The organism is Geotalea daltonii FRC-32 (assembly GCF_000022265.1).
GTDB classification, from domain to species: domain Bacteria; phylum Desulfobacterota; class Desulfuromonadia; order Geobacterales; family Geobacteraceae; genus Geotalea; species Geotalea daltonii.
The window spans coordinates 3,497,288-3,554,461 of record NC_011979.1; the positions used below are offsets into that span (position 1 = coordinate 3,497,288).

57 protein-coding genes and 1 riboswitch (2 of these 58 only partly in view) are annotated in these 57,174 nt (G+C 51.9%); of the genes, 13 read left to right on the forward strand and 44 right to left on the reverse strand.

Going from position 1 to position 57,174, the window contains the following annotated elements:
- A protein-coding gene (locus GEOB_RS15780) for a c-type cytochrome (RefSeq protein ID WP_012648247.1) crosses the window boundary here: on the reverse strand, positions 1-67 show its start. 1,856 nt of this gene lie to the left of the window's left edge; the window shows 67 of its 1,923 coding nt (coding positions 1-67); it begins with the start codon at positions 65-67; its stop codon lies beyond the left edge, outside the window.
- Positions 68-309: 242 nt separating this feature from the next.
- Between GEOB_RS15780 and GEOB_RS15785 the strand changes: the two genes are divergently transcribed.
- Positions 310-1,284: a hypothetical protein gene (locus GEOB_RS15785; RefSeq protein ID WP_012648248.1), complete on the forward strand. Its 975-nt coding sequence runs from the start codon at positions 310-312 to the stop codon at positions 1,282-1,284.
- Between the two features lie 14 nt (positions 1,285-1,298).
- Here GEOB_RS15785 and GEOB_RS15790 read toward each other — a convergent pair whose 3' ends face one another.
- The 29 genes from GEOB_RS15790 to GEOB_RS15930 all read right to left on the reverse strand — a co-directional run bounded on the left by GEOB_RS15790 (position 1,299) and on the right by GEOB_RS15930 (position 29,561).
- Positions 1,299-1,976 carry a CDP-diacylglycerol diphosphatase gene (locus tag GEOB_RS15790; RefSeq protein WP_012648249.1) on the reverse strand — a complete coding sequence of 226 codons (678 nt, stop codon included), beginning with the start codon at positions 1,974-1,976 and terminating at the stop codon, positions 1,299-1,301.
- 40 nt (positions 1,977-2,016) lie between these two features.
- The gene (locus GEOB_RS15795; protein WP_012648250.1) at positions 2,017-2,679 is read right to left on the reverse strand and encodes a zinc ribbon domain-containing protein; all 663 of its coding nucleotides are present in this window, start codon (positions 2,677-2,679) and stop codon (positions 2,017-2,019) included.
- Between the two features lie 63 nt (positions 2,680-2,742).
- Positions 2,743-3,234, reverse strand: a complete 492-nt coding sequence (locus tag GEOB_RS19460) for a glutaredoxin family protein (protein ID WP_049764389.1) — start codon at positions 3,232-3,234, stop codon at positions 2,743-2,745.
- Between the two features lie 12 nt (positions 3,235-3,246).
- Entirely contained in the window at positions 3,247-6,225 is a 2,979-nt protein-coding gene (locus tag GEOB_RS15805; protein WP_012648252.1) for an AAA family ATPase, read from the reverse strand.
- A gap of 177 nt (positions 6,226-6,402) precedes the next feature.
- Complete coding sequence (locus GEOB_RS15810) at positions 6,403-6,774, reverse strand: GxxExxY protein (RefSeq protein WP_012648253.1); 372 nt, start codon at positions 6,772-6,774, stop codon at positions 6,403-6,405.
- 71 nt (positions 6,775-6,845) lie between these two features.
- Positions 6,846-8,150, reverse strand: coding sequence for a metallophosphoesterase family protein (locus GEOB_RS15815; protein WP_012648254.1), 1,305 nt, complete (start codon positions 8,148-8,150; stop codon positions 6,846-6,848).
- 111 nt (positions 8,151-8,261) lie between these two features.
- Positions 8,262-10,421 (reverse strand): ATP-binding protein, encoded by a 2,160-nt coding sequence (locus GEOB_RS15820; RefSeq protein WP_012648255.1) that lies wholly within the window; start codon positions 10,419-10,421, stop codon positions 8,262-8,264.
- A 45-nt stretch (positions 10,422-10,466) separates the two neighbouring features.
- Positions 10,467-11,108: a hypothetical protein gene (locus GEOB_RS15825; protein WP_012648256.1), complete on the reverse strand. Its 642-nt coding sequence runs from the start codon at positions 11,106-11,108 to the stop codon at positions 10,467-10,469.
- 39 nt (positions 11,109-11,147) lie between these two features.
- On the reverse strand, positions 11,148-12,335 hold the full coding sequence (locus GEOB_RS15830; protein WP_012648257.1) for a type I restriction endonuclease: 1,188 nt from the start codon (positions 12,333-12,335) through the stop codon (positions 11,148-11,150).
- A 296-nt stretch (positions 12,336-12,631) separates the two neighbouring features.
- On the reverse strand, positions 12,632-13,000 hold the full coding sequence (locus GEOB_RS15835; RefSeq protein ID WP_154650509.1) for a hypothetical protein: 369 nt from the start codon (positions 12,998-13,000) through the stop codon (positions 12,632-12,634).
- 26 nt (positions 13,001-13,026) lie between these two features.
- Positions 13,027-13,599 (reverse strand): hypothetical protein, encoded by a 573-nt coding sequence (locus GEOB_RS15840; protein WP_012648259.1) that lies wholly within the window; start codon positions 13,597-13,599, stop codon positions 13,027-13,029.
- An 8-nt stretch (positions 13,600-13,607) separates the two neighbouring features.
- The gene (locus GEOB_RS15845) at positions 13,608-15,137 is read right to left on the reverse strand and encodes a DUF2235 domain-containing protein (protein WP_012648260.1); all 1,530 of its coding nucleotides are present in this window, start codon (positions 15,135-15,137) and stop codon (positions 13,608-13,610) included.
- A gap of 172 nt (positions 15,138-15,309) precedes the next feature.
- Complete coding sequence (locus GEOB_RS15850; RefSeq protein ID WP_012648261.1) at positions 15,310-16,557, reverse strand: hypothetical protein; 1,248 nt, start codon at positions 16,555-16,557, stop codon at positions 15,310-15,312.
- 107 nt (positions 16,558-16,664) lie between these two features.
- On the reverse strand, positions 16,665-17,915 hold the full coding sequence (locus tag GEOB_RS15855) for an amidohydrolase family protein (RefSeq protein ID WP_012648262.1): 1,251 nt from the start codon (positions 17,913-17,915) through the stop codon (positions 16,665-16,667).
- Between the two features lie 27 nt (positions 17,916-17,942).
- Positions 17,943-18,257 (reverse strand): hypothetical protein, encoded by a 315-nt coding sequence (locus GEOB_RS15860; protein ID WP_012648263.1) that lies wholly within the window; start codon positions 18,255-18,257, stop codon positions 17,943-17,945.
- 14 nt (positions 18,258-18,271) lie between these two features.
- Complete coding sequence (locus GEOB_RS15865; RefSeq protein WP_012648264.1) at positions 18,272-18,751, reverse strand: hypothetical protein; 480 nt, start codon at positions 18,749-18,751, stop codon at positions 18,272-18,274.
- A complete protein-coding gene (locus tag GEOB_RS19465) occupies positions 18,748-19,542 on the reverse strand; it encodes a peptidoglycan-binding domain-containing protein (protein WP_012648265.1) in 795 nt (264 codons plus the stop codon). The genes GEOB_RS15865 and GEOB_RS19465 overlap by 4 nt, the downstream gene beginning before the upstream one ends.
- Before the next feature lie 413 nt (positions 19,543-19,955).
- Positions 19,956-20,378 (reverse strand): GH-E family nuclease, encoded by a 423-nt coding sequence (locus GEOB_RS15875; RefSeq protein WP_012648266.1) that lies wholly within the window; start codon positions 20,376-20,378, stop codon positions 19,956-19,958.
- A 58-nt stretch (positions 20,379-20,436) separates the two neighbouring features.
- A complete protein-coding gene (locus GEOB_RS20615) occupies positions 20,437-21,399 on the reverse strand; it encodes a peptidoglycan-binding domain-containing protein (protein ID WP_012648267.1) in 963 nt (320 codons plus the stop codon).
- Positions 21,400-21,437: 38 nt separating this feature from the next.
- Positions 21,438-21,953 (reverse strand): DUF2589 domain-containing protein, encoded by a 516-nt coding sequence (locus tag GEOB_RS15885; RefSeq protein ID WP_012648268.1) that lies wholly within the window; start codon positions 21,951-21,953, stop codon positions 21,438-21,440.
- A gap of 54 nt (positions 21,954-22,007) precedes the next feature.
- Complete coding sequence (locus tag GEOB_RS15890) at positions 22,008-22,472, reverse strand: hypothetical protein (protein ID WP_012648269.1); 465 nt, start codon at positions 22,470-22,472, stop codon at positions 22,008-22,010.
- Positions 22,444-23,121 carry a hypothetical protein gene (locus tag GEOB_RS15895; protein WP_012648270.1) on the reverse strand — a complete coding sequence of 226 codons (678 nt, stop codon included), beginning with the start codon at positions 23,119-23,121 and terminating at the stop codon, positions 22,444-22,446. The genes GEOB_RS15890 and GEOB_RS15895 overlap by 29 nt, the downstream gene beginning before the upstream one ends.
- 17 nt (positions 23,122-23,138) lie before the next feature.
- Complete coding sequence (locus tag GEOB_RS15900) at positions 23,139-23,396, reverse strand: hypothetical protein (RefSeq protein WP_012648271.1); 258 nt, start codon at positions 23,394-23,396, stop codon at positions 23,139-23,141.
- Between the two features lie 88 nt (positions 23,397-23,484).
- Complete coding sequence (locus tag GEOB_RS15905; protein ID WP_012648272.1) at positions 23,485-24,138, reverse strand: DUF2589 domain-containing protein; 654 nt, start codon at positions 24,136-24,138, stop codon at positions 23,485-23,487.
- Positions 24,139-24,855: 717 nt separating this feature from the next.
- Positions 24,856-25,236 (reverse strand): helix-turn-helix domain-containing protein, encoded by a 381-nt coding sequence (locus GEOB_RS19470; RefSeq protein ID WP_012648274.1) that lies wholly within the window; start codon positions 25,234-25,236, stop codon positions 24,856-24,858.
- 41 nt (positions 25,237-25,277) lie between these two features.
- Positions 25,278-26,105, reverse strand: a complete 828-nt coding sequence (locus tag GEOB_RS15915; RefSeq protein WP_230198969.1) for a patatin-like phospholipase family protein — start codon at positions 26,103-26,105, stop codon at positions 25,278-25,280.
- Positions 26,106-26,247: 142 nt separating this feature from the next.
- A complete protein-coding gene (locus GEOB_RS15920) occupies positions 26,248-26,580 on the reverse strand; it encodes a hypothetical protein (RefSeq protein WP_012648276.1) in 333 nt (110 codons plus the stop codon).
- A gap of 357 nt (positions 26,581-26,937) precedes the next feature.
- Positions 26,938-27,792 (reverse strand): ABC transporter substrate-binding protein, encoded by an 855-nt coding sequence (locus GEOB_RS15925; protein ID WP_012648277.1) that lies wholly within the window; start codon positions 27,790-27,792, stop codon positions 26,938-26,940.
- Positions 27,789-29,561 (reverse strand): TonB-dependent receptor plug domain-containing protein, encoded by a 1,773-nt coding sequence (locus GEOB_RS15930; protein ID WP_195892554.1) that lies wholly within the window; start codon positions 29,559-29,561, stop codon positions 27,789-27,791. Before GEOB_RS15930 ends, GEOB_RS15925 begins: the two co-directional genes overlap by 4 nt.
- A 216-nt stretch (positions 29,562-29,777) precedes the next feature.
- On the opposite strand from GEOB_RS15930, the gene gptA reads away from it, so the two are divergent.
- The 3 genes from gptA to GEOB_RS15940 are packed head-to-tail and all read left to right on the forward strand — an operon-like array spanning position 29,778 to position 32,831.
- The gene (gene gptA, locus GEOB_RS19845) at positions 29,778-29,879 is read left to right on the forward strand and encodes a geopeptide (protein ID WP_012648279.1); all 102 of its coding nucleotides are present in this window, start codon (positions 29,778-29,780) and stop codon (positions 29,877-29,879) included.
- A 58-nt stretch (positions 29,880-29,937) separates the two neighbouring features.
- A complete protein-coding gene (gene gptM / locus GEOB_RS15935) occupies positions 29,938-31,266 on the forward strand; it encodes a geopeptide radical SAM maturase (protein ID WP_012648280.1) in 1,329 nt (442 codons plus the stop codon).
- Entirely contained in the window at positions 31,263-32,831 is a 1,569-nt protein-coding gene (locus GEOB_RS15940) for a sensor histidine kinase (protein WP_012648281.1), read from the forward strand. Before gptM ends, GEOB_RS15940 begins: the two co-directional genes overlap by 4 nt.
- 7 nt (positions 32,832-32,838) lie before the next feature.
- On the opposite strand, the gene GEOB_RS15945 is transcribed toward GEOB_RS15940, so the two are convergent.
- Complete coding sequence (locus GEOB_RS15945) at positions 32,839-34,254, reverse strand: sigma-54-dependent transcriptional regulator (protein ID WP_012648282.1); 1,416 nt, start codon at positions 34,252-34,254, stop codon at positions 32,839-32,841.
- Positions 34,255-34,569: 315 nt separating this feature from the next.
- Between GEOB_RS15945 and GEOB_RS15950 the strand changes: the two genes are divergently transcribed.
- Complete coding sequence (locus tag GEOB_RS15950; protein ID WP_012648283.1) at positions 34,570-34,968, forward strand: pyridoxamine 5'-phosphate oxidase family protein; 399 nt, start codon at positions 34,570-34,572, stop codon at positions 34,966-34,968.
- A gap of 102 nt (positions 34,969-35,070) precedes the next feature.
- Positions 35,071-35,337: a PilZ domain-containing protein gene (locus GEOB_RS15955; protein WP_012648284.1), complete on the forward strand. Its 267-nt coding sequence runs from the start codon at positions 35,071-35,073 to the stop codon at positions 35,335-35,337.
- A gap of 3 nt (positions 35,338-35,340) precedes the next feature.
- On the opposite strand, the gene hypE is transcribed toward GEOB_RS15955, so the two are convergent.
- The 5 genes from hypE to hypB all read right to left on the reverse strand — a co-directional run bounded on the left by hypE (position 35,341) and on the right by hypB (position 40,773).
- Positions 35,341-36,351, reverse strand: coding sequence for a hydrogenase expression/formation protein HypE (gene hypE, locus GEOB_RS15960; protein ID WP_012648285.1), 1,011 nt, complete (start codon positions 36,349-36,351; stop codon positions 35,341-35,343).
- 80 nt (positions 36,352-36,431) lie between these two features.
- Positions 36,432-37,517, reverse strand: a complete 1,086-nt coding sequence (hypD, locus tag GEOB_RS15965) for a hydrogenase formation protein HypD (protein ID WP_012648286.1) — start codon at positions 37,515-37,517, stop codon at positions 36,432-36,434.
- 38 nt (positions 37,518-37,555) lie between these two features.
- Positions 37,556-37,786: a HypC/HybG/HupF family hydrogenase formation chaperone gene (locus GEOB_RS15970; RefSeq protein ID WP_012648287.1), complete on the reverse strand. Its 231-nt coding sequence runs from the start codon at positions 37,784-37,786 to the stop codon at positions 37,556-37,558.
- Positions 37,777-40,047: a carbamoyltransferase HypF gene (hypF, locus tag GEOB_RS15975; protein WP_012648288.1), complete on the reverse strand. Its 2,271-nt coding sequence runs from the start codon at positions 40,045-40,047 to the stop codon at positions 37,777-37,779. Before hypF ends, GEOB_RS15970 begins: the two co-directional genes overlap by 10 nt.
- Positions 40,048-40,056: 9 nt before the next feature.
- Positions 40,057-40,773: a hydrogenase nickel incorporation protein HypB gene (hypB, locus tag GEOB_RS15980; protein WP_012648289.1), complete on the reverse strand. Its 717-nt coding sequence runs from the start codon at positions 40,771-40,773 to the stop codon at positions 40,057-40,059.
- Positions 40,774-41,000: 227 nt separating this feature from the next.
- Positions 41,001-41,077: riboswitch (cyclic di-GMP riboswitch) on the forward strand.
- A 76-nt stretch (positions 41,078-41,153) separates the two neighbouring features.
- On the opposite strand from hypB, the gene GEOB_RS19475 reads away from it, so the two are divergent.
- Positions 41,154-41,984: a CAP domain-containing protein gene (locus tag GEOB_RS19475; protein WP_012648290.1), complete on the forward strand. Its 831-nt coding sequence runs from the start codon at positions 41,154-41,156 to the stop codon at positions 41,982-41,984.
- Between the two features lie 16 nt (positions 41,985-42,000).
- Here GEOB_RS19475 and GEOB_RS15990 read toward each other — a convergent pair whose 3' ends face one another.
- The 6 genes from GEOB_RS15990 to GEOB_RS16015 form a co-directional block, all read right to left on the reverse strand.
- Positions 42,001-42,333 carry a hydrogenase maturation nickel metallochaperone HypA/HybF gene (locus GEOB_RS15990; RefSeq protein ID WP_012648291.1) on the reverse strand — a complete coding sequence of 111 codons (333 nt, stop codon included), beginning with the start codon at positions 42,331-42,333 and terminating at the stop codon, positions 42,001-42,003.
- 126 nt (positions 42,334-42,459) lie between these two features.
- A complete protein-coding gene (locus tag GEOB_RS15995; RefSeq protein ID WP_012648292.1) occupies positions 42,460-43,395 on the reverse strand; it encodes a hypothetical protein in 936 nt (311 codons plus the stop codon).
- 13 nt (positions 43,396-43,408) lie between these two features.
- The gene (locus GEOB_RS16000) at positions 43,409-44,620 is read right to left on the reverse strand and encodes an S-layer homology domain-containing protein (protein WP_012648293.1); all 1,212 of its coding nucleotides are present in this window, start codon (positions 44,618-44,620) and stop codon (positions 43,409-43,411) included.
- Between the two features lie 93 nt (positions 44,621-44,713).
- The gene (gene lpoB, locus GEOB_RS16005) at positions 44,714-45,322 is read right to left on the reverse strand and encodes a penicillin-binding protein activator LpoB (protein ID WP_012648294.1); all 609 of its coding nucleotides are present in this window, start codon (positions 45,320-45,322) and stop codon (positions 44,714-44,716) included.
- A 31-nt stretch (positions 45,323-45,353) separates the two neighbouring features.
- On the reverse strand, positions 45,354-46,793 hold the full coding sequence (locus tag GEOB_RS16010; protein WP_230198970.1) for a COG3014 family protein: 1,440 nt from the start codon (positions 46,791-46,793) through the stop codon (positions 45,354-45,356).
- 31 nt (positions 46,794-46,824) lie between these two features.
- Positions 46,825-47,952 carry a hypothetical protein gene (locus GEOB_RS16015; protein WP_012648296.1) on the reverse strand — a complete coding sequence of 376 codons (1,128 nt, stop codon included), beginning with the start codon at positions 47,950-47,952 and terminating at the stop codon, positions 46,825-46,827.
- A 319-nt stretch (positions 47,953-48,271) separates the two neighbouring features.
- Here GEOB_RS16015 and GEOB_RS19480 point away from each other — a divergent pair, with 319 nt between their 5' ends.
- Positions 48,272-50,737, forward strand: coding sequence for a transporter substrate-binding domain-containing protein (locus tag GEOB_RS19480; RefSeq protein ID WP_012648297.1), 2,466 nt, complete (start codon positions 48,272-48,274; stop codon positions 50,735-50,737).
- A 19-nt stretch (positions 50,738-50,756) separates the two neighbouring features.
- On the opposite strand, the gene wecC is transcribed toward GEOB_RS19480, so the two are convergent.
- Positions 50,757-52,007, reverse strand: a complete 1,251-nt coding sequence (gene wecC / locus GEOB_RS16025) for a UDP-N-acetyl-D-mannosamine dehydrogenase (protein WP_012648298.1) — start codon at positions 52,005-52,007, stop codon at positions 50,757-50,759.
- 326 nt (positions 52,008-52,333) lie between these two features.
- Between wecC and GEOB_RS16030 the strand changes: the two genes are divergently transcribed.
- The 5 genes from GEOB_RS16030 to GEOB_RS16055 all read left to right on the forward strand — a co-directional run bounded on the left by GEOB_RS16030 (position 52,334) and on the right by GEOB_RS16055 (position 56,263).
- Positions 52,334-52,858: a hypothetical protein gene (locus GEOB_RS16030; RefSeq protein ID WP_012648299.1), complete on the forward strand. Its 525-nt coding sequence runs from the start codon at positions 52,334-52,336 to the stop codon at positions 52,856-52,858.
- Positions 52,859-53,388: 530 nt separating this feature from the next.
- A complete protein-coding gene (locus GEOB_RS16040) occupies positions 53,389-54,390 on the forward strand; it encodes a DUF4365 domain-containing protein (protein ID WP_012648301.1) in 1,002 nt (333 codons plus the stop codon).
- A 70-nt stretch (positions 54,391-54,460) separates the two neighbouring features.
- Positions 54,461-55,225 carry a hypothetical protein gene (locus GEOB_RS16045; RefSeq protein ID WP_012648302.1) on the forward strand — a complete coding sequence of 255 codons (765 nt, stop codon included), beginning with the start codon at positions 54,461-54,463 and terminating at the stop codon, positions 55,223-55,225.
- Between the two features lie 108 nt (positions 55,226-55,333).
- The gene (locus GEOB_RS16050) at positions 55,334-55,771 is read left to right on the forward strand and encodes a putative signal transducing protein (RefSeq protein WP_012648303.1); all 438 of its coding nucleotides are present in this window, start codon (positions 55,334-55,336) and stop codon (positions 55,769-55,771) included.
- Between the two features lie 99 nt (positions 55,772-55,870).
- The gene (locus GEOB_RS16055) at positions 55,871-56,263 is read left to right on the forward strand and encodes an Imm50 family immunity protein (RefSeq protein ID WP_041267173.1); all 393 of its coding nucleotides are present in this window, start codon (positions 55,871-55,873) and stop codon (positions 56,261-56,263) included.
- A gap of 307 nt (positions 56,264-56,570) precedes the next feature.
- Here the strand turns inward: GEOB_RS16055 and shc are convergent, their stop codons facing one another.
- Positions 56,571-57,174 carry the end of a squalene--hopene cyclase gene (gene shc, locus GEOB_RS16060; RefSeq protein WP_012648305.1) on the reverse strand. Its footprint extends 1,541 nt past the window's final position, so 604 of the gene's 2,145 nt are visible here — the last part of the coding sequence; its start codon lies beyond the right edge, outside the window; it ends in the stop codon at positions 56,571-56,573.

Here is a 57,174-nt window from a genome sequence, read left to right on the forward strand (position 1 = left end):
AGCCTGACAACATCATCGTTGCGGCTGCGGTGCCGATCAGAATCAATCGCATTAATAAATGGTGCATTCACTTCTCCTTTGCTGTTGTTGCTTCCTTGAAGCCGCCCTTTGGTAGTGCTTTTCCATTGCCCATTAAAGCGGCTGATATTTCTTTCTACCAGGGGATATATGTAGTCCTCCATGCCTGGTTGAATGGCCATCATTCTAATGGGGTCAAAAACCCAATGGCCCCTCGTGTCATTGGCTAATCGAATATATCGCGGTACACTTTTATCGTATGTGACGTCTATCACCGGATAAGGAGCCAGTATGAAACAGTCATTAGGCAGAATCCTTTTGATTGTCGCCTTTTCATTATGGCTGTCCCCAGGGATCATCCATGCGCAAACAGCAACGGAACAGTCAGCCACCCCACCGGTAGGGCAGCAGCTGGTGCGGGAAGGTGACTTTGCCCTCAGGCTTGCCGCGAGTCTGGACATAGTCGAGACCGACGATGAGGTGGAAGCGGAGACCAGCCTGGGAGATATGGGCATCACCCCCCGAAACGGCTGGATAGCGGACTATCCGGTGACCCCGGACATACTTGGTGAACTGCAGCAATCGGTAAAAAAGGCGGCAGAGGCGGGAAATCTGGAGATGGAAACGGAAGAAGCGCTGAATATTTTCGAAGAGACGAAAAAAGAGGTGGGGCTGAACGTAAAACCCCAGACGGCGAAGAAAAAAGGAGAGAAAATACCGGAAAAGGCACCGGAATATCCGGATGCAGCGGAGATCGACAACTACTATGAAAGCGAGGGGCCGCCCATCGTCACCTACTACGCGCCTCCCCCCGATTATTATTATCTCTACAGCTGGGTCCCCTACCCCTTCTTTACCTTCGGCTTCGGTTTTCCGGGGTTCTTCGTCCTCCACGACTTCCACCGGCCGTTCAGGGTGCACAACCGGGTCCGCTTCATCTCCAATCACTTCAACGACCCAAGGCGCCATCGGGTCTACCGGGTCGATCCGGGAGCCCGGTTCAACGGGCGAACCTACGCCGGCATCGGCGTGCGGAGCAGGACGCGAAGCTTCATTCCCACCGGTGTTCCCAGTGGGGAGCGGAGGATCTTCAATCGTCCCGGTTCAGTGCCCATTCCGGGCAGGTCCTACACGCCGGCAGTTCCTCGCGGTGGGGGCATGAGAGCTCCAGCGGGCATCGGGGGCACCCCGAGGATGCCGTCAGGGGGAGGCATGGCGCCGGCACCATCCGGAGGGAGCAGAGTGCCGGGCGGCCGGACAAGATAGAAGGGGACGAACCTTTACCTGCATCGCGCCTGGGTATACAGGTCTTCGGGGCTCGCCTTGTCAATGACCACCTGATACCCGTTTGCAGCTTTGGTTACCAGCACCCCGTAATCCTTCCATTCCAGTGCCGCGGCTTTCCGCGCCGCTTCATACCAGACCCGGTCCAGGGACTGAACAACGCCGACCCTTGAGGGGTCCGAAGGCAGAGTCTCCCGCCTCACCCTGACCATATGCACATGGAGCTGGTCCTGGCTTCTGTCCAGTTTGGGATTGACCACCAGGGCGATCTCCCCTTCATTTAACCGCTTCAGAGCAGTATCCCAGGCAAATTGCCAAATGCCGTCGGGTCGCAGGGGGTCCTCCCCCCCTGTCACCCGGCTGCGGGGGATGACCAGCCCATGAACGAAGTCTTCCGGGCAATCGCACATCTTCCGGTCGCGGATCGCCGCGAATTCCTTCGATTCGGCCCAGACCTGAAGTGTGTTGCGGCAAGTACGGCAGTCGATCTCCACCCGTGGTGAGTTGCATTTGGAGCAATAATCCTTGTCGCTGGTGTCGATGCAGGTGGAGATGGTATCCCAAAGGATATTCCTGTCGGCGCCGAGGCACTGCGCAACGGATAGCAGGAGAAAGGCCGGCAGCAGGGCCGCGATTATAGATTTACGTCCGGTGGAGATGTGACGAATCCGCATGGTCTTTCCTGGGTCCTTCCGCGAAAGCCGCTACCACGGCTCAGACTATGATGGTGGGGGTGCCGGGTTTTACCCGGTCGTACTGCTGAACGAAGATGAGCTGCCCAAGGGGGGCCGTAAAGATGATACCGATGAACAAAGCCAAAGCGCCGGCGAAGAATATCACGTTCCCCACCAGATATGCCTGCAGCCAGTTGGCAAAATCAGCCTGGATTGTTTCGCAACACCATTTGTAAGCATCGGTGATATTTGCCCCCTTATCGATGATCAGGAAAGCACCCGGGAAAACGACGAACCCCAAGGCAATGGAAGCAATGTTGCCGAAGAAGGGCACGACGTTCAGGACCAGGCCAACGATGACATTGATGAGGATGAAGAGAAAAAGGTTGGGAAAGCAGTCCCAGGCATTGAAAAGGTCCCCCACCTGGGCCGTCCCCTCTCCCCGCGACACCTTGATGACCGACCGCACATACCCGGCGATGAAGCCGATGTTGGCGATGGGTATCCAGACCACCAGCAGGAAAACCAGCGTCAACAGAACCAGGTCCGCCAGGTTCCCCTTCCAGATCCGCACCGCATTTTCAAACATGACGCCGAAGTCCCCCTGTCCGGCCGAACGCGGCGGGAATCCCACCATTGAGCCGCAATGCTTGCACTTGACGGCGCCGTCGAGGATTTCTTCTTTGCAGTAGGGGCATTGCATGTATTGACTCCTTTCAATAAGAATCATTTTGGCTTCTATTGCAGCAACCTTGGTGTGTGATGGTCAGGGGTTCCCGTTTATGGCAGCCATAACCGCCTGAGGATTATAACCATTGATTACCCTGGTACCAATCCTTGTGACCGGTACGCCCCGCCCTCCCAGTTGACGAAAGGTGCGTGCCGCCTCATTGTCTTGCTCTATATCCCGCACTTTATACGGTATGCCTTTCTCATTGAGGAAACGCAGCATTTTGCGGCAATAACCACAGCTGGAAGTGACAAACACTTCAACTCCGCTGCTGACTGCCTGCTTTGCCTGAGGTTGCACAGAATCAGATTCCTGGCTTTTTCCCTTTAAAGCCGGCGGTGTCTCCATGATCGATATTTCCGCTGCCGGTTTCTGATTCACCAGCTGTTTGCGGTACTTTTTCGGCACCTTTGCAATGTCGTCAACGAAATGAAGTTGCCCCTGATTGTCCGTATAACGGTAGACCTCGGCTGACGCCGGGCCGGCAACAAAACTCAGAAGAATAAAAACAACAAGTAATTTCACCATTCCCTCCGATAATCAATTGCCTTTATCTTCTGACAAGTCTATCACCTGATCCGTTATTTCAGTGAATGAAACATCATGGCTGATGAGGAAGAGTTGATCATACCAATGCTCCGTCACCTCTTCCTTGCCGTGATCTATAGCCCGAAAAGCCTGAGCGAGATTTGAGCGTCGGGAGGCATCCAGATTGGAAGTGGGCTCATCGAAGAAGGCAACGCGGGCGCCGATGGTCTGCAACAGGGCCAGGCGCAGGGCGACAACAGCACTCATCACCTGCCCACCTGAGAGCTGGTCGTCCGAGCGTTCGCGAATCGCTCCATCAGACATGTCTCTTAGCACAATCTGGTAATTATCTCCCCAATAAAGTTCTTCATCAGCCTCGGCAATAGTCCGATAAATGCTGTCGGCGCGCAGGCTGATCTCCTCGCGGAAGCGCTCGGAAAGCTGCGCCGAGACATTTTTAAAGACCTTGTTGCGGAGGAATTTTACCAGTTCCTCTTTCTTTTTTAGTGCCTGCACTTCGCTCTGCTTCGATTTGATTTCCCCCTGGATCCTTTCCAGTTCAGCAATTTCGGCAGTGATACGCTTCAGATTCTGGGACAGGTTGTTCAAGCTCTCGCGAAGGGCTGCTTCCCCTGTCTGCAGTGCCTCTTTATTCTTCATCGTTTCAGCATGTGCTTCAGCGGAATATGCGCCTTCAAGCTCTCCGAGCTTTGCCTGCTTGGCTGTCTTATCCTTCTCCAGGTCCTCCAGGCGCTTTACATATTTCGCAAGAGTCTCCTGCCGCTTCGGCAAATCAAGCGCCAGCGGTTCAGCCTGGAGGAAACGCTCATGATCGGGCTGAGTCAGCTTTTTCACATTTTCATTTTCGGTGATAGACGCTTCCACATGGGCATATTGGGCAAAGGCGGCTAGTTGACCCTGTTTCTCTTTATCCGCCGCTGTAGCTGTCTCACGATGGGTTGCTGCAGCTTGTCTTCTACCGGTGATTCGTTTCTCGGTCTCAGAGAACTCCAGCCGACGCCTTTCCATCTCTTCCGATGCTGCATCCATCCGTGCCTTTTCAGCCTTGATAGCCGTCATTGGCTCATCCAGAGCCGTCTGCATCTTGCCCAGAATCAGGCCGACCATTTCGACAAGATCATGGCAGCCCTGCTCCCAATGCTTAAGAGCCGCAAGCTGCTCGTTGGGAGGTCCTGTAAACTCTGCGGCAATAAGACGCTCTCCCTCTTTGCGGCACTGCTCCACACCATGGCTGTCCATCCAGTGTTCAAAGGTCGCGATCACTGATGTAACATCCAGCAGCTTTACATGCTCAATTCGCTCCTTATCACGTTCGAGCCGCTCCTTTTCAAGGTTCGCGATCTCGTTCCGCAGCAGGCGAAACTTTTCCATCTCCTTACCGGCGGCCTCTGCCTCCGCTATTTTCTTGTCCATTGTGGCAATTGTCCGGGCATGTCCTTCAATCAGCGCATCAAGTTGCCGCTTCTTGGTGCCGAAGACCTCAAGAGAAGCCTTCCCCCCAAGGTTGCCGCACTGCTCCTGAAAGAAAGGGCACAAGCCCTCTGCCAGCTTTTGCTCCCCTTCGATAATACCGACTCTGGTGCCTTCCAACTTCGCCTTCTCAGCCTGCGCCGCCTCCCGCTCTTTGCGCAAGTGATCCAGGGTCGCTGCCTTCTCCTTCCAGTCTTTCTCAGCGAGGAGAAGTGCATTTTTCTGATGGACCAGGTTGTCGATCTCATTCAGTTTCTCTAGGGTAACTTTGAGGTAAGGTGAGATGCTTGGAACCTGATGAAGGGAAAGTTCACGAAAACCGGCCTCGACTTCCCGCTGACGATCAATGGCCTCTTGCTGCATCTTCTCCTTTTCCAGCAATGCAGAAGATGCCTGTTTGAGCACTTCTTCCTGCTTATCAAGAACCGCTATCCCCTCTTTCAGGGCTTTTTCCTGGGCAACGGCTTCCTTCTCCTCATGATCGGCCGCCTGGAGCGCCGATGCCTGCCTGTTTCCCAGCTCGGCTATTTCCTTCTCAAGCGCCAGTTTCGCCTTCTCCCGCTCTCGCAGCTCAGCAAGCTGCTTCTCAGCCGTCTCGAAGCGCTCTTTTCCGGGCCTGGCCTCCTCCGCTGCCCTTGCCGCGCTAATTGCCTGTTCCACCAGAGCCTTCTGGTTGGTTATATGCTCATTGCCGGAAGTAATACTTTGTAGCACCTGAGCCAATTCGCTCCGTAGTGCCTCAAGGCCGTTTTTCTGCTCTTCCATTTTCTGCAGATGCCCATTGACCAAGGCCAGAGCCGCAGTTGTACTCTCCAATTCAGCGATTTTACTGGCCTGCTCCTCATTCAGGCCGGCAAGCTCCTTCTGCCGCTCAGGTAACACGGCAACACGTTCTTCTTTGCCGGCAATCTCAGCCTCCAAGGTGCCGATCTTTGCCTTGATGATGGTGCCGAGTTCCTTGGTCCCATCGAAGGTCTTCCGCCAGGAATCGATCCCCAGGATCTCGTCGAATGCCTCCTTCCGCTTGCTTTGCTGCTTCAGGACAAACGGCCCGAGAAACTCATTCTGAAACGGCCCGATCACCAGCTTGAACTGCTCCGCCAGCGACCGGCCGGCAGCAAGTCCCAGCAGTTCCTTGATCCGTGCCTCAGTCTCCTCGATATTTGCGTGGTCCTCGATTTCAAAGCCACCACCGGTTTCCTTGGCAAGCCTCCAGTTGGCAGGGGTACCCACTGTGCGGCTGACCCGGTAAGTCTCGCCATCATCGGCGGTGAAGACGACCGCTATTTCTCCCCGTTTGGCGCCAATGGTAAGGAAACGGTCAACATTGGAAACGAAGTCGCGAGCATCAACACCGAACATGGCATAGCCGATCGCTTCGAAGATGGTGCTCTTGCCGATGCCGTTAGGGCCGGAAAGGACGTTGATTCCCGGTGAGAAGTGTATCTCGCTGTCGCGGTGGGATTTTATGTTTTTCAGATGAATGGAAAGTATTTGCATTCTTGAACCTGTTTCACCACGAAGGCACGAAGAAAACCTAATTTTTTGGCAGCCCTAGAACGCACGTCTTGAGTTAAAACATCATCCTGGGGTTTAAGAAGATCGCTTCAGTTCTTCAGCAGTTCTTCGTGCCCTTCGTGTCTTCGTGGTAATAATTTTTTCGATCTATCATCAGAATCAAAGCACGAATCTTTTTATTCCATCCTTGAGAAGTACCGCATTGAAGTCAATAAGAAGACCAGTTTTCAGACCTGAGAGTTTCAGATATGTGAGAAGTTGTGCTTCATGGATCGGCATAAGTTTTTCAACGCATTTCAACTCAAGCAGGATTTCCCCGCCAGCAACAATGTCAATCCTATACCCACAGTCCAAATGCTTGCCTTTGTACGTTACAGGCAAAGGCTTCTGGCGCTCAAACTGTATTTGCCGTAGTTGCATTTCATGGCAAAGGCATTCTTCATACGCTGATTCCAGCAGCCCCGGTCCCAGGTTGCGATGAACCTCAATCGCTGCAGCAATAACTTGAGCAGACATAAATTCAAAGTTCATAGGTTTCCCCTGGCTGACTCTGTTTTTTCACCACGAAGGCACGAAGAGAAGCCAATACGGCTTGAGTTCCTTCAATTTATAACGGCTTTGAACGGATTGTTCTCTTCAGTTGGTTTCTTCGTGTCCTTCGTGTCTTCGTGGTAATTTGAAAGAAAGCCCAATAACTCCTCACCCTCAACATCCCCTTTCAGCACATGATCGCGGATGGTCAGGGCAACACTCACCAGTTCATCCTCTTTGCCTTTCCACTCACTATTCATGCCGATCAGTTCCCGCAGCACATCCCGCTCGATGTCGGCCAAGCTTCGGTGTTCCTTCTCTCCTATTCCACTCCCCGTTATAAGAGAAAGATGGTTCTTGATCTCACAATGCAGCGGGTCCGCAACCTCATCCAGCAGCCGCCGCACCCGTTCCCGCCCCAGCTCGAACGGATGAAACTGCACCCTGCCGGTTACCTTCAGCTGAATCAGCGGCTTCTCGCCAGCATTCTGCAGTTTGTCGGCAAGCTCTGTCTTAAGCGTCTCCATGGCATGCTCGGCAGTATCAGCCCCATCAACGCTGACCGTTACTGACTGCATGGGCCGAGGTGCCGTAGTGCGGAATTCGGGTGTGTATTTACCATCCTCAACTTTCACGGCCCAGTACCCTTTGTCATATCCTTCTTCGCCAAAGTTGACCCTCTCGGGAGAGCCGGGATTGAAGGCATAGGGACGGCCGTCTGGGGTGGATACGGTGTAGGCTTTATGGCCGTGGCCGAGCGCCACGTAATCGAAGCATTCCGCAAGGGGCAAGGCTTCTTCAGGCTTGATATTACCTATTTCCACCGGCGAGTATGTCCAGATACCGACATGGAAGAGGAGGATATTGTTATTCGTCGTCACCGCCTCGCAAATACGCGGCACATGGGCACCCGCCTGAGCGCCGATATAGCCGAGGCCATAGATGTTGATGCCATCGATCTCGATCCGTCCGCCGCTGCCGGTCTCTTCATCAAAGGGATCAAATCGATACCCGCCGTTCTCGGTGCGTGTAGGGCGAAGGAGTTTGATGTACCCCATCTGTGAAAGGGCTTCCATCCATGAGATGCTGTCGCGGCGGTGGATCCAGTCGTGGTTACCTTCTACGGCAATACAGGGGATGCCAGCATCTTTCAGAGGCTGGAGGATCTCAATTGTTTTGGCGAAGGTTTTGGGGAGGATCTGGCCGGTGTGGAAGAGGTCGCCGGAGATGAGGACAAATCGAGCTTGTGAGGAAATCGCATCAATAGCAATGCTGGTGAGCGTGTGGAAGAAGTCTTCATATCGTAGGTTGGTGCCTGCAGAGGTGCGGTATGTTTTGCCGAGGTGGATGTCGGCGGTGTGATGAAATTTGGTCATAGTACTTCCTTTAGCATATTTGCGCTCGCAGATGGAAATAAGATGACGCTAGATGGTTTGTTGGCAATTGACAAGGACTTGAATTTCTCTGAATTTTGTGGGGACATTGCGTCAATTCTCAGTATGATCAGTACGAAATACCTCAATAAATTTATCTCTATCATTAAGGCGAATAAGAATTGGATTTTCACAGCTAGATGCCTTACCAAACAATACAGCATGACGCTCAGGCAACGATGATAGCGATCTAGCGTAATCTTTTCCGACGTAATTCGCCAAGAATTCCTTACCAGTTTCATCAAAGGTTCTCATCGCAAAGACTGTATTGCATTGGTTTAGCACTGTTTTGCTGACGTTAGCTGTTCTCTGTGTAATGACAAGGCATCCAAGACCATATTTACGTCCTTGCAAGATGGCGCGGGCACTGCCATTGGCAGCAGTTCTATCCCCTTCTGCTACCGCAGAACTCCATTCAGGGACTAAGGAATGAGCCTCTTCATACACTAAACACACTCTAGCCCGGTCTGTCATGCCCAATGCTGAGACCGCAGCAAGTGTTGAATCAGAAATGATATGTGTTATTTCAGCTGGACTTAAAGAAGCCATTGATGCTGTGTTGTTGAAAGGGCGGCTATCTTGTCGCCAAACCTCAAACTGTGAAGGATTATAGATTTTCAAGCGGCACGGAGTATCTGGATTTAAAAATGTAGCAATATCCGTAGCAAGTTCCGCTGAAAAAGCTTGTCGGCTGCCTCCTTGCTCTACATTTTGATGAACTCTTGTTCTGCCGTTCTGGCCGATCTGTTGCAGGTTCTCAATGTTTGCTCGTTCGGTCGCGGCGTCAAAATATGGTGCAAGCTCAGTGGCATACTGATTTGTTAGGTCAATACATATAACCTTCACCCCCTCGGTCAACATTCGCTCAACAAGCTCAATAGCAAGCATGCTCTTCCCAACACCGAGAATACCAAGAATAGCAGTGTTATGAGTTACTAAGTCGCTTATACTTCTAATAGCAACTGGGTAATCGGTACCAGGGAAATGACCTACAGCAGTAGTGCATGGTTGAAATTCATTACTATGTTTGAGAAACACTGGGGAATTTGGTTTAGGCAGCCACTTTGCCGGGTTAAAACACCTCCTTTCACTATCCCAGTGCCCAATTTTCTGCGCTTGGGCACGCACAATTCCGTGCGTATTTTTCTGCTGCACAATTTCTTCTTTTGTCAGTCCATTAACCAATTGGTAAGTGACAGTCAGGTCCGCAATCTTTACCTCAACAAGCCGCCCTTCTTCAAGCCCTTTATCTTTCACAACCTCAAAAAATAGGGTTTCTACAGATGTATCTGTTGCAACAAGCCCGACTATAGCCTCTTTTGTCACTAAAAGTTCAGCTTCTGTAGTAGCTAAATCAGATGACTCAACGCGCACTATAGCATTGTCTTCTAAACCACTGATTCGCTCCCCTAGGCATGACGGTAGCTCAAGGCCAGCGATCTCAATTGTTCTTAAAAGGATACCTTCGTCACGACCAACATGATCTAGAGCAAGAGCTATCCGTGACTTGCCGAGGGGATCATGCACCACCATGAGGTCTCCAATCGAAAGCCTCGTGGTCGGTGATTGCCGCACTAGAATCAGCCCAGGCGTCTGATAAGCAACTACTTCTCCATCGAAATCCAGGATAGTGTTCGGCATGAATATGCGCCTTATTCTCCGCCCAATTCTTACAGAGGCCTCAATAGGCGATATCAATGCAGTTAAAATCCAAGCAGAGGAAATTGCAGCGAACTCTTTGGGTGTTTCAAAGTGGAAAGCATAAAGGGCAAAGGCAACCACTACAGTGTAGATAGTGCGCGGGGCTCCGAGGGTTTCAGCTAACACTCTTGCTGCGTTAGAAAGTCGCGGCATTGTAGTATCTTTAGCCAGAATCGCAACCACACCGAGCACACCTGCCATTACACAGAATGCCAGAGCAACAACAAAGGCAACTTTAATGTCTGAATTCCATTTGCTCCAAGCGCTACCTAACGTTAGAGCAATTGCCGCTGGAGCTGCATAAAGAACGACATCAGCAGGCTTTGCGTAAAAGGGCGTATCTAGGCGGCTTCCAAGAATTAGCCCAAGTAAGGCCGTATAAAACCAAAATCCTTTCTCTCCATCAGGAGGAAAGACCCTTCCAAATGCAATTTGGCTCGCTAAGCATAGAATGCAAAATTCAATCAAGAGTAAACATAATCTTGTCTTCTGTGAAAGCGCTGGCTGTCTCATAAAAGCTCCGGTGTGTCAGATTACGTATAATGCCAAGCTCATTGCTTAAAGGGCTTGCCATAAGTTAGATATATCGGCACAATGTTGAGTAAGTTCTTCTATTATCTCATCAGTCAACGGAACACCAGGGCTGATATTGCCTCGAACCACATCAACAAAAACTACTGATTGTCCTGCTATTTCACCCCCATTAACAGATACTCCATAAGCCATACAATTTAATATTGCTCTTACGAATTCGTACTTTGGCTTTTTCGCACCAAAATAAAGCTTCATATACCTGTCTTGTCCTTTATGAGTCGTGTGAATGTCTGGCGTTACATTTATTTTTACTTCATTCAACAAAAACGGGAATTTTTGGTCCTTTAAAATATTAAAGTGCTGGGCCCCAAAATACTGAACATAGTTCCTGATTGCTTTTGAATTCAAGACCAGTTTGTTCCGTAAGGACTTGCTTGGTGTCAAAGCCTTTTTTTCAAGTTCCACTGCTTGGTCTAGAGCCCAATCAATGCCTCTTTTATCCCTGTTAAACTCAATAATGGTTGCTTTTGCAGGGTGATAGTACCTGGACATTGCAAGCCCTTCTTCATTCGGATACTTATATTGCCTTAATACCCTCAATTTCGTTGCCTCAGTCCCTGATACAAAGTCAGCGAAGCTCTTCATAGCAATTGGTTTCGTAATCATAGTATCCTCCTTGTCTAAAATCAGCGCGCAAGGCTTTGATTAGACAACTGCAAACTGCCCCTCAGCCTCCTGCCCCTTCCGCTTAAAATTGCCATCATCCTGACAAAACGCCAAAGCATCAAAGATAATCCCCGACAGTTTCATCAGGTTCTCAGGCCGGTTCAGAACAACGCTGCTACTCGCCCCAATCCCCAGCCCAGCACGCTCTATCAAAGTCTTATGCTGGTCCGTAAGGGGAATGATAAAGGTCACCAAAGGCCTCTGCCGATCACCGGTGTAGCGAACGATCCAGCGATTGGTCTTCCCTTGATACAGAACCGCGTAGTAGCTCTCCGTGTCCTTCCCGACGATCTCATCCGAGAGCACCTGCCCCTCAAGGATCATCTGCACTATGGAAAGAACCTTTCTTTCTGCAGCAGTGGTAACAATTTTGGGATTTGCAGGATCAATCATGTCCGCATCAGGGTCAACAGGCGGAGCAGTCGCTAGTTCTACGGTTGTAGAGGCAGGTGGCGGTGGTGAAGAAAGACCGGTCACTACCATTTTGCTGATGGCATCGGCAACAGACTGTTTTACCAAGGGAGTCACTGTTTCTATAAACCTGCCGCTTGGTTTAGGTCCTATATTCGCGCGAATTGCAACAAGTCTCACAAAATCAGCATCGGGCTCCCTCAGGAGCGATTCGATCACTTCCCTGAACTTGTCGATGTACACTTGGTCCTTTGCGAAAGAACGTAGACTGTCCGGGTGAAACCTATCATGCCTGAAATGGGCGAGTTGATCCGCATCTGCTTCGGAAATGTTCGAAAGATCGAAAGTCAGGAAGGGGACATCGTCCATAATATTCGGATTCTTGAGGTCTGTATAAAAGCGCCATTCACGGCCATTAGTGAGCGCTGAAATCGTGACACCAGGGGTAGCATTGAAGTAGCGGGCGATCTGGCCTGTATGGTTGGTGAGCTTTTCGGTGAAAGACTTTGCCTCTATAAACATCACCGGGTTATTGTCGGAAAACAAGGCGTAATCAACACGCTCGTTGTTCTTAATTCCCGGCAGGTCCGCACAATATTCAGCTTTTACTTTGAACGGATCGAATGGGTTGAAATCGAGGAGGTTGAGAAAGGGAAGGATCAGGGCTTGTTTGGTTGTTTCTTCACTCTGGCAATGGGAACCTACGTTCTTAACGTGCTCTGCATGACGCATCAATCTTTCTTTGAAATCCGGCATAATCATACCCTCCTACCTTTCTTTGGAATATGTAATTTCTAACCGATATTTCTAATCCAGCTGCCCCCAAAGTGTAAAAAAATTTTACAGGTGTAAAAAATTTTACACTTTTATATGCCTGTATTTGTGAAGGTTTATGCAATATAGTCCTCCGGCAGACAACACTCAAGGCAAATAAAAATAAATTTGTTTAATGTGTTTACAAGCCCATTCTCAATAAAATCACGCAAAAAAGGCCCCGATAGCTGCCGTTATCGAGGCCTTAGGGTTAACCCGATCTTATGATCCGGAAGCTGTTAGCGGTCTTTGTTTCCCTGCCTTTTGCGGGGCAGGGCTCGGTGAAGAAACTTGCTGAGAGCCAGGATTAGGCCGTTAGTGGCGAGAATGGCGACAAAGAGGGCGACAACGACGATCCAGAAGGTAAAAGCAAGAATGTAGGTAGTACGGAAACCTGCGACCCTGCCGAATACCGTTGCCAGGCCGCACAAAAACAGGCCGAACCACAAAAGGACAAAGGCTACAAGCTTGAAATAGTCCAGGCTTCCGCTGCTCTGTCCATAGATTGTACTGCCGCAATGGGGGCAGATGGCGCTTCGACCGGCGCCAAGGAAGAGCATGGCCATAATGCGCGGAGGCAATATACTGTTGCAACGGGGACAGTTCATTTTCAGTCGTGGGAGGATTTATCGTTTTACACAGATCTGATCGTCCTGATTATCATCCACGCCACAAGCACCAGAAGAAGCACGATCACCACCCAGATGGCATAGAGCTTGATGATCGTCGCTGCACTGGCTATGCGGATGTAGCATTGTTGCAGGCCTGAGGCGCCTTCATCGATGAAGTGTTGCAGCTGCATGAGTTGCAGGGAATTTTCGGCCCAGTCGGCAAGGACTGCAATGCCTACCGGTGCCGCCAGCCAGGAGAAATGGAAAGGACTGCCGAGAGCTGCCCAGGCCAGCAGCAAGCTGGCAAAAAAGGCGGCTCCGTAGAAAAGGGGAAATACCAGGTCCAGCCTGAGGGAGCACTTTTCCACCTGGAGTGCCGTTTGATCGAGGGTGCCCCAATGACGGCCCACGGCAGCGGCGTCATAGCCGCAATAGCGCTGATTGAGCGGCTTTTGGTCCTGAGGGTCCCTGAGTTGCTGCTGCAGCCGCTGTTCCACATACTGTCGGTTGCTCAACTTGCCCATGAACCACGAACCGGCATAAAAAGTCAACACCGGCAACAGGATGATGATCACGATCTTCGGCAGATTGGACATAGATCACCTCACGGAAGCAGCATTCTCAAAGGTCTCCGACACTTGTGCCAGAAACCGGTGTATTTGCAGCACAGGGCACAGTCCACTTTGACGGCCCAGGAATGGGCGATGATACTACCGAGGACAAAAACAACTGCCGCTCCCAACACAAGTAAAACATCGATGCAGTTCATGTATCCGCACAATGATCTTACCCCACGAACCACTAAAAGCAGGAGCGTAAGGCCGGTCACGGCGAGAAAAGCCATGTACGATCCAACCCCAGAGCGTACCTCCTTGTCCATCTCCGCCAGTAATGACGATTTACTGCCGCTATAGTGGGATTGGACCAATGTCGGAATTTGGGTTGAGATGGAGGTACCGGGCCAGTCGATACTCCCGCCGGTATCCATTTCGAACTTGAAGGGGATGTTGCCGGGGGAGTAGGTATCAGCACCGTTGACACCAGCGGTGCCGTTGGCGATTCTCTCGAAAATACTCACATGCAGCTTGGGGATGGGAATGTTGTGCTCATCGCAGAGCTTGCGCAGGTCGCGGGGCGACCACCGGTAATACACGGCAACCCCGGCCCTTGAGTCGTACATCTTGTCATGGACATCTTGGTGCTCCCGGACAAAGTCCAGGTCCTTTTGGATAAAGCAAAGCCCTGCCCGGCTCGCCTCGTTCATCATCCAGTCCAGTGTCACCAGGGACATCCCCTGTTTGGGATAGCCGCCTCCCACATTGGAATGGACACCGGAGAACCACACCTGCTTGATGCGTGTATCTGCGCCGTTCTTCTCGTTCCACAACTCGGGATGGAAGGTGCGGCGCTCTTCGTCCAGGGCCAATGCCTGGCAGGCCTGTGCCACCTCCGGTCCAAGGGTATTGTCGGCAAACCAGATCGGCCAGATGAAACGCCCGATGAAATCCCGCAATCCGTCGAAGGGGGTGCCAATGGCCCCCACCGTATCCCAGACCCCAATGAAGGCTATGTCGATACATTCCTCGGGATTGACCGCATGTTTCTCCCGTCGCCGACGCTTTGCCACTTCCCACTCTGCAGCGATATGCTCCTGGGATGGGATGGTCCTTTTTCGGTCATCGGCATCCTTCTGCCGAAAAGCGACCGTTCTGAATTCGTCCCAGCTTTCGCCTATTTTTTCGGTGAGGAGGTCCCGTGGTTGAGCATTGTAGTAGCTGCTATCCAGGACACCGCAGTACTGGATAAAGCCGGCCAGCGCCCGGACCGTGTAAGCCCCGCGGCTGAAGCCGAAAAGAAAGATCTTGTCCCCCGGCTCATAAACGTTTACCAGTTCCCGGTACATCTTCTTCACGTTGTTGGAAAATCCCCAGCCGAAAGCCCCTCCGACTACTCGGGCGAAGGCATTGGCGGTCCCGACACCATCGTCATAGAAGGCGACCTGCTTCATGACATCGGCTGCGCCCTTGTGACCCTGAATGTCCACTGCCTCGTAAAGCTTGAAGACGTTGGTTCCCCGGGCTTTTATATCCCGGTTGCCGGTTCCGTCGGAGCACAGCACGATGTTCTTGGCCATTGTTCACCCTCCTCCCGTCAATCCTGCAGAAGAAATACAAAGATAGACCAATGCCCCAGCAATGTATGATGCACTTTATCGGTTAACGTTCATTCTCAGTTTTTTCAACCGGGATAGTCAAAATTTCTGAGCGAAGTATTGCTGCCACCTCATCTGTGCCTCACTAGGTCAACTAAACGCGCGACTTAAAGCTCAACTTGGTTTTCATGTTTACTAACTTCAGGTCCTTCAAGTAATTAGTAGTATCTTCATCAATAAACTGTGTTATTTTAGACAATTGGTCCAATTGTATTGGTTTCATTGTTTCCCCTTTCGCTTGGGGTAACATTCCTTTATCTTTCATATAATTGGCAGTTAGGGGCAATGCCTTCTCAATATGTCCTATTGGTCTCAATCCCACAAGACTCGAGACCACATCTTGTGTAATTTTTGAAGGTGGAAGAGCGGCTTTGGTTAGTTCTTGATATTTGTCTTTTATTGCCATTATTGCCGCGCTTTTTATTTTTGTTCTTTCGCTATTTATGTAAGAATTGTCTGCATCTATGAGAGCATTGCCTTCTATCCACATTGTTTTAGAATCGTTGAATACTTTTTTTACTTCATTTTGGTCAACAACAATTTGCAGCTGATCGAGATTATTAAGAGCTTGCATATATTTTTTAAACCAATTAGCCTTTTCGTCATCTCCCTTGTATGGTTCAAAAGATATATTGAAGACAATGTAAGTATTTTCCACCTGCTTATCTTTATAATACAAGGCATCTCCTTTCATCTCAAACTTACTTTCATCCACCTGGTTAAATTGATCTCCATCATTGGTAGAGATCATAATCAGATAGCCGCTGGTAAGTTTACCCTTGCTAACTGGATTGCTTTCGGATTGGCTGCTTATTATTCCTGCGTAACTTGCCTCTAACTGTGAATGTGGATCTGAATCAGTAAACAGTTTTTTTACCAACGAGGTTATGGTCAGCACTTGTCCAACAACAGTTGGCGCAAGCTGAAGAGCAGCTTGATACTCAGGTTTATTCAACATATCGAATTTGGCTTGCAGTAAATCGTTATTTACTGCTGTCATTTTTACATTAATAGATAAGGCATCTGCGTTGGCTGGTATTTTGACAGCTATATTTCTTTGCAATCCGAGGTCGTAGTTTCTATTGACCGCCACCTCTCTAATATCCTGGACGGAGGTAGCTTCAATAGACTCAACACCCGAATCATACTTAATGTTTGTTGCAAGAGCGATGGTGTCACTACCCCCGAACACATTCTGCCAAAAGTTGCCAACAGACATGTAGTTTACGCAGTAAAGCTGGATGTTGATGTACCCGGTGTTCTTGAGAATTTGTGATTCCTGCTGGGAATTTGCTGCTCCCTGGGCTGGCTTCCAGAATTTTTTTGTACCGAGAATTGCCATGGCATCCTCCCTTGATTCGTTAACTGCAAACCATCGATCCCTTGAAGCACGTACATCGTTGTTTTTTAAATTATACCCCCGCGGACTTTTTATGCCCGTAACCGGTGTCAGGTAAAGCGGAGAAACTTCAATGGATTGTCGCGCACCATTTTGCACATCAAGACGTCCAGGTCCACCTTCAATGGGTCCGGCACCTGGTAAGTTTTGTCGCTCTTGTCCTTCAACCCTTTGAAGAACCCATGGAACATGGTGGCGTATGTGGTCTTTTTGTCTTCCAGGGTCATGGGATAATCGGTCCCCCAGAGGAGCTTGTCCTCCAAACCGTAATTTCCGGGGAAATGCCCCTCCTTGTCCTTGTGCAAGATCCAGAGGAAAGCGGCAATGGACTCCCGCCTGGTGAAATCGAAAGCGGCAACATCGGCATAGGTATTGGGGTAATTTTTCAAAAGTCGTATCAAACTGGCAGTCCAGCTGCTTTCGCGAAGCCGTTGAAAGAAGTTTTCATACAGGTAGCTGCCGTCATCCTGGGGAGCTTTCTCGAACCAGGCGGTATCCGCAATGCCGTCCTCCCCGCCGAAATGGGCGAAGTTGATCCTCAGGTTATGAATATCCGGGTCTCCGGCCTTGAATACCTCCTCCCAGTTACGGGGATTGGTGTAGTCCTCCGCATCGGGACAAAGGCGGAAGGAGTCCTTCTGACAGTGGACGGTAACCGGCCATTGCCGCTTGCAGAGCTCCTTGTAGAATGGCGAGAAGTCACGCACGTTGAAACCGAGAGGGGGATAGAGCTTGACCCCGAGGTAAATTCCGGAAGCGAGACCAGCTGGGTTTTTCCAGCCGTTCAGCTGGGCAAAGGACGTTTCGAACTCCTTTTCCTTCAGGATCTCCAGCTGATCGGCCCTGCGGGGATCGATCCCCACAAAAGGCAGAATTTTTACCCTTTGGGATTTGTTTGCCTCTATGGCCTTAGAGAGGCGCCTGACCTGCCCCCGCAGTTTTTCCACACCGCCCCCCTTGTCGAAATCCATCACCAGGGGTGTAAGTATCACCTCGTCGATATTACCAAGAGAGGTTGGAAAGTCGGGAGAATCGAGAAAGGTGTTTATTTCTTTACACAGCGGCACCACGTTTTCACCGGGCTCGCACTCGAAGAACCGGATGAATTTCTCGTTGGACTGGACGATTTTTTTCAGGTTGACGATGGGAAGCAGTACTCCGGCAAAGGGAAAGACAAAGGGGAAGATCAGCTTCTTGTGCAGCTTGTCCTTTTCGCCCACAAAGGTAAACACCGACTGATAGAGTGGAATATCGGCGATGGTGAACATGTGACAGTGACAGTCAATGAAATAGTTCGGCATATACCCTCCTGAATGCTCCGATTGATCCTAGACCACTGCTTTAACTGCCTCCTCCAGAACTTTTAGCGCTGCGTTGACCGCCTTTTGAATGGTCACCTTGCTTTTGACCTTGCACATGGCAACGCCTGCCTCAAAAGCGTCACGCTCCCCCTCCAACTGATCCTGCAGCTCTTCGTCCGTAAGATCTCCGCCGATGTATGCCTCGGAAATATTCTTAAGGGCTTCCCTTTCATCGGCCAGCACCTGTTCCATGGCGTCTTTCACCTTTGGCCATTCTTTCCGAAAAACACCCTCGGCCGCCGCCAGCATGTCTCCAATGACCTTGTCCAGTTCGAATCCCACGATAATCCCTCCCCTCAATCTGCCGGAACCTTCGCCCCTTCGGCACCGGCAGCATACTCGAACATCCGGCGGAACCGATCCCGATCCAGTTCGGCCACTGCGTCTTTATAGGCATCCTTTTCCTTGTGGCGTACTTTACAGCCGATCCACTGCTTAAGGATCTTCTGGGTGATTTGAACGGAATCCTCGTTGAACTTTCGTACTTTGTTCCGCAACACAAGTGCCCGCAAGTCCAGCTCTATTTCCCGGTATTTGGGAGCAGAGACCGCATACTGACGCTTGTCTTCGGCAGTATCCAGCAGCTCTGCATAGAACTGATCCACCAGCCGGGCGTCGGTGAAGATCTGCTCCTCTGTTTTGGCATCGTAGGGGGCAACCATCTGCAGCGAGCAACCACCGACGATCAATGACAGGAGAAACAGAAGACCAAGAGAAAAGAAAGCAGCACCTCTTCCCCTGGAAAGAATTGGCGGGCATGAAAGGTATGGCTTCATTTTCCTTCCCCCGAATAATCGATAAACCCCTTATTGATCTCGGTGATCTTCCTGGTCAGCCGGTACACTCCTCCCCCTTCACGGGTCTTGCTGGCATCCGTATTTCCCTCGATGGTCGTAAGCAGGCCCCCGGCGACCTTCTCCACCAGGCCGGTGTGTCCCAAGCCGCCGCCATGATCCATGATGAAGACCATTCCCGGCTTGACCAGTTCAGGGTTTCCCACTGCCTGGGAACGCCCGATACGTGTTGCCCCGTGAGAAGTCGCCCGCTGCCAGTGGTCGAGGCATCCGGCCGTCTTGACCATGGGGTTATCGCAATCAAGCGCCTTTGCCGCCTCGTCAAAACACCAGTAGACGAAGGCACAGCACCATGAAAGCCCAGTGGGAACGCCGGCCCGCTTCAGATAGGCATCCACCTGGGGACCGCGGTTGGAATTCTTCGGCACTTCCCGCACATGCTTCGCGTCCTCTCCGGCTGCCACCTGCACTACCCGGCCGAGCAAATCGCCGTCGGCCGTATCGCTCGCGGGAACCGTACCGTCACCGAAAAGCGACGCCCAGGTCAAGGATCCCACCTCACCGTCCTGCTTGAGAGGCCTGCCGGCAGCGTCCACATTGCGGGCCTGGAAGAGCTTGACCATCTGCTTCATCTTCGGCCCGTAATTTGGATCGTCCGGGTCCAGCCTCAAAGCCGGATCGCTCCCTAGGACCTTATTCAGCCTGAGCTTCAATGCCTTGACGATAACTGCATCCTGTTCGCCAACCTTGATTATCCGTCCCGGATATTTCATGACTCCTCCTTCATGTGCCCCAATGGGGCAGGTTGCAGTTCAAAGGTCCCTCCCGCGTTCGATCGGCCTTCAACCCCTGAAACCCTTGCCAGAGCAGTTTTTGCTGAATATTGTCGAAAAAGATAACAGAGTTTTACCAAAATACTACAACGTCATGCGTGCATTGCCTTGGAGCAACACACGCATGACGTGCAGATTGTTTGAAAAGATTCCCAGAGAGCGGGAATATCGATGGTGAGGGCTTTGGCAAGCCAATTACCGGGGAGGCGGCTGGACTAAGTTAAAGCAATATAATTTAAAACAACCATATTTCAGGACGCTGCCTCCCTTGGCGAAAATAAGGTTCAGGGTACCCGGCACACGGGCTGACCGTCGCAGGGTTCTTCATGTCATTTCTAGCTGCCATGCCGGCCTTATTCCCAGTCATGACTTTGATTGCAGGTCGAGCATTCAACCCTCAAATTCCTAAGGTTGTTAAAGGCGGCCTTTGCTTCTGAAGGTGTTATTACGCCTGCATGCTTTAACTCATCTCTCCATTTCCTTCTATGGCCAATCTGCACTCCTTCGTAAAGCACAGGCTGTTTACAATCTTCACATGCCCAAACCCGGGTCAACCTTCCGTCAATGCTAATAGTTTTAAATGGTTGATATACCTCAAGCATATAAAGACGTGTGCTGAGTGAGTTGGAGTAATCGTGATCATACCAATCAGGCCTCCCCAGGGTGTCCACGTACCCATTTACAGCTTCTTGATCTACTGCTTCATCAGCCTGCCAATTCACCTCGAATGTAATGCCTGGAGGTAACGCCAGTTCTGCTTTATAAGATGATTTCATGGTTCAGTCCTCTTCGTTTTTGCTGCGAAAGCGAGCACTATTACATCCACATCGCCCATTAATCCGCACTTTCCAGATCCAGACCAAACTGCCGGGCCAGGTCGTAAGTGATGCCGTGGACCACCCCCTTCCCTTCGGCTATGCAGAGCTTGCGCCGCCTGACATCCTCCACGAATGCCGGTCTGGCGGCCTCGGCGCGGCGGTTGGCCACGATGCGCATCTTGGCCAATTCCGTATCTTCCGCCGAAAGAGATGGGGATACCTGCCTGAAGTCGGCAAGAATCAGGCTCCTGACGCTGTCGGGTATGCTGCCGTTCTGGACGCTGATGTCGAACATGAGCGCCCTGCCCCGTTGGGTCCAAAGTCCGTAGTCTTTGCAGAGGCTCAGTGCCCTGCCGTAGTATGCCGCGGCACTGCTCACCTCAATGGCCTGGTATTCCGGAGTGAGCCCCAAGGCCCTGAACATCTGCTTCCACGGATCTTTAATGCTTTTCCCACTGGTGTCCTGAATGGAAACGGCAAAGGACATGGCTGAATCACGGCCGCCGTGTACCGCCTCCTGCAACCGGCTCAGGTTTGAACCGAAAACCGTTGTGGCAACATCAACGTGATTGGTAAACATCTGCTTGAGAAGGGGCTGGAGCGTTCCCTGGCCGAAATTCCACTGCAGGGCACCGAAACTCATCCCCTGCCCGTCGAAATTGCCCGCCACGCACGCAAAACAGTCGGGGGAAAGGCGTCCGGTCTCGAAAGATCCGGTGAGAGCCAGGCAGCGCGTATCCAGGCTTCCCGATAAGGGCGCAGGTGCCGGGCTTTGGGAAGGAAAGAGTTTTGCCCAGGTGGCTGGGCCGACGATTCCATCGCCCCCGAGCCCCGATGCAGCCTGAAAATTCCTCACTGCCGCATCGGTATTGGGGCCGAATACACCGTCCGGTTGCGACTGGTAAAAACCTGCATCCTGCAAGGCCTTCTGGATGAGCATTACGTCATCTCCGCTGGATCCGATCCTATACGATGTCATTGCTACCTCCCGTCACGATGGCCCCTTGAAAGGCCACATCAGTCCACCTTGACCGTTTTGAAGACCCCTTGGGTCTGGGTCAGGTGATTCATCAGCCTGGCGGCGCCGTCCGTTGGTTCCGAACCTTCCACGCGCAACACCACGTGGATGCTTCCCCCCTTGTTTTTTGCCACCCCGGCAGTATCGACGAAAATGCTCTTCTTCGGCGCTTCCTGCTGTCGCCCCTCTTCTACGGCATCGGCCTTCTTAGCCGTAGCGGCAGGCTCTTCCGTAAAGTGGCCAAGATCCACATCGAAGGTAATTTCCACATCCTTGATCTTCAACAGATTGGTGGAAACGAGCGGCAACAGCGGGGCGCGGTAATAATCCTCAGACCCTTCCTCAGCCTTGGGGTCGGTTGACGGCAGTCGAACTACAAGGCTCTTGGGTCGCTTCTGGCTGTCGAAATAACCCAACAGGTTGGATATCTGGTGTTGCTCGATATTGTCCTGGGCCTCTATGACTGCGCCCGCCAAGGCTTCAATCAGGTCGTTCAGCGGTATGTGGCTGGCCATGGGCTCTCCTTCCCTTCAAGGGCTTTACACTACTGGGGAAAATTCTTCAGATGGTTACCTGGCGCGATTCAACACCCCCTCTTCCGAGCTCTGCACCGATTTACGGTCTTTGTACTTCATCCCGTAGGAAAGCTTCGAATCCCCTTGCTTTTCAAGGGAAAGGCTGCCTTGCAGGAGATTGTCGCAGAACCCGCCGTTGGAGGAAGTAACGGTGTAGCTTGCACCCCGGTCCCCCACATCTGCCGTGTACTGGACTTCGATGGTACACCCACGGGGATCGGCATACTTCATCACCTTATCTCTCCCCCCTGGCCTTCCGGGGTTGATCTCGATCGTGATCGGCCTGTTTCCGCCGGGCGTCTGCACCTGTCCGGACCACCTGCCGTTCAGCCATGTATCCAGGCCTGTTCCTTCCGCCCCGTAGCACTGCAGCCACGTGGATGGCCCAACGCTACCGAGGAGCAGCAACCCGATTCCCACCATAACGCGTTTATTCGCCGTATGTGTCTGCCTCTTCATTGGCTCCTCCTGGAGTTGTCTTTGCCGGTACCGCCGTCTCACCGTCGACTGACTTTTTCGGTTGCTGTTTCAGGATTTTCCGCAAGCAGTCAGACTGTTCCCTGGTCAGAATGAATCTCTGCGGCCTCCATGGGTTCAGCAAACAGTCCATGAAAAGGGAAAACTTGGATCTCTTTGCTGTGATTTCCGGGGAACCTGCTGATTCAGCGCCGAAAGACGGAATCTCCATGAAATGTTTCCCCTCTACCAGGACCTCCCCGCAAGGGTGATCCATGCCCATGAACAGGATCTGCATCCGCACCTGGGCCTTTCTCCACCAGCGACTCGTTTTGCCGTTTGCGATCTGCACGTAATACCTCCGCCCTATCCCGGAAAGGAGGCTCTGGGTCAAGCGGCATTGAAATTCCAGCGAAAGCATGGATATCTGTCTGCAGCAGGGGGAACGGAAGCTTGCGGCAGGCAAGGAAAGCATTTCCCGCTCGCCTTCGTCCGCGGGAGTTCGTGGGATGGCAAAGGTCAAGACAGCATTGTCTTGCGGGGTGTCCCTCCGGCGAAGGACCGCCTCATTCCTTTTCCTCAACCCGTCCTGTGCGGAAACGAGGGTCTCCTGCAATGCCCGGAGCAGATTATCGAAATGATGATTGTCCATACGGCCTCCTGCCTGGATCAATCATCTAGCCAGATGGGCTTGCGCGGAAAACCCACATGGTAGACGATCCACTGGAGCACCACCTGGTGCTCACCCATCTGCAGCACGGCGAAACTCTTCTCGGCGCCGATGATGCACCCTTTGGGAGTGCCGGTCAGACACTTGTTGAGCAGCGCCGTCGCCTCGTCGAGCTCTTCCGGGGTGCGCATCCGACCTGGGTTGTCGGTTCCCACCGTTATCCGTTTCACGTATTTGACTTCGGTAAGATCGAACATATCTCCTCGTTATCCTGCGGCACCGGGTGCGCCTTTCGACGCCCCGGGCCGCTGTTTTCAAAGAAGATTAGGTGCATTAAGGAATATTTCAGGCCGGTGCGGGAAGAGGCTGCACATCCTTGGGTGGGCTGATTGCCCGTGGAGCGCAGGCTGTCTGCAGAATATCCAGAACCCTGGAAAGGCCTTCCGGCATCCCCTTGTCCTCTGCATGGACCAGGACGTGATATTTCGCCGAGTTATCCGAGCTGCGGGTGTTTTCCTTGTGGGTTGCCACCGAACCATGGATTTTTGCCGTTGCCTTGAAGCATCCCCAACCGATGGACATTTCCGCTTCCAGGGAAGCGGCGGCATCGGTGGATTCCTTGGATGAAAAGGACGATTTGACCTCCATGTCGAAGGAAACATCGACCGTGGTGATGCTCAGGCTGGGAACCTTGACGATGGCCAGCAGCGGTACGCTTATTTCTACCTCCTCCTCCATGGTCGAGCCTGGTGTTCCGGGAATGGCAGTAGGCTTATCCACCGGCCGCCTGAATTTGAACAGTGCGTTTCTCGTCCCGCCGCTGTATGGATCTTGAGATCCCGATGCAGGGGGAAGAAAGCCGATTACTTTGATGAAATCCGCCGTAGCCTGGGCCAATTTTACCTGTGCATTGCAAGCCGCATTGAGCGGCCCCCCGATGAGGTCCTCCATGGGTAATCCCTTGAACTGGTCTGACATATTTACGAGTTCGCCTGCCATGTGTTTAGTCCTCCTTTCGCTAGCATGGTGCAGCCCCTGGTGAAACGGTTGTGGACCGGATCATTTGCGACGCCGTAGCTCCCTTTTCACACCTCCTTTCTCTTTGATCAACTCGGGTGTGCCGACACCTTCGTCGGGTTGGGGATATTTGAGGCATGATGTCTGTAGTCCGCGGTAGAGGCTGAAGTTGTCAAGAAGTAGGAAAGGGATTGTCAGGAAGATATGTCCGCAGTAAGTTTTAATTGCAGTTTCTAAGCATGAATTTTGACGGCGGATCGATATCTGGTGGAATCGATGCCGAAAGTGGTTGGAATTTACACTAGTTTCCATCCGGAAACTCCGGATGAGAAACTAGTGGTTTTCGATTCGGAAAGAGGGGATTTTTTGTTCTGGCAAGGAAATCAAGGGCTTGCGGAGACGTACATCGGTACGTCGCACAAGTAAGCCCGCAGATTGACGCCGCCAGGGCAGAAAAGAACCCTTTCCGGATGGAAACTACACTAGCAAAGTTTTATTCCGCTGCCACAACGCAAAAGGTGCATCATTAACAATAAATGCACGCCGTGCGTGTAACAAATAATAGAAAAATTCTGATATTACATTTGCTGAAAAAGAGGAAAGCTTTGATTTGGAAGGGATTGAACTGCCAGGTTGGCTGAGACAGCAAAAAAAGAAAAGAACATGATTAAGGCAAAATAATTTTATTTGATTCCTATTTTAATCATGCCTTGCCTCCTTCCCCTGTGCCGCCAGGCGTGACAGGTTGATTACCAGAGTTTTCATCTGGTCGTCGCGAATGCTTCTGAATTGGGCAAGCAGTTCCTGTTCTTTTGGACAGGGTTGCTCAATTGTGGATTCGATAACGGTTTCTTGATGAACGACTTGAAAAAAATAACCGACTGGAACTGAAAGGGCATCGGCAACAAGCTGGATATTTTCGACATTGAGTTTGTTTTTGCCGCTTTCGTAGCGCTGGATCTGTTGATATGACACTTCGAGCCGTGCGGCCAGTTCTTCCTGGGACAGGGACAATTCGTGTCTGCGGCGCCTGATGGCCGCGCCGATCTCGCTGCTGCTCATGATCTTCTCCAATGACATTTTGCCCCTCCAGTTGAGGAAGGCAGCTCATCTACATCTGCTCAGATCCCCCACTTGTACTCCAGGTAAGTCATGGTCTGCTCATATCCCTGACTGTAGAGGAAGTTTATCTCATGCTCCGTCAGGGAGAACTTTGCCGGCTCCACATTGGCGCAGTAGAGGAGGATGGTATCCTTCCACTTGCCCCCTTTCATGAATTCCTTTTCCTGGGTGTGCATGCTGAAGGTCAGCATCTCCAGAAAATAATCCCGCAGCTGCACTTTGTCGTGATGGGGATGGTTCAGTGTCCGTTTGGAAACCACTTTCAGGATCAGTGTCTTGCCGGTGCGGCTAAGCCCCCGTTCCACCACCCCCGACATGAGCGAACCGTCCACCAGTGCGTACTTTTTACCGTTTGCCGAAAGCTTCCGGTAGCCGAATACCCACGGGACAGCACTGGAAGCTGTGGCAGCTGAGGCTATTTTCACACCGGCAAACTTTTCGGAGCAAAAGACCACCGGCTGATAGCTCAGCATGTCGGTGGCGATAATGTGCAGGGGATACCGCAAACCCTGGCCAAAGGTCTTTCCCCCAATCCGGTCGTCGACCCAGCGTTCAAGCTCATCTCCGCTGCACAGGCCGAAGTTGCGCAAGACGCTTTTGATGCTGAAATCCTTGAACCGTTGGGTATCGGTGCTGAGTGCGAGCTGGAGAAGTTCCTCTGGAGTCATGCCGGCGGCATAAAGTGCGCCGATGACGCTTCCGGTGGAGGAGCCAATCACTTTCGAAATACACAGTCCCTTTTCTTCTATGGCTTTCAATGCACCGACAAAGACAGGGAAGCGTATTCCCCCACCGACCATCATCAGCGCTATGGGTTCTTCAGGCAAAACGCCCCTTTCACTTGCATGGATCATTACTCTGGCTGTCCCTCTCCTGGATAAGGCTTGCGGGTAATTTAAATATCAGATTCATCCTGAAGAGTCTATCTTTATAACTCTTCTTCCGCAAGCTTTCCGACGGCAAAGGGGGCTAAAGCAACTCGAAACATAATACCCTGTTCACCTCCTCACTGACCGCCTCAAGGGCAGCGTCGATTGCTGCATCAGCGGCAAGCACCCCCACATCTTTCAACCCGTAAAGGGAACAACGGGCAACATTCTTTTGCAAATTCAGGTACAGACGGGCGTCACCTATTATTACCTCACCATGCTTGTCCTGGCCTGCAATGGTTAATATGGCCTCCGCTATTTTCGCCATCCGGGCCTCAGCAACTCGCAGGGACTCAGGCTTGACCTCACCGAGAACATCCTTTGCGGCATTGAGCATGCGAGCCGTCAGGTGCGACTTTTCAATATTTGCCATCCATGAGCTCCTTTGGAAACAGCAGCGCGAAAAAAACCACGTGGAAGAAGGATTGTGATGTAGGAGGTATCACAGAATGTGCCAACAACGGGGATCACGTATATAAACGTCGCAAGGCTGCGTATATACGCAGACCAGGAGATGATTAGCAGCAGCTAATGGCTTCAATCGGGGGAAAAGGGCTTGCAGGAGACAAGGAAGCGGATGGGAAAGTGTAAAGATTTTTTACAGTAGACAGCTAAACCCTTGTCAGTCAAGGCTTTAGCTGATTGTAAAATTTTTTTACACTTTTCGGTAAACCCTTGTCAGGAGCGGATTTGCGGCAGGTGTAAAGATTTTTTACACCGGTTGTTTCCATCAATCAGAATAGGTCATACCCAGTTTACGAATGACACTATGATTGGTTTTTAAGGAAATGGAGCGGGGATCTTCAACGGGTATGTCGGCAGGAGCCAGTCCACCAAGGAGTCGATTGGCCATTTCCCCGGCCTGCTTTCCCATGGCAAAACGGTCTGCCTCCAGAGCGGCAGCGGCGCCATAGGCAAGGTAAACATCGGAGAAGGCAAAAATCGGTTTAGCCTGCTCCATGGCAAAGAGGAAGTAAGCATCAACAGTTCCTCTCGTCATGGCCGTTGCATCGGGCAAAAGCCACAGCGAATCAACATTGCCCTTAAGGGTGGACAACTGCAGTGGCGTTTGACGCGGGTTGTGAACCTCACGCAGTACGAGATCGACCCCGGCACGTTCTGCGGCCTGACGTGCACGTTTTATATAGGCCCCGCTACGCGCCTGGCTGAAAAGGATACCCACCTTCCTGACCTGGAATGTTTTAAACAATGTGATGTACCGTTCAGGTGAGATTGTCATTCGTACGCCAGTGACATTGGCTGGAGTATTTCCGGATGAGAGGTTAAGGGCCATCACCGAGATTATGGGAATGCGCCGGATCTTTTTCAAAGCTGCCAGGGCGGAATCGCCTATGGCCAGTATGAGGGATGGCTGTTCTTCCCTGACGATTCTGGCAATGTCTGTTTCGGAGTAGTCCTCTAGAACGATCGTGTGGCTGCTGACGGTACAGGCAGTCCTGAAGCCCTTGAAGGCCTCGCCGTAACCGGAATGACGTGTGCTCTGCACTATTAGAACCTCGGCGGCCAGTGCCTGCGCCGGCAACAGCAGAAAGACTGCCAGTATAAGCGGCAGGAGCAGTTTCAAAACTTGAACCTCATGCCACCTTCCAGCCACCGGCCGGTGTTTTCGAGCATAAACAGCTGATACTGGGAATTGTCGAAAACATTATGCACCGTAAAAAACAGCTCTGGAGCATATTCCCTCAGTGAAATACTTTTTGTCAGGCTCAGATCCCAAAGAACGGAAGCATCTCTGGCTCCATTTTCAGGCACGGCATTCCAGCGAACGTAGTTTCCGGTCAGAACACCGCGCAAACCAGTATGGCTATCGTCATATTGGAGAGAAAGCTTGGCCGAATGAACAGGCACCGTCTTGATCCGCTCGTTGGTTTCCCTATTGCGGGCATCGGTAAAGGTATAACCGGCGGTAAAGAAGAGACCATACAAGGGGACCGTACGCACCTCAAGTTCACCCCCCTGCCTTACGGCTTGCTTCAGGTCCGGAATATAAGCGTTGTCAATATCCCAGAGATGGTTGTAAAAGAAAGTTCCTTTCAACCAGACGTATGGAAGTTGGGAAGATTCGGCGCCTACCTGGGCCGTCCAGACCTGCTCCGGGGGTTTCACACGCAAGGCGTTGGGAAGACTGTAACCCTTGGCGCCATAACAACGCAGCACTGTCTTTTCGGTCAGTTGATAGGTAGCGCCCAGGGTATAGCTGAATAGATTGCTATCTATTCCGGTGTCGTCAAAGCGAATACCGGGCAGTATTGTCAGGTCGCCGATGGTGTAGGCGCCATTGGTATATATTCCCCAGCGGTCCATCACCCGCTCATCAAGGTCTGCCTGGAGCAGAGTCACCCTCTGACTGACAGTGTCATGTTGATAATCGACGCCTACGACCAGATTTCGCCATGAATCACCCCAGGTAACTTTGGCACTGGTTCCCCTGGTTCTTTCTCGGGCCGTATAGGAAAAATCCCCCAGTAAGACGCCGGCATAGGTGTGGGCAAAATATTCATGTGTTTTGCGGGATTCCCGGACCAATAAATCCAGTTTCAGCCTGTTATGAAAGGGATAGACGAAATTGAGGAAGGAATAACCATAGCTGGAGCTGTCGGAATCCTTCACATCGAACTCAGAGGAGGAAAAAAGCCCCCTGACCGCCCCACGATAGTCGAAACCAAGAGTTAGATAGCCTTTGGCAGGGAAGTCATAGGTAATCTTTCCGTAGGCGTTGTTTCCATTGATCTGGTTATCGGCGACAAGCCCGCTGGAGTGGAGATTGCCGCCACTCAGGTAATAGCCGAAACGATTTATGGTACCGCTGAGCTCCCCACGCATGTCCGATGTGGACTTCTGGCCGTAGGATGAAAAGACGCTGCCAGCGACAGCCTTATCAGCTTCTGGAGATTTTGTTACGATATTGATGACTCCGCCCAGGGCCTGACCCCAGGCAGCAGAAGCCGCCCCCTTTATAATCTCGACCCGCTCGATGTGCTGCACGGAAATCATTCCCAGGTCCGGGGCATTTTCCACCAGGTCATTTTGGGGCACACCGTCTATAAGGACCTGGATATGCTTGCTGATCGCCCCTTGGATATTGAAAAAAGACCAGCTGCCGGGAGTTCGCACCTGTTCCAGCTGGATACCTGGTACGGTGTTAAGCACCTCGGCCAGGGTGTGGACATTGAGGGATTCAATCTGTTCGGCGGTGATTACGGTGACATTCTCGGCAATGCGAGAGGCGGGGCGTGGCGAAGGTGCAGGTGCATCGGAAATCTTTTCCGTAAAAAAACCGAGTTTGGTCAACTCATCTTCCGCTTGATCACCCCAGGCTGGAACCACTGCCATAAGAGCTAAGACCATAAAAATAAGTTGCATTTTAACGCGAAACAGCTTCAAATGGATTCCTACTTTAATGAGACGACAAAAGGGAATGGAAACTGCATGTTATAAATTCATGCTTACCATCAAATTTTGCTTTTTAATAACAGATTGTCGATTGAGAGTCCATAGACTTTTGTAGGACATCCTTCGGGATGTATTCTGTACGGCGGAGGTGGCAATATGGAGAACGAAACCGTAGAACTGGAAGTTCTGGACGAAGGGCAGTCGAATGAAGAAGAGAATAATACCTGCTGCATGTCAGGCCTTACACGCATTTTCTGAAACTGTACCAACCTGTCTGGGGGGAGCCACAACTCCCCCACTTTTTTGAGGCAGAAAGATGCCACTTTCCCGCTACCTGAAAATTTATCCCTGCCCGGACAAAGCCGATTCATTCATCGTCTACTCCACCAGGAAGGGTTCCTTGATAAGGGTCTCGTCAGCCCTGCTGGCAGCAGCCCGTGAAGGCACCCTTGGCGAAGCGGACCGGCGTACGCTCAGCCGCCTGGCAGTTTTCACCGAAGATCTGGATGCCGAGAGGAACGAGATGCTGTCGACGGTAGACAGAGCCAATCGGAGCACCAGCAGGTTCAAGGCCATCATCGTCCTCAATCTTGACTGCAACCTGGCCTGCCCCTACTGCTACGAAGACCCCTTCCGCGGCAGACATTACATGTCGGCAGCTACCGCCGGACAGCTGATAGAAACGCTTGTCGATAATCAGCTGAGACAAGATCGCGACGTCCAGTTGGATTTCTATGGTGGAGAAGCGCTGCTTTCAAAATCTTTACTGACGAAAATAGCTGCTGCCCTCTCGGATGCCGCCCACAGCCACGGGAGAAAGTTCTCATTCGGCATGGTAACCAATGGCACCCTTCTCACCAGGTCAACTGTTGAAGAATTGCTGCCTCTCGGCTTTACCGGCGCCAAGGTTACCCTTGACGGGCCGAAGGAAATCCATGACCGGCAACGTCCCTTCATATCGGGCAATGGCAGTTTCGATACCATCGTCAGCAATTTGAAAGGGGTATGGGATCTCATAGACCTACAGATCGGGGGTAATTTCTCCCCCGACAATTATCGCCAATTCCCCCGTCTGCTCGACCACTTGCTAAAGGAGGGACTGACGCCGGATAAGGTAGGTCTGATACAATTCTCGCCCATCATACCGAAGGCGGCCAAATCCGCCGAAATCAGCTTCGTATCGGGCTGCACCTCTTCTGCCGATGCCTGGCTTGCGGAGGCGGCACTCTTTCTGCGGGAGGAAACATTAAAGCGGGGGTATGCAGTGCATAAACCTGCAATGGCCGCATGTATGGTTGAATTTGATGACTACATGGCAGTAAATTACGACGGCAGGCTGTTCAAATGTCCCGCTTTTATCGGCTGGCCGGAGCTGTCGGTCGGAACATTGACGGATGGAATAAGTGATTATTCCGTCTCCCATAACCTGAACCTGTGGAAAAACGAACAATGCCTGGACTGCAGCTACCTGCCCATCTGCTTTGGCGGCTGCAGGTTCCTCACGCTGGTAAAAAACAATGCCATTGAGGGATTAGATTGCCGTAAGGAATTTTTCGATGCGACCCTGGAACAAATCGTCATTCAGGACTTGCGGTATCGAGCTGGAAAGAAACCGAAAGAAAGGTCGCAAACAGCGCAGACATGAACCTGCAGAAACTGAAAAAAAACTTTCGCTTCAGGCTGTTTGCCATTTTCACGGTCATCACCGCCCTTATCACCGCCCTGTTTACCGGGCTTCTGGTAAATCACGATATTGCCTCATACCGCTTGCAGGCAGCGGAAAAAGCCCATCTTCTCGCCTCACTTCTTGCCAACACCATACGTCTGCCGCTATATGCGGAAGACAGACAGACACTGGAGCATGTTGCCCGGGAAACGGTCCGAAAACCGGGGGTTGTCCATGTTGTCATCGCTAATCAGGAAGGTACGGTACTTGTCGATCTGGTAAAACAGAACGTGGAGGATCCGGGCACCGTTACCAGTGTCACCGTGAGTGTCACTTCCGGCAGCATGGCCGATTCAGCCGAATCGGCGCTGACCGGGGACGGCACGGGTGAGGCAAATCCCATCGGCTCGGTACGCCTGTACCTGAATTCGGAAGACCTGCCGAAAAAGATCCGGGACACGATTATCTTTACCTCGACTCTGGCTCTTATTTTCTGGTTATCGGTTTTGGCCCTCAGTTTTCTCGCCCTGAAAAAAGCTACCCGGTCATTCAACGCTCTGATGCAGGGAGTCGAGCACATCAGGCAAGGCGACTATTCGGTGAGGATTGCCATCCAATCAAACGATGAGCCTGAACAGGCTGCCATGGCAATCAACGATCTTGCAACGACCCTGCAAAATCGGGAGCTGGAAAACCGACGGCTGCAGTCGGAACTGCTCAATGCCATGAAAATCGAGGTCCGGGAAGAAAGAAAGCTGCTCATGGCCAAGCTGATCCAGACCAACAGGATGACCTCCCTCGGGCTGCTGGTCTCCAGCATGGCCCACGAAATCAACAACCCCAACGGCGCAATAAGACTTGCTGCACAGTACCTTAACAAGGCATGGAAGGATGCTGTCCCCGTGCTGGAAGGGGTAGCCAGGGAGGAGGGTGATTTCAGCTTGGGCGGGATTCCACTGAGCATGGCAGGTGAAGAAGTGATCAGGAGCGGTGAGAATATCATCCGCAATACCGGGAGGATCGAAGCGGTAATCAGGAACCTCAGGTCCTACAGCCTGGGAGAACGCAACGAGTTGCGCCCGGACATGGATGTCAACATGGTCATAAATGATGCCCTGGCTGTAATCCGCGCCCATGGCCGTCATGGCAATCTGGAGATTGCCGTGGAACTGGCTGACGACCTGCCGCTGGTGAACGGCAACCGGCACCAGATGGAACAGGTCATTATCAACCTGCTGTTGAACGCCATCCAGGCAATGCCCGGTGAGAGCGGCACCATTAATCTTACAACCGCCAGGGATGGCCGTGCCGAAGAAGTGCTTATTTCCGTGAGAGACGAAGGAGTCGGAATTCTTCCGGAAAACCAGGAGAGGCTCTACGAGCCTTTTTTCTCAACGAGAATCGATGACGGTGGAAGCGGATTGGGTCTTTACATTTCCAATTTCATCATCACCGAACACCAGGGAAAGCTGGAGGTACTTTCCTCGCCCGGAGTGGGAAGCACCTTTACCATCAGGCTTCCCGTGCCCCAATCGGCAGGATAAATCGCACTCATGGGCTGCCGAATGCCGCAAGCTTCTTCTGCAAGGTGGGCCTGGAAATGCCCAACAGCTCGGCAGCAGCGGTCTTGTTACCGTTTGTTATCTTTAACGCCTCATCTGACAGCAGGCGCTCCATGTCGGAAAAATTGGGAAATTGCTCAAACGTGGCCTGCAGGCAAAAAATCCCAGCATATGCCAGCTTAACTTCCGGTTTGCCGCTTCCCCCCTTTTGCTTCAGTTCGGGAAAGTCCTCCAGGGTAAGAATCTCCCTGCGGCTCTGGGCAACCCCCTTGTATATTTTGCTGATAAGCTCCCGAACGTTTCCCGGATAGTCATATTCCTGCAAAGCGACCACCAGTTCACGGGAAATATCCGGTACCGGCTTTTCGTAAGAACTTGCTGCCTTGGCCACATAATGCTCCACAAGGGGAATGATATCCTGGCTTCTATCCCGGAGAGGCGGAATATGCAGCTCATGGAAACAGAGGCGCTGGTAAAGGTCATGCCTGAATTTACCTTGGGTAATCAGAGCCGAGAAGTCATGGTTGGATGCGGCGATGATGCGTGCATCGGACTTTATCAGGACATCGGAGCCGAGCCGGTAGTATTCGCGTTCTTGCAAAAGCCGCAGCAACTTGACCTGGGATTCCATGGTCATGTCACCTATCTCGTCAAGGAACAGGGTTCCCCCCTGGGCCTTGGCGATCAGTCCTTCCCTGGGCTCGTTGGCGCCGGTGAAAGCGCCTTTTTTGTGGCCGAAGAGGGTATCACTGAACATGAAGTCATCCAGGCCGGCAACATTCAGGGGGACGAAGGCTCCGGAGAACTCGCTGGACCTGTGGATGGCTCTGGCGATCAGTTCTTTGCCGACACCGGTCTCGCCCTGGATGAGGACGGGATGGCATGAGGGTGCGACCGTTTCTATCAACTTGAAGAGGGACTGCATTTTTTCGCTTCTGGTGATCAGGTCACTGAAGTGTTCCGGGTGGGCCAACGGCTCGCCGAGGAGATAGCCTTTCAGCACCTTGTTCTGATTGGCAAGTTCGCTGATGTGGAACGCCTTTTCCACGGTCAGCAGCAGGCGGTCGGCATCCACCGGCTTGGTCATGTAGTCGAATGCCCCTTGCTTGATGCATCTGACCACCGTTTGCAGGTCGCTGACAGCCGTTATGACGATAACCGGGACATGGGGGAACCTGCGTGCCAGCAACGGAAGGAGTTCCGCACCGGTCAGGCCAGGCATTATCCAATCCATCAGCACCACCGAATAGTTGTTCTGCTCCAGCCTGGACACCACTTCACTGCTGTCGGAAATGGTCTCTATCCCCCTTATGCCGTTGGATAGAAGCATCAGTCTCAATTCATGCAGAACAGCAGTATCGTCATCGACGATCAGGACCGATTGATTGGCAACATTGTTATTCATAGCGGCTCACCTTTTTCCGCAGGATTTCTCAAATCAATGCCACCGTTTATAGCACATTGCGTGCCACGGGACCATCTTTGAAACCGGCAGCCATCGATTTCCCCGGCCTCCGGTTAAATATGCGCCTTGCGCCACTGTTCATTATTGCTATACTTTTAACAATTATAGATAGTTTCCATCCGGAAAGGGTGCTTTTCTGGCCCTTGATTTCCTTGCCAGGACAAAAAATCCCCTCTTTCCGAATCGGAAACCACTAGATAGCACTAGATAGATATGCAATTCATCCCAAGTAATGGCCATGGGCAAGGAAGCAGAATGGGAATTCTGACTGAAGAAATGGGCCGGTTCATTGAAGAAGCAGGGCATGCGTTCGTAGCTTCGGCAGACGCAACTGGACACCCTCACCTGGCCGCAGGACGGGATCTCCACGTCAGAAACGATTCGCACCTTGTCTTTGAAGCCTGGTTATGTCGCACCACAATGGAAAATATTACGGCAAATCCGATGGTTGCAGTTGCGGTGGCGACTCCTGCTACCGATAAAGGCTACCAATTCGGGGGTGTGGTCGAATCAGCTACAGATACTGCCATAATGGACGGCTACACAAAAGAGGGGGAAGATTCAGCCCTGCCTCAAGTGCAGTACAGACTGGTAATCAGAGTTGACACGGTAATGGAATTCAGCTCGGGAATCCATTCCGACCAGCCGCTGTAAGCCCGCATCAATCAAATCACGGTCATTGCAATCACCTGGCAGCCCAGCAGTCTCACGACCGGCATAGCAAAATATCCGACTGCAAACAATGGGAGAATGTCCATGGAAAAAAGAAAATTCGCCCGGCTGGCAATGCACTCCGACACCAACATCAAATTCAATAACACCATGTACAGCGGTACCGTCCGGGACCTCAGCATGAAGGGTGCATTTGTCACGACCGATGTCCTGATTCCGGTGAACGAGACGGTGGAAGTGACCATCTATACCTCTTCCACCCCCAACATGCTCTGCGATCTGCAGGCGAAAGTCATCAGATCTACGGAATACGGCATCGGGCTGGAATTCGAAAAGACAGTTCTCGATTGAATCTCAGCAGATTCGCGGCAACTGCTCACCCGTCAGCATATCAACACCTCTGATCCCACCAACTACCGTTTCCATAACCATTTTGCCGGCAGAAGCGTCCACAACCTCGCCGATAACGGCCGCATCCAGGCCAAGGGGGTGGCGACGCATGATTGCCAACACCCTTTCCGCAGCGTCGGCAGCAACTACCGCCACAAGTTTTCCCTCATTGGCAATATGAAGAGGGTCCAGCCCAAGTATGGAACATACGCCGCTGACTGGACTTTTGACAGGCAAGGCCGCTTCCTGGAGGCTGATGGTGACATTGGATTGCAGGGCTATTTCCTTGAGGGTGGTGGCAACGCCCCCACGGGTAGGATCCCGCAGCACATGCAAATATTCCCCTTCCGGGAGCAATTCAGCCACCAGCCCATAGAGGGCAGCAGTGTCGCTTTGGATGCCGGCTACAAGTTCAAGCCCGTACCGCGCTGCAAGCACGGCTATGCCGTGATCGCCGATGGTGCCATTGATAATGATCTTGTCCCCTACCCTGGCGCCGCTGCCGCTAATATGCAGCTGGTGCTCAAGGATGCCGATGCCGGAAGTGTTGATGAAGATACGATCGGCCTTGCCCCTGGGGACCACCTTGGTATCGCCGGTGACGATCGCTACCCCGGCCAGATCTGCCGCTGAACGCATGGAGGCGAGGATGACAGAAAGATCACTCCTGCTGAAGCCTTCCTCTATGATCAGACCGACACTCATATGGAGAGGCCTCGCTCCGACCATGGCAAGATCGTTGACGGTCCCGTTCACGGCCAGGTCGCCGATATTCCCACCGGGGAAAAAGATGGGATCGACAACATAGGAATCGGTTGTGAAAGCAAGCCTGCTCCCTTCATGATCCACAACAGCGGCGTCGTTCTGCCCCGTAAGGGAGACACCGGAGAGGGAGGGGATAATGAGCTGGTCCAGAAGCTGATGGGAGAGCTTTCCGCCACTTCCATGGCCAAGAAGAATCAAATCTCCATTCATTTTCATCCTCTTATGGATGCCGCTTTTGCGCCCCGGCTGCGTAGGTCTTATTGCCCGAACACATGGATATGCAGCATTTCTTAATGGTTATAATACGCGGCGCAGCTGCCTTCGGAGGAGACCATACACGGCCCTACCGGACCTTCCGGGGTACACTGCATGCCGAAAAGAGGACAATCGAAGGGTTGAATTTTCCCTTTCAAGACATCGCCGCACCTGCAACCCTTTTGCTCCTCCTGCTCCTCTACCTTGACTGGAAGCACCTTCTCAGCGTCGAACCGGGCATAGCTTCTTCTGATCTTCAGCCCACTGCCGGGGATGATGCCGATGCCGCGCCAATGGCAATCACAGGGAGTAAATACCTGTGACATGACTTCCCTGGCCTTGCTGTTCCCGTCCCGTTTCACCACCCGGCGGTATTGGTTCTCCACATTCGCCTCCCCGGCAATCTTCTGCCGGATCAGCATCTCCACCCCCTGCATGATATCCGCCGGTTCGAAACCGGTCACCACGCAGGGGATATGGTGTCTTTCCGCAAGTGGGAGGTAGGCATCGGTACCGATGACGGCGCTCACATGGGCCGGGCAGATAAAGCCATGGATTGCCGCAGCCGGTTCCGCCGCCAGCATTTCCATGGCTTTAGGCATTGTTTTGTGGCCGGCCAGGACTAGATAGTTATCCAGCTTTTGCCTGGCTGCCATAAGAATACTGGCGGCAACGGCCGGTGCCGTGGCCTCGAATCCGATGCCTGGAAAAATGATCTTTCTGTCCGGGTTCCGTGCCGCCAGTGCAACCCCATCCAGAGGCGAGTTGACGATCCTGATATCCGCACCACTGGCCCGTTCCTCCATGAGAGAACTGGATGAACCAGGCACCCGCATCATATCGCCGAAGGTGGCGATAATGACATCGGGAAGCCTGCTCAGGGCGATGGCGCGATCCAGATAGTGGTTTGGAGTGACGCAAACAGGGCAGCCGGGGCCGGAAATAAGCCTCACCTTCGGCGGGAGAAGAGACCTGATGCCGAACCGGCTGATGGCCATAGTATGGGTACCGCAGACCTCCATCAAGGTCAGAGGCACTTCCAGGCCGGCAGTCAGCGCCTCGATGCGCTCGGCATAGCCATTGACAATCTCTTTATCACCAAAAAGTTTAACGTAGTTCATCCAAGTCCATTCCGAAAAGAGCCGGCGGAGGCTCTGGCTTACCCCATAGCATCGGACGAAAGAACCTCACGCATCAGGGCCAGGGTTTCCCGGGCGACTTCTTCATCCAGCCTGGAGATGGCGAAGCCCGCATGGACGATGACAAAATCCCCCACCTGCACTTCATCGCCCAGAAGCATCAGGCTCGCTTCCCGCCTGACGCCGTCGATTTCGGTAATGGCCGTATCGTTATCGATGCTGATGATCCGCATCGGCACAGCTACACACATGCGTCGCTCCTTCCGGCAATGACCGCCTGGCCCAGGGCAAGCCCGCCGTCATTGGGGGGGACCAGCCGGTGGCTGAAGACCAGGAAGCCCTTTGCCACTAGACGGTCATGGACCTCCCCTGACAGGAGCTTGTTCTGGAAAACCCCACCTGACAGAACCACACGGTTCACACCATGGGCTTTGCCTGCCTTGACGCAGATATCGGCTGTGGCTGCGGCCACAGCCTTATGGAAACGAAGCGCCATGTTGGCACCGGCTTCACCGGCAAGCAGGTCGTTGACCAGGCCGTCGATGATGTAGCGGCAATCCAGGGTGAATTTTTCATCTGTAGCAACGATGGCGTAGGGATAATGCCATTCCGTTGAACCTTTTTCGGCCAGGGCCTCAAGTTCAATGGCGGCCTGCCCTTCATAGGACACATTGCTGCGTAAGCCGATGAGAGCCGCCGCCCCATCGAAAAGCCTGCCGCAACTGGATGTGAGGGGTGAGTTCAGGCCTTGTTCCAGCATTCGCTGCAAAAGTCTCTTATCCCCATCTGCCAGGACCGAAAAGACGGGAAGCTTGAGAGAAAAAGCATCGCTGCCGAAAACGGCATGGCAGTGGGATAGGGCCATCCGCCATGGCTCCCGCACCGCTGCGTCACCTCCGGGAAGAGGAACCTGGGAAAAATGGCCGACTCGCCTGAAATTGCGGTAATCGCCCAAAAGGAATTCCCCTCCCCAGATGGTGCCGTCCGGTCCATAACCGGTGCCATCGAACACAACCCCCAGGACAACTCCCTCCAGACCGTTTTCCGCCATGCAGGCGGCCATATGGGCATGGTGGTGCTGCACCGGCACCAGTAGCTGGCTAGAGGCCTGAGCATAGGCGGTGGACTGATAGTCGGGATGGAGGTCGTGGGCGACAACCTTCGGGTTGACCGAAAGGACCTGCCTCAGGTGGGAAACAGTCTGGTCAAGGAACTGCAGATTAGGCTCGTTTTTCAGGTCCCCCAGGTGCTGACTCATGAAGGCATGGTCGCCACGGGTCAGACAAATGGCCCCCTTCAGCTCGGCTCCCACCGCAAGTACCTGCTTCTGTGCCTCGTGCAACCGAATGCTTCTGGGCACATAGCCCCGGGAGCGGCGCAAAAAGATAGGTTTGCCCTGAAAAACCCGGATCACCGAATCGTCGTTACGACAATGCACCCGCCGGTCATGGCCAAGAAAATAATCGGCAATGCCTGCGAGAGACTCCACCGCCTCCCTGTCCCGGTACGCCACCGGCTCATCCGAGACATTTCCCGAGGTCATGACCAGGGCGATGAAATCGCGAAGCAAAAGGTGATGAAGGGGGGTTGATGCCAGCATCAGCCCGAGATAGTCATTGGCAGGGGCAACCTGGGGAGCAATCCCGTTTCCCTCACGCTTGCACAGAAGGACGATGGGTTTTTCCGGCCCGGCCAGCAGGCGCTCCTCAATGGGGTCCAGGCGGGCGAGGACACCGGCCTGCGTCAGGTCCCTCACCATAAGGGCAAAGGGCTTCTCATTGCGTTTTTTCCGGTGCCGCAGCTCGGCAACGGCTGGGCCGTTAAAGGGGTCCACAGCCAGGTGGTAACCGCCGGTCCCCTTTACGGCAACGATCTTGCCCGATTTCAAAAGACGAATGGCCTCTGCGACAGGATCACCAGCAACTTTCTCACCAGTCGCAGTGATTAGGTACAGCCTGGGGCCGCAAACCGGACAGGCATTGGGCTGGGCGTGAAACCGCCTGTCTGCCGGATTCTCATACTCGGCACGGCAGTCGTCGCACATGGGGAAATCTGCCATGGTGGTTGCCTGGCGGTCGTAGGGAACACCGGTGATGATGGAATAGCGGGGACCGCAGTTGGTACAATTGATGAAGGGATATTGATAGCGGCGGTCGCCGGGATCGAACAGCTCCGCCAGACAATCGGGACATACGTCACAGTCGGGTGAAATCTGCAGTTCACCTCCGCCGGAGCTGCTGGGCAGAATGGAGAAATCGCGGCTGTCTTCGGTTGCAATAATACTTCTAATGATCGAGGTAATGGCAGCAAGTGGTGGAGCATCATCGTTCAGGGCCGAATAAAAGAGATCCAGCTGCTGGTTGCTTCCTTCAGCCTCAAGCAATACTCCACGGGAGGTATTTCTCACCCACCCGGTCAGCTGGTGCCGCCGGGCCAGGCGGTAAACGAAGGGGCGAAATCCCACCCCCTGAACAATGCCTTCCACCTGGACCCTGATCCGCTCCTGCCCCATCATCACCCCTCACCCCTCGCTCTTCACAGACAATTCCCACAGCCACCGGTACCAGGCATCCATCCCCTCCCCGCTTTTGCCGGAAACCTCCAGGATAGCCATGGCCGGATTGATGCTGCGGACCATCTCCTTGCACTTCTCCACATTGAAGTCCAAATGGGGCAGCAGATCGATCTTGTTGAGCAGCACCACCTGGGCGGCGCGGAATATCTGCGGATATTTGAGCGGCTTGTCTTCCCCTTCGGTGACACTGAGGACGACGACCTTATGGTGTTCCCCAAGATCGAATGCACCGGGGCAGACAAGATTACCCACGTTCTCGATGAAGAGCAGATCCAGTTTTTCCAGGTCGAAGGCCTTCAGGGCCAGGCAGACCATCTGGGCATCGAGATGGCAGCCGGCCCCGGTATTTACCTGCTCCACCGGCACACCGGTGGCAGCTATCCGCACCGCGTCATTGTCTGTCTGTTGATCCCCTTCAATGACGGCACAACGGAGGGTCACCATGTTCTTAAGGGTCTGCTCCAGGATGGTCGTCTTGCCGGAGCCGGGGGACCCGAGCAGATTGAGGGTAAAGATGTTTCTGCCGATGAAGAGCTGACGGTTTGATTTGGCAAACCGGTTGTTTTTGGCGAGAATATCCGTCTCAATGGAGATCACTTGTGCATCGGACCGGGAATTACTATGGTGATGGTCATGCTCGCCACAGCCGCAGGTAATACACATGAATTGTTTGTCCTCCGGCTGTAACTCCGCTTCTGCAAAGGATGCAACAGGATTGAATCTTCAGGTAAGCTATAACACCAAATCGGCAAAGGTCAAGGCAGCGAGGCTTGATCATCGGCATTTGCAGTACCCGCTACGCCCATGGAAAGTCTTTCAAGTTCTGCACGCAACCCTTGACTTGTAAATCTTATCTGCGGTATTTTTGTTCTGCAAAAACGAAGCAGGATAGACGACAATACTAAACCATTCGCAAGGGTGGGACGGAAAGCCTACAGGGTCTTACTGAGACAGCCGGGACGCCGAAATATCTCTCTGGATATTGAAGCCCCGGCTTTTTTTATGCCATGGGCCAACATGAATCAAGGAGAAGGAGAAAGCTTATGAGATTGGTGGCATGGTTTACGGCGATGGTACTGGTAGGTACTCTGAACGGTTGCGGAAGCGGCAGTGGCGATAGTGGAACAAACATCGCCGCCCAGACCGGCAACGGAGGCTCATTCGCAAGTGAAAACGGATCAACGGTAACAACCGGCCCCGGCACCGCCAGTCCGGCCAATACGCAAGAAGGAACTGCCACGGCTACACCGACAACAAATACCCCCTCCAGTGATACATCGGCACCAATTTCCACGGAAACCATCAATCCGACCACTGTTCCTGATACAACGGCTTCAACCGCAACAATGCCAAACACCGTACCTACCGCGCCTGCTCCAGCTCAAACAACGACAACAACCACTGAGCCAACAAGCGCCAACCCTGCTCCGGCCTCCTCTTCAACCGGTTCTGCCATGCAGGCAGCAATGGTGGCTGCCATCAATAAGGCCCGCCTGTCGGGAATGACCTGCGGCACCACCTATTATGGGCCCACTACTGCCATCACCTGGAATGATCAGATAGGCTCTGCAGCGTCCAGACATTCAAATGACATGGCCGCCAGGGACTTTTTCAGTCATACGGGGAGTGATGGGAGTTCTGCAGGAGACAGGTTAACACAGGCGGGATATATCTGGAGCACCTATGGGGAGAACATTGCCGTAGGCTATTCCACACCGGCGGCAGTGGTACAGGCATGGCTCAACAGTGAGGGGCACTGCAGGAACATCATGAATCCGGCATATCTGGAAATAGGCGCCGGAGCTGCAACCGGCACCTACAGGGGTGTTCCCGCAATGGATTACTGGACGCTGGATCTGGGTAAAAAAAGATGATTCAAAGGGTCTGTCTTCAAACTACCGTCAACCCCTTGACCCGAAGCTCCTCCCCGGTTATGAGATCCATGCCCACGCCACCGCAGGCAGGGCACGGATCGTAACAGGCCTTGACGGGAAATTCGGAATTGCACTGACGGCAACGCCCACTGGCCGGCACATGCTCGATCAGCAGCAGGGCGTTTTCCAATAAAGTGCCTCTGGTGCAGGCATCAAAACAGAACCGGATTGATTCCGTAGCGACACCGGACAGCGCTCCTATTTCGATGGTGACGGAGCAGACGCGACGGCCGCCGGCATTTTCCGTGCAAATATCGACCACACTCCGGGCAATGGACAGTTCGTGCACGATTCCCCCCCCGGTAAATGGTACCATCTCCATGGAATTATTCATGACCGGCGGCCAAGGATGCATAAAAATGGGACAGGAGATATGCATATACTTTCTCCTGCCCCTATTCTGACGACGTTTAGCCTACTTCAAAACAAAAGCGACCTTGGCGGCAGCAAGGAAATCCCCCTTGCGGTTTGCCGAGTAGACAGTAACCGCATCATCATCGGACAGTTGCAGGTCTGAACTGTTTGCCGAACCTGAAGCCTTCACTATCAGCGGGTTCTTCACATTGCGCGATGCAAGGGCCGCCTTGGCCTTTTCAATGCTGTTGGTGTACTCGCCGCAGCCCTGATCCACCAGCACCTTCTGGCTTACCTTTGCCGGGTCGTAGATGACCTCGCCATTGGCAGCAAAGATACGGTTGATGAGGGCTGGACGGAAATCCTGCTCAGTGGCATCGATGATCAGTCCATCATAGGCTTCGTCAAGCTTTACAGGATCGGCCTTGAAGGTCGGTTTGTCAGTGGCGAATTCCTTTTTCAGCTTCGGGTCCTTGTTCAGTTTCTCGTAAAAAGCAGTGGCAAAACCCTTTGCCCCATGCATGCCGATCTTGATGATGGCTATGGCGGTATCCTTTTCCTGGCTGTACTCCTGGAACACCACCTGGCTTCCTTTGACGAAAGAGGAAACCGCCGACCTGATAACGTCATATTCGGCCATGCCGTCCTTGACCAGGGTGTCGCCGACTATGGCAAAACCTTGCAGATATTCCGCCAGAGCCCGTTGCGCAGTAACCACAGCCGCCCGCTTTGCCATCAGCTCGCGCTGGGCCGGAGTCTTGTGGTTGGGGTTGCCTATGGCTTCGCCGTAAAAAAGGATCGCTTCCTGGCTGAAGGCGGCGTTATCGTCCCGGGCCCCGGCAGTGCCACCGGTGAGGGTAAGATTGCGCCCACTCAACCAGGTCTTGGTTTTGGTAAAGGTATCATCCACCTGCACCAGGTTTTGGTTTTCGTCTTCGGCAAAGGCAGGCCGGGCAAGCCCTGCCAGCAACATGGTCATCAAGATCAGCCTTTTCATATCTCTCTCCCTCTCAGCGGATGTTTATTTTCTGTTTCAGTACCCGCACGGCCAACAGTGCCTCGGCGCCGTCGACAGGTTCATTGATGCGGAATTCACCGGAGAGTTCACCCTCCATGATGGCACGGGTGGTCATGTTCATCACCGCATTAAAGAACGGAGACGTGCTGCGCACATCGGGAAATGGCGATTGTTCCTGTCCGAAGTAGGCAGTGGCAAGTTTTTCATCTCCGGTCAGTTTGATCAGCACATCCTCCAGGATGAATGCCATTTCCCCCCTGGTAACCGCTTCTGCCGGTTTGAACAAATAGGCTTTGGTCGTTTCATCGAATCTGGGCTCCAGGCCCCGTACTTTCCACTTCAACAGGGTCAGGATTTCATCCTTGAACTGGTGATCGGCGATGTCTGCCGGCGTGAATTCCGCTTTGAGATGCTTTCCCTGTGAGGCTGCAGATAGCCTGCCGGCCATCAGCTTGTCCATCTTCATCTCATCCATGAGAAGCGCCGCCAGATCGCCGCGGCTTACCGAATCCTTCACCGCAATTTTTTTGCCCACATCTCCTATGGTAAGCCCTGACATGGCACGAACAGTCCTGTCCGTCTTCTTCCATCCCCGGTCAGCCTTGTCGTGCCACTTCCCTTCCCGCCTGGCATTCAGCACATCGGCAAATTTATCCCTGGCCTTCCGGAATTCCAGCGCCTGAAGGTAAGCAAGCCCCATGAAGTAGTCAGCAGCTTCCTTCCCCTGGTAATAAACCAGTTTCTGCTCGTCAAGCTTGAGGGCCGCCGCATCCCCGAACGCCCCTTCGGTCTCCTTCAGCCAGCCTTTTTCCTTCAGGATTGTATTGTCGCGCATGACGGCCAGGTAGTAATCGAACTGCTCTTCCGTGGTATCGGCGTATTTATCTGCCCGATCAAGAAAATCTCGGGAACGTCCTACCTCCACTGTCCGGAAGGCGTCATCGCCCTGGGTGCGGCTTTTCTCGGCAGCCACGATGGAATTGCCGGCGTATGCCGGAGAGTATTTTTCATTGCAGTAGAGGGCGCGGTCGAATTTCTCCCGGGCTGCAGTGATATCACTCTTCTCCAGAGCCTCCATGCCACGCAAGTAATGGTGCTCAGGGTTGTCTTCAGCCGTGGTACAGCGCACCTGGGGCCCGGAGCAGGCAGACAGGACACCCGCTGTTATCCCTGCCAAAAGCATAGACAGCAACTTTTCTTTCATTGTTCCTCCTCCTTTTCGTGATGGTCCCGCAGGAAGCAACCAGCACCTTTTGCAGAACCCCGGGATGTCATTCCAGTTTTCAATACGCGGTACTTATCTGCCAAAGGTGGAACGTTTCCAGACCTTTCTGATTTCCTTTTCGTCAGACCATTCAAGCAGGCCGGTGCGGAGATTCTTCAGGTTGAGGGTGAATTTGTAGTAAACATCCCTGACATCATCGACCTTGTGCTCAATCTCGGCAAAGTTGCCCGACAGGATGTACTCGGCCCCGTACTGTTTTCCCATTTCCACAGCCTTTTCCTGATCGACCATGCCGCTGTTCTGCTGATATTTCAGTTCTTCCAGGACTGCAGCCTCGGTGGTTCTGTCAACGAAGGTGAATTTTCCCGACTTTATGAGCCTGGCACGGATTGAATCGGTTACAGCCTCCATGTCGATATGCTGCATGGACTTGTTTTTTATCCGGTCTACGGAAATGACCGGACGGCGAGTTGCGGTAATCTCCGCAACCGGTGGAAAGGTAATCAACGAATCGACCATGGTTGCCGCGATCTGCTGGAGATCTGCAGAACCGAAATCCGTTGACAGGGCTTGCTGCGACAGGGGATCGCCATATTCGACGCTGGGGGTGGCACACCCGGAAAACAGCGTAGCTGCTGCGATCAAAAAGATAAGACTGCCTGCTCTGGTTTTCTGGTACATGGTGTTACTCCCTTCTTTGCGATAGATTCGGTCAGAATGTTATCTCCGTTGTTTTGAACGTATTGCCGGCCCTGATGACCCTGACGATTGTTTTGGCGCCGCTTTTTATATTGATCTCAATATCATGGAACATCGCCGTTCTCTCCTGCTCCAGTGACAATGAATGCTTTCCCGCCGGAAGGCTGGCCCGCATCACCTGCACCTCTGCCGGAAGAGTATTCCAGCTTCTGAGATCGGCATTTTCGCTGATGTAGTTATAGAGTAATGAACTGAGTTCCCCCAGGGAGCCGAACTTGTCCTTCGATTTCTTCGCTGCAATCCCTTTGGCAACGGCTCGGATGATCTGGCGTGTCACCATGGCCGGGACCTTTTCCTTCAAGGCCTTAACCGCCAGAGCCCTGGCGTCGCAAAGGGGTTCGGTAACGCCGATGGTATCAGAGCCTTCCATAACCCACATCGGGGAAGCGTCAGGCCATCGCTGCCCATAGAAGGGGAAAGCCACGGCAACGATGCCTCCACTTGGCAAGGGTATGGGAATCTTCACCTCTTCCTTCTGGGGGACGAAATCTTCTTCGAAAAACAACAGGAGTTCACCCGTTTCCATCCCTGGCGATGAAGTATCATCATTCCAGGTAGCATCCGGCACATCAACCGCCTTCTTTAATTTATCCAGCTCCTCATCCATGCCCAAAACCCGGGCCAGGCGCATCACATCCTCTTGCAGGTAACTGTTGTCCGGCCGGATCTCCAGCGCCTTCTTGTAGTCGATATAGGCGTCATTCGGCTGTTTCAGCAGTTCGTAGACCACCCCCGACACATAGAAGGAATAGGCATTCTGGAACGAGTTCTTCACCTTGCCGGCAATCTCATCCATGGCCCCATAGCTTGCATAGACGCGACCGGCCCCTTCGGAGCTGCTGAAGTGGTTTTTTTCAGCTTCGGCCCTGGCTTCTTCCAATTCCTCTTCATGCCGCCTGAGGGCTTCATCCTGCTCCCTATTGGCCCGGCGGATCTCGACCCCGGCTCCTTCAATATCATTCCTGAAAAGATAATTCATCGCCTGAAAATTGTGCAGAAGAACGCGCTCATAGCCTTCGCCCCGGTAGGGAAGCGCATTATCATTGGTGAGAATTGCGCTGACATGGGATAAAGCATTCGTTGCACTGATGGTCGCCTTTTCATCGGCGGCTCTTATGGCTTGCATGGCACATTCATAGCTCTTGACGCTGAAATCCACGTCACCCTGTATCTGGGCAATGCGCCCCAACTCCATGCCATAGAGAATGGAATCTATGCTTTTATTACCCGAAACAAGGCACCGGGAAAGATCTACCTTTCTGTCGGCTTTCAATTGCTCGATGACCGGGGTGATCCTGCCCGTATAGGGGGTGAAGATTGTTGTGGCGCAACCCGAGGTGAGGATGGCAACGGCAACCAGGAACACCTGAAGTGCGCTTCTTGGGTATTTCAAGGTGCTTGCAGGGCATTTCCTCATCTATTTTTCACTTCAGGTAATTAATGGTGATGGCATTGGTGGAGAAGTTGACGATTTTGAAACTGCCCTTCTGGGCAATGCTGTTGGCCAGATAGATGGTGTTTTCAGGATAAGTTACCACGAACGATCCAAGCTCCTTTTCTTCCACCCCTGCTACCCAGGCGATGTTCTGCAGTGCCTCTTTCACGGCAAAGTTTTCCCCCGGGTCTTTTATGCCGCTGACCTTGACCTGCACCCTTTTTGCTGCAGCCTTCAGATGCCTCCCGACCTTATCGGCAACCACCGGTTTAAGCTTGTCCGAAAGATTTTGCAACCCCTTGGCGGCGGCATCTTCCATTGTGCCGGCAAGCCCCTTCCCTTGCTCAGTTCCGGCAGCAAGGATTACCATCCGGCCCGATGGGTCCCTGGTAACCAGCCTGTAGGTCAATCGGGCAGTGATGTTGTGGAAAGGGGTGTTCAGACCGAATCCCATATCCCCTCCCTTTTTTTTGGTGAGGATTAAGTCGATATTGCCGATGAGGAGAATGTTGGTGAGAAATTGGTGCATCATACTGCTCAAACTTCGGAAATTCCCGCTTTTAAGGGCAGTCTCGATATTCCGGGGATCCACTTCACCGGTGGGAGCAACATCAACAACGGTGTATCCACGCTCGGCGAGATCGCCGATGATTTCCTCCGAAAAGAGGTTGGACTCCTGGTAATCTCCGGCCGCTCCCGAAGGTGAAATTTTCCTGGCCGGAATGAAAACGGCCACGGCATTGTTCAATGCCAGGTCGGAAAGGGCATCACGGGTCTTTGCCGGTTCCACGCACGCATTTATTTTTACTGCAACCACATTGTCTCCGATTTGATAATCGAGAAGACTAAAGGAGGTAATCAGGCCATAGATTTTTCTGTTTATCGTCTCGTCAACAAGCATCAGGTTCTGGACTACGCTCTGGGCATTGACATCTACGCCTGCAGTCTGTTCGATGGCAGCCAGTTTGGCCCGGGAGATTGCCTCTGCTTTTGCTGAAGGTTTATCACCATTGACAATGACAGCTTCACCATCGGCATCCACACATTGGACTTGAGCCAAAACAGTCAACGGGCATAACCACAATGAAAACATTATAAAAACTAAGATTTTCCACATGGCCGGAAACTCCGTATGATTGTCTAAGTAATGAATAACTACAGGAACATAAATTATTCAGATTGAGATTCCAGGATCAGCTTTTCGCAAGGGCATTTCATAGCAGAACGCAGTCATTGGTGATTTTTGTTTCTATTTTATGTTTTTGTTTTTTCAATGCAATGGCAATTGCCCCACCCATGAATTATATTTGTTTAACTAAACACCATTCTGATATCTTTCGATTCGCATGCAAGGCTTGAATTGGTGTTAAAATTTGGTAAACTCACGCAAAATCGTGGAGATAGCGTTTATGTGATTGCAAAGCCTGGAGCCTTTCGTGATAGACACTGCAGTTTCTTGTGAGCAGTTAAAGAAATACCACCTTGTGCTGTTGCTCATGATGGTTATTGCCATTGCCGCACCTTCATTTGCAGCAGATCCAGGCCCATCCCTTCAGCGATCTATCCGCGTCGTCATGGACGACAACTACCCCCCTTTCGTTTTCAGAGACAGGGATGGCAGGATCAAGGGCATCATCATCGATCAGTGGCGCCTCTGGGAGAAGAAAACCAGTACTCGGGCCGAGATCAGCGCCATGGACTGGGCCGATGCCCAAAGGCTGATGGCCGATGGCGAATTCGACGTCATTGACACCATGTTCCGCAACGAAAAAAGGGACAAGCTCTACGACTTTACCAAGCCCTATGCCAGCATTCCGGTTCCCATTTTCTTTCGTTCCGATATCTCCGGAATAAGAGACATCCAGGATCTTGCCGGTTTTGCCGTGGGAGTGAAGGCGGGGGGCAACATCATCGATGTGCTCAGGTCCCACGGCATCAACAACCTCATCCAGTTCAACAGTTACGAGGCGATTGTCACCGCCGCCCGCGACCACAAGGTTAACGTCTTCACCGTCGATGAACCGCCCGCCTATTACTATCTTTATAAATTCGGCATCTGGGAACAATACCGGGCGACAAAACCCCTGTACATCGGGCAGTTTCATCGGGGGGTAAAAAAGGGAAACAAAGAGCTGCTTCAAACCGTTCAATTTGGTTTCAATCGCATATCAAAGGAAGAATACTCGGAAATAGAAGAGCGCTGGCGCGGTAAACCGATTCTGGGAATGAAAGAAATGCGCTTCATCAGAATCAGCGGCATTGCGGTCATGCTGGTTATGCTGGCGCTCGTCCTGTGGCTGTGGATGCTGAAGCGCATGGTAAGGCAGCGAACCGATGCCCTGCAGAAGGAAGTACAAACCCGTATCGGCCATGAAACGATGTTGCGGCACAGCGAAGAGAGCCTCCGCTCGCTCATGGATGCCATGCCGGTGGGACTGGCTCTCAGTGACAGCCAGGGCAACAATATTTACATCAATAAATGCTTCATCGAGCGTTTCGGCTATAGTCTTGGCGAAATTACCACCAAAGCAGCCTGGTATGCCCGTGCCTACCCGGACGAAACCTACAGGGAAAAGATAGTCAACACCTGGAAGGCGGCAGTTGCCAAGGCGCAGAGTGAACAGATAGGGATTCCCCCGTTTGAGTCACTGATTACCTGCAAGGATGGCTCTGTCAGCCACAATATTGCCAATACCCAATTGATTCAGGACCGCATCCTGATTATCTACACCGATATCACCGAACGGGAAAAAAGCCGCGACGAGCTTCTCAAGATGCAGAAGCTGGAATCACTGGGAATATTGGCAGGAGGCATCGCCCATGACTTCAACAATGTCCTCACCGGCATCATGGGCAACATTTCACTGTCACGGATGCTCCTCGATGAATCGCACCGGGCGACGACAACCCTGAAATCTGCGGAAAAGGCCTGTCAAAGGGCCAGCGAACTGGCCATCCAACTGCTGACTTTCTCAAAGGGAAGCCACCCGGTAAAGAAAACCGTCTCCGCCGGCAATATCGCCAAGGCATCGGCCTCGCGGGTATCAGACGGTTTCAGTGTGATCAGCGTCTTCAATATCCCTGAAAATCTCCATCCCGTGGAGGTGGATGAGGGCCAGATAGGACAGGCCTTCAGCAATATAGCGATCAACGCAGCACAGGCAATGCCGGAAGGCGGGACCTTTACCGTAAGGGCGGAGAATGTGGCCCTGGACAAGGCAAACAGCATGTCCTTGCCAGCGGGGGATTACGTCAGATTCACCTTTTCCGACACCGGATGCGGCATTCCCGAAGAGGATCTGAAGAAGGTTTTCGATCCATATTTTACCACCAGGGCAGGAGGCAGTGGCCTTGGCCTGGCTGCAGCCCATTCCATCATCGGCAAGCATGGCGGACATATCGGTGTCAGTTCGGTAGTTGGCAAGGGAACGGTTTTCCAGGTCTTGTTGCCGGCAAGCAGTAATGAATCACCAGCCCATGAAGAGGAGGGGAAAATGCCGGCAGCGCCGGAAAAGTGCAACAACTCCTTGTTGATCATGGACGACGAAGAAATGATCAGAGACCTTGCTACAGAGTTGCTGGGGGCGTTGGGATACAAGGTAAGCACTGCCGCGGACGGCAAAGAGGCAGTTGCCATGTACAGGGATGCACAGGAATCGGGCAGGCCATATTCCGCCGTCATCATGGACCTTACCGTGCCTGGAGGCATGGGTGGAAAAGAGGCAGCCCGGCTGATACTGGATGCATATCCCGATGCCAGGCTCATCGTCTCAAGCGGCTATTCCGAAGATCCGGTCATGGCGGAATACGCCAGGTTCGGCTTCTGCGCCGCCATGGTTAAACCTTACCGCGCCGTAGATGTCATGGGGGTTCTCGATAAAGTGCTTTCTTCCAGGGATTGAACGGAAATGAAAACATCAATTAACGCCACACTCCACGGGTATCTATCACCACCTTCTCCTTGAGAAGTTCCTTGTCTATGGTTTTAAATTCATCGTGGTCGACCAGAACCACCAGGATGTCCGCCTCGCGCAGCACCTGGGACAGCTCATGCAGCTCCATGCCCGCCGATCCATTGCATACATTGGGTTCACAGGCCATCACCCTGCCCACTCCGCTTGAAATGAGCCCTCTGGTAATTTCCATTGCCGGCGACTCGCGCAGATCGTCGATATTGGCCTTGAAGGACAGTCCCAGGCAGCCGATAACCGGTTCCTTGAACCGCTCCGCCTTGGCCTTTATCTTGTTCATGACCCAGTGGGGCTTGTGATCGTTCACCTCCCGGGCGGTACGAATCAGCCGCGCCTCTTCCGGCGCAGCGGAAACCACGAACCACGGATCGACGGCAATGCAGTGCCCACCCACCCCCGGTCCGGGATTGAGAATATTTACACGGGGATGGCGGTTAGCCAGCTCGATCACATCCCAGACATTGACCCCCACCCGGTCGCTGATCAGCGACAGCTCGTTGGCAAAGGCAATATTCACGTCCCGAAAGGAATTTTCCACCAGCTTGGACATCTCCGCCGTCTTGCTGTCGGTGAGGAATATTGTCCCGTTGCAGAAGGTGTTGTATAAATCTCTGGCCTTTTCGGCCGAAGCCTTGTTAATGCCGCCGATGATCCGGTCATTGTCCACCAGTTCGCGGATTATGTGCCCCGGCAGCACCCTTTCCGGGCAATGGGCGATGAAGACCTGGGGGGAATGGTTGTTGGTACCCGGATGCTGCGCCAGGTCCGGCCGCAGCTGCTTGACTATCTCACCGATCGCCTCGGTGGTCCCCACCGGCGACGTGGATTCCAGAATGATGAGACTTCCTTCCCGAAGAAAAGGCGCAATGGCCCGCGTAGCGGCATCCACGTAACTCACATCCGGGATCTTCAGATGGGCCTGTTCCCCGTTTTTGAATGGAGTAGGCACGGCGATAATGAAGGTATCCGCCTCCTCGGGGACCAACGATGCCCGGAGATTGCCGCTGTTGACGGCAGAACGGACCAGGATGTCCAGATCGGGCTCGACAATGTGTATCCTGCCCGAATTGATGGTGTTGACCGCCTCCTCGTTTATGTCCACCCCCACCACCTCATGCCCCTTTGTGGCGAGCATGGAAGCAGTGGGCAAGCCAATGTAGCCAAGACCCATGACGACAATTTTCTGACGGTTCTTTTGCATAGGCACCCCATATTTAATTGGAAGTATCTAACAAAAGTTACCACCAGATCATTCATTGTAAAGTTATAACTTTTAAAACATCTTCTCGCTTCGTTCAACGTGGCAGCGCCTCATTGGGCTCTGGAGTTTATCGGAAAGATTCTGTTCATCAATAGGCTTGACCATAAGGTTTTAATTAGATTATATTTTACCGACATTCACTTCTCAGTGCTGGTCAGGGGGCCTTCTGGCGAAGCAACATATGTATTTAGATGCTTTTATATACAACCATATGCACCCACTCTAACTGGTCAATGTGTAGTTGAATCAGAAAAAGGAAAAACAGCATGGGAAACGCGGAAAAAATACCAAAAAACATCCAAGTAATCACTGCTGACGGAAGTTTGCGAATTCACTACACGTGGCTAACCATTTACACCATTAGATTTCTTCTTGCTGCGATGGTCTGGGACGGTTTTCTGCTGTGGTTTTTAGTTGCCCAAGTAGCAGACTCAAGGAATCCGACATTTCATCCAGTACTTGTTGCCCTTGGAGTTACCGGAGTGCTCATTACGTATGTGGCACTTGCACATGTCGTAAACACAACTGAAATCCGAGTTAATAAACATGACTTGGAGACAAAGGTTGGTCCGTTCCCATGGCCAGGAAATAGTATGTTCCGGGTCGATAGCATTTTGAAATTAGAATCAGGAAGAGGTACAGGGCGGCTAATGCCGAGGTGGTCCGCAAACGTGAGTGTAAATGATAGGTGCGGCGAGAAGAAAATGCTGATTACAAACCTTGCCCGAGCGGATCAAGCAGAATACATCGTTGCAATGATTTCGGAATTCCTCAGGGAATCAAGAGCATGAAGATTCAAGCAGGAAGATGCACCGATCTGACAGCCAGTGATCTCCCGGCCCGTTGTATGAAATGGAGAACAAAATGAATATACTACGAGTGCTGTCAGGTGTTGCCTTTGTTTGCCTTGGAGTAATTGTAATCAAATTTGGCGACAAAGATGTCACAAAGAGAAGTAACGAAAGAGGAGTAATTACAAGAGTTTTCTCCCATACCCACCTAAATCCAAAACTTCTTAAATTGCAGAGGTCAGTAATCAAATGGGGTTTCGGCCTCGTTGCGCTCTGGTTTGGGCTTTGGCTGATAGTCGATTTATAGGCGAAAAAAAGCAGGAGTAGGCATAAGAGGCGGAAAACAGAATTTAACCGAAAGAGGGAATTTGACAGAGGGAATTTGACAGGGGAATTTGACAGTGTCAGGTCTACACCTTGACAGAAAAGGATTAAATTAGTGTCAAGGTGTAGACCTGACACATATTCTTCCTGTTAGCATCTGAAAACCAGCGCATATGAAGTAATCCATCTCCAGCCAAGAGAATGACATGAAACTACCCTCAAGAATTAAGCAGCATAAAGCCGAGTCAGATTCCTACGCCATTTTGCTGTACAAGTTGAAAAACGTCGGCATTTTCAGAAACTTAACAGAAAATGATTATGGGATTGATTTTGAGATTGAGGTCCTTAAGGGAGATCAACTAACCGGAAGATATGTCAAAGTACAAGTAAAATCATCAGAAGATTTAAAGATAAGAAAAAAAGACAAGGTGCCAACAGTAGGAGGGATAAAGGATACAACTCTCAATTATTGGGCTGAGCTAAGCTTAAGGGTCAATGTTCTAGCGTATGCAGTTGATTTAAAAAATGAGAATATATACATCACCAAGCCCATGTTTTGGCAAGCAACCAAACTCATAGACGGATCAAAGAGAAGCAAATCAATCGAATTTCTTCCTGTGGACCAATATCACTCAGAGGTCGCTGGCGCATTAACATATGCATTTGCACTTGCTCCTACCGCATCTGACATTATTCACAATCACAAAGTAGCATTAAAGCACCTTATGGAGTTCATAGAGTTTTACGTAGGCACTTTCCATTATGATATCCATCTACCAACAGATGAACCCGACGTCTTTCGATCATTCCTGGATGTATGCCGGATACTAATGTGGGACATGAGATATGACAAGTCTGCCGAACTCTCAGAAGAGGAGCAAAAATGCTTACTTAGATACGAGTATTGGGCCAAGCAGGGAAACCTCATTTATGACGAAATTCCTCATTATGTTCTACAGAAGCCTATGAAGTTTTTAATGCCTCTCTTTATCAAGTCGGTAAAACGTTACAACACAAGGGTTTTAGATGCCAGATACTACTGGTTATATAATGACTGTAATTACCTTCGGCTTGTATATGAATGTGTAATGCCTGAAGATCTTGATTCCCATGAAGGAATTATGAGATGGGGGTATGATCTTCGTATTAACGGCATCAAAAAACCAGCTGACTTTTACATGTTTCTAGCTGAAACTAAGAAATGCTAACAATCGGCGGCAGACGGTCTTCGCTGACGTTCCGCCGCTGCGCCGAAGCCCCGTTGGCACAGGAGAAATAATGTCAGATCTGAATTCAAATATTACCAATCGTATCTCTCAGCTACTTGGCGCTCTTTTTATATTATTGGCAGTGTCAGCACTGATAGCTGCACTAAATGAAGGTGTATGGCATGAGTTGGGCATGAGCCTTGTCGGCGGCCTTATAGTGTTATTTATAGCAGTGTTTATAGCTGACCAACTGATGCAGAAATATAACGAAGAAAAATTCAATCCTCACCGAGATTATGTTTTTGCGATAGTTCAGAAGGCAATAACGGAGTGTTATTTACGAGTTATTCCCCCAATGAAAAAATCAGAGTTACATCATGCAGAATTTGGTAAGTATTCCTCGGGTTATTATGATTTGCCAAGTTTAAATGGCACGTACAGAGAGCATATTCAGGAAACTCTTCGAATCTCGTCCCAAAACCTTGACGGCTTCGTCAAAGCTGTTGATATTTCCCGAGCCTCTTTGGATGTGTTTTTTGAAAAAACAAAGGAAATTAGTCACCACTTTTTTACAATATTAGACCCAGAATTACTCGAATATTTATTGCGTCTAGAAGATGCCCATAACGAATTAGATATAGCTGTTATGGACTCCGGCATTAGCTTAGATACAAAGGTATCACTGTATTCGTTTTCTTTTATGAACACATTAATTGAAATGCATAAGCTCCAACAACTACTCTTGTCCAGGGCCACAAAACGCTTAACAATGGAAGAATGGAAAAGAGATATTAGTGCTAAAGTGGACAGGTATACAGCATTGTGTGGGAAATAGTGGGGCAACGCGAAAATGATGTGCCAACAGGCCCTAGGACACCGACCAGGGTTGAAAATCGCCCCAGTGCGGGTCAAGGGCGCAACCCGTTGTGCGAAGGGAACTTTAATGCGTAAGAAAGTTAGAAAAGAATTGGATGACAAGTCTCGGCAGTGCAGAGAAGCGAGCACTTCAACAATATTAAAGCCTACGGTCGTCGTCGAAACGACCGATGCTTACGAATTTACTGCTGCAATTAAGTTGCTGGAAAAAGAAGGAATACCATTTTGTACAGAGAAAGAGTACACGGACGATCTTGTTGAAGGCAGGAGCTTTCTTGGTCCGTATGCATGGAAGATAATTGTTGAGGACGAGCTGCGGCAGAAGGCAACCAGATTAATAGACGAAGGTGGAGTTAGCGTAGTCATTGACGCTCCAGATGAAGGTGACGAAACCACGATTGAACGAGGGTTGGGAAAAAAAGATACTTCATATTGGATTGCAATCTTTTACTGCGGTCTAGGTTTGCTATCGCTTGGAATGCTTCTGAAAAATCTCTTTGACTGAAATCCGAAAGCACAACCAGGCGGCGGCACACAGACGCTAACGCGTTGGTGCGCCCCCGAACCGTTATGCCGCCCAAAAAGACAGAAAGGCGAAAAAAACATGTGGTACCAGTTCTGCGAAAACCCACGCTCGATCACAGAGATCTTTGGTAATGAACCTGTAGGCAATCCGGTTGAAATACACAGCGTCCGACTTCATCAAGATGGTCCATTGATTCAGCTTCAAATCGAACTGCCGACGTTCCCGGAGAAACAACAACCACGATGGCCTATTGGTGCAAACACACTTCAGGTTGAACTCGATCTCTGGGGAGTAACCAGCTTTGAGCAGGTTGGCTGGGGAACGAGCAATATAGGAGTGCTGAGTCTTGAAAGAGAGGATGCTCTCAAATTCACATTTGTATCTAACCATTCAAAGTTCAGTGGAAGCTGCATTGTGGCTCGTATTGGCAAGGTGAGTGCTTATATCAACGGTAGTAAAGAGAAGGTATAACATCGACGCAGACTCTGACGCGGCGAACAACGCCGCGCAGGTCACGCCGCGACACGTTGGTCGGGCTCTGAGCCAAATTTGGTAGTGTCACAAATTTGGTAGCAAATTTGGTAGTGTCATAGCAAATTTGGTAGTGTCAGGTCTACACCTTGACAGAAAAGGATTAAATTAGTGTCAAGGTGTAGACCTGACACATATTCTTCCTCCTGACACATATTCTTCCTCCCATATTCTTCCTCCATATTCTTACTCAGAAATATTCATCCATCTTGTCGCATGTCAAGGCAGCCCCCTTAGAACTTATTTCCTACACCATTAGGCATTGTCTGAATTGTTTTTCCCGTACCTTTTCCTGAACCGTAGCCGTGCCGTTTATGTACCTGGAATAGACCGCTAGCGCCCAGACCGGGAAGAACAGGCTGTAACCGTGGTAGCGCAAGTAGAATACCCGCGGGAAACCGGTGCCGGTAAATTGCTTCTCGTTCCAGCCGTTGCAGTAGCTTTCCGTCAAATATCGTACACCGTTCCTGACGGCGCTGTGACGCCACTCACCGGCCGCCATCAGCGCCATCAGCGCCCATGATGTCTGTGAGGCGGTGCTGGCGCCGCTTCCGGCCAGGGATGGATCATCATAGCTCGCGCAGGTTTCCCCCCAGCCGCCGTCGCTGTTCTGGCAGGAGATCAGCCACTCCACCGCTTTTCTCACATACGGGGCATCCATGTTCTCACCGGCCTGGTGCAACCCGGAAAGTACCGACCAGGTGCCATAGATGTAATTGACACCCCATCGTCCGAACCAGCCGCCAAACGGCTCCTGCTCCTTCTTCAAATAGGCGATGCCGCGGGCAATCGGTGGGTAATCAGGGCCGTGCCCCAGCATCCCCATCATCTCTATACATCTGCCGGTCAGA

Excerpts from the sequence above, each read along its gene's own strand:
- GEOB_RS15815 (WP_012648254.1), bottom strand. The coding sequence starts at position 8,150 with ATGACCAAATTTCATCACACCGCCGACATCCACCTCGGCAAAACATAC.
- GEOB_RS15855 (WP_012648262.1), bottom strand. The coding sequence starts at position 17,915 with ATGCCGAACTATTTCATTGACTGTCACTGTCACATGTTCACCATCGCC.
- gptM (WP_012648280.1), top strand. The coding sequence starts at position 29,938 with ATGCCACTTTCCCGCTACCTGAAAATTTATCCCTGCCCGGACAAAGCC.
- GEOB_RS16055 (WP_041267173.1), top strand. The coding sequence starts at position 55,871 with ATGTGGTACCAGTTCTGCGAAAACCCACGCTCGATCACAGAGATCTTT.
- GEOB_RS15835 (WP_154650509.1), bottom strand. The coding sequence starts at position 13,000 with ATGAACTGTCCCCGTTGCAACAGTATATTGCCTCCGCGCATTATGGCC.
- GEOB_RS16045 (WP_012648302.1), top strand. The coding sequence starts at position 54,461 with ATGTCAGATCTGAATTCAAATATTACCAATCGTATCTCTCAGCTACTT.
- GEOB_RS20615 (WP_012648267.1), bottom strand. The coding sequence starts at position 21,399 with ATGACATCGTATAGGATCGGATCCAGCGGAGATGACGTAATGCTCATC.
- hypD (WP_012648286.1), bottom strand. The coding sequence starts at position 37,517 with ATGAACTACGTTAAACTTTTTGGTGATAAAGAGATTGTCAATGGCTAT.
- GEOB_RS15805 (WP_012648252.1), bottom strand. The coding sequence starts at position 6,225 with ATGCAAATACTTTCCATTCATCTGAAAAACATAAAATCCCACCGCGAC.
- GEOB_RS15830 (WP_012648257.1), bottom strand. The coding sequence starts at position 12,335 with ATGCCGGATTTCAAAGAAAGATTGATGCGTCATGCAGAGCACGTTAAG.
- GEOB_RS19460 (WP_049764389.1), bottom strand. The coding sequence starts at position 3,234 with ATGGTGAAATTACTTGTTGTTTTTATTCTTCTGAGTTTTGTTGCCGGC.
- hypF (WP_012648288.1), bottom strand. The coding sequence starts at position 40,047 with ATGGGGCAGGAGCGGATCAGGGTCCAGGTGGAAGGCATTGTTCAGGGG.
- GEOB_RS15940 (WP_012648281.1), top strand. The coding sequence starts at position 31,263 with ATGAACCTGCAGAAACTGAAAAAAAACTTTCGCTTCAGGCTGTTTGCC.
- hypE (WP_012648285.1), bottom strand. The coding sequence starts at position 36,351 with ATGAATGGAGATTTGATTCTTCTTGGCCATGGAAGTGGCGGAAAGCTC.
- GEOB_RS15790 (WP_012648249.1), bottom strand. The coding sequence starts at position 1,976 with ATGCGGATTCGTCACATCTCCACCGGACGTAAATCTATAATCGCGGCC.
- wecC (WP_012648298.1), bottom strand. The coding sequence starts at position 52,007 with ATGCAAAAGAACCGTCAGAAAATTGTCGTCATGGGTCTTGGCTACATT.
- GEOB_RS15795 (WP_012648250.1), bottom strand. The coding sequence starts at position 2,679 with ATGCAATGCCCCTACTGCAAAGAAGAAATCCTCGACGGCGCCGTCAAG.
- GEOB_RS15840 (WP_012648259.1), bottom strand. The coding sequence starts at position 13,599 with ATGTCCAATCTGCCGAAGATCGTGATCATCATCCTGTTGCCGGTGTTG.
- GEOB_RS15865 (WP_012648264.1), bottom strand. The coding sequence starts at position 18,751 with ATGAAGCCATACCTTTCATGCCCGCCAATTCTTTCCAGGGGAAGAGGT.
- GEOB_RS19465 (WP_012648265.1), bottom strand. The coding sequence starts at position 19,542 with ATGAAATATCCGGGACGGATAATCAAGGTTGGCGAACAGGATGCAGTT.
- GEOB_RS15900 (WP_012648271.1), bottom strand. The coding sequence starts at position 23,396 with ATGTTCGATCTTACCGAAGTCAAATACGTGAAACGGATAACGGTGGGA.
- GEOB_RS15920 (WP_012648276.1), bottom strand. The coding sequence starts at position 26,580 with ATGGCAAATATTGAAAAGTCGCACCTGACGGCTCGCATGCTCAATGCC.
- GEOB_RS15905 (WP_012648272.1), bottom strand. The coding sequence starts at position 24,138 with ATGGCAGGCGAACTCGTAAATATGTCAGACCAGTTCAAGGGATTACCC.
- GEOB_RS15875 (WP_012648266.1), bottom strand. The coding sequence starts at position 20,378 with ATGAAATCATCTTATAAAGCAGAACTGGCGTTACCTCCAGGCATTACA.
- GEOB_RS15895 (WP_012648270.1), bottom strand. The coding sequence starts at position 23,121 with ATGGACAATCATCATTTCGATAATCTGCTCCGGGCATTGCAGGAGACC.
- GEOB_RS15945 (WP_012648282.1), bottom strand. The coding sequence starts at position 34,254 with ATGAATAACAATGTTGCCAATCAATCGGTCCTGATCGTCGATGACGAT.
- GEOB_RS15970 (WP_012648287.1), bottom strand. The coding sequence starts at position 37,786 with ATGTGTGTAGCTGTGCCGATGCGGATCATCAGCATCGATAACGATACG.
- gptA (WP_012648279.1), top strand. The coding sequence starts at position 29,778 with ATGGAGAACGAAACCGTAGAACTGGAAGTTCTGGACGAAGGGCAGTCG.
- GEOB_RS15890 (WP_012648269.1), bottom strand. The coding sequence starts at position 22,472 with ATGAAGAGGCAGACACATACGGCGAATAAACGCGTTATGGTGGGAATC.
- GEOB_RS15885 (WP_012648268.1), bottom strand. The coding sequence starts at position 21,953 with ATGGCCAGCCACATACCGCTGAACGACCTGATTGAAGCCTTGGCGGGC.
- GEOB_RS19470 (WP_012648274.1), bottom strand. The coding sequence starts at position 25,236 with ATGTCATTGGAGAAGATCATGAGCAGCAGCGAGATCGGCGCGGCCATC.
- GEOB_RS16000 (WP_012648293.1), bottom strand. The coding sequence starts at position 44,620 with ATGAAAGAAAAGTTGCTGTCTATGCTTTTGGCAGGGATAACAGCGGGT.
- GEOB_RS15930 (WP_195892554.1), bottom strand. The coding sequence starts at position 29,561 with ATGGCAGTGGTTCCAGCCTGGGGTGATCAAGCGGAAGATGAGTTGACC.
- GEOB_RS15850 (WP_012648261.1), bottom strand. The coding sequence starts at position 16,557 with ATGGCAATTCTCGGTACAAAAAAATTCTGGAAGCCAGCCCAGGGAGCA.
- GEOB_RS15820 (WP_012648255.1), bottom strand. The coding sequence starts at position 10,421 with ATGAGACAGCCAGCGCTTTCACAGAAGACAAGATTATGTTTACTCTTG.
- lpoB (WP_012648294.1), bottom strand. The coding sequence starts at position 45,322 with ATGTACCAGAAAACCAGAGCAGGCAGTCTTATCTTTTTGATCGCAGCA.
- GEOB_RS15845 (WP_012648260.1), bottom strand. The coding sequence starts at position 15,137 with ATGGCCAAGAACATCGTGCTGTGCTCCGACGGAACCGGCAACCGGGAT.
- GEOB_RS16050 (WP_012648303.1), top strand. The coding sequence starts at position 55,334 with ATGCGTAAGAAAGTTAGAAAAGAATTGGATGACAAGTCTCGGCAGTGC.
- hypB (WP_012648289.1), bottom strand. The coding sequence starts at position 40,773 with ATGTGTATTACCTGCGGCTGTGGCGAGCATGACCATCACCATAGTAAT.
- GEOB_RS16030 (WP_012648299.1), top strand. The coding sequence starts at position 52,334 with ATGGGAAACGCGGAAAAAATACCAAAAAACATCCAAGTAATCACTGCT.
- GEOB_RS16040 (WP_012648301.1), top strand. The coding sequence starts at position 53,389 with ATGAAACTACCCTCAAGAATTAAGCAGCATAAAGCCGAGTCAGATTCC.
- GEOB_RS15950 (WP_012648283.1), top strand. The coding sequence starts at position 34,570 with ATGGGAATTCTGACTGAAGAAATGGGCCGGTTCATTGAAGAAGCAGGG.
- GEOB_RS19475 (WP_012648290.1), top strand. The coding sequence starts at position 41,154 with ATGAGATTGGTGGCATGGTTTACGGCGATGGTACTGGTAGGTACTCTG.
- GEOB_RS15995 (WP_012648292.1), bottom strand. The coding sequence starts at position 43,395 with ATGAAAAGGCTGATCTTGATGACCATGTTGCTGGCAGGGCTTGCCCGG.
- GEOB_RS16015 (WP_012648296.1), bottom strand. The coding sequence starts at position 47,952 with ATGTGGAAAATCTTAGTTTTTATAATGTTTTCATTGTGGTTATGCCCG.
- GEOB_RS15810 (WP_012648253.1), bottom strand. The coding sequence starts at position 6,774 with ATGAACTTTGAATTTATGTCTGCTCAAGTTATTGCTGCAGCGATTGAG.
- GEOB_RS15955 (WP_012648284.1), top strand. The coding sequence starts at position 35,071 with ATGGAAAAAAGAAAATTCGCCCGGCTGGCAATGCACTCCGACACCAAC.
- GEOB_RS15825 (WP_012648256.1), bottom strand. The coding sequence starts at position 11,108 with ATGATTACGAAACCAATTGCTATGAAGAGCTTCGCTGACTTTGTATCA.
- GEOB_RS15785 (WP_012648248.1), top strand. The coding sequence starts at position 310 with ATGAAACAGTCATTAGGCAGAATCCTTTTGATTGTCGCCTTTTCATTA.